Source organism: Bacteroides sp. AF20-13LB (assembly GCF_003603065.1).
Taxonomy (GTDB): Bacteria; Bacteroidota; Bacteroidia; order Bacteroidales; family Bacteroidaceae; genus Bacteroides; species Bacteroides uniformis.
Genome location: NZ_QTMH01000018.1, coordinates 1 through 56,082, shown reverse-complemented (window position 1 = coordinate 56,082; position 56,082 = coordinate 1). Strand labels below are relative to the sequence as shown.

Annotated in this window: 63 protein-coding genes and 1 pseudogene (1 of these 64 only partly in view); 59 read left to right on the top strand and 5 right to left on the bottom strand. The window is 46.6% G+C overall.

Annotation, left to right across the window (positions count from 1 at the left end):
* The 37 genes from rpoC to DWX62_RS18840 all read left to right on the top strand — a co-directional run.
* On the top strand, positions 1–2,159 hold the 3' portion of the coding sequence (gene rpoC, locus DWX62_RS19020; protein ID WP_008661873.1) for a DNA-directed RNA polymerase subunit beta'. The gene continues 2,137 nt to the left of window position 1, outside the view; only the last 2,159 of its 4,296 coding nucleotides appear in the window; its start codon lies off the left edge, out of view; the stop codon is at positions 2,157–2,159.
* A gap of 268 nt (positions 2,160–2,427) precedes the next feature.
* On the top strand, positions 2,428–2,739 hold the full coding sequence (locus DWX62_RS19015; protein ID WP_005825714.1) for a DUF3467 domain-containing protein: 312 nt from the start codon (positions 2,428–2,430) through the stop codon (positions 2,737–2,739).
* 117 nt (positions 2,740–2,856) lie between these two features.
* On the top strand, positions 2,857–3,258 hold the full coding sequence (gene rpsL, locus DWX62_RS19010; RefSeq protein WP_005825712.1) for a 30S ribosomal protein S12: 402 nt from the start codon (positions 2,857–2,859) through the stop codon (positions 3,256–3,258).
* Between the two features lie 155 nt (positions 3,259–3,413).
* Positions 3,414–3,890, top strand: coding sequence for a 30S ribosomal protein S7 (gene rpsG / locus DWX62_RS19005; protein WP_005825710.1), 477 nt, complete (start codon positions 3,414–3,416; stop codon positions 3,888–3,890).
* A gap of 58 nt (positions 3,891–3,948) precedes the next feature.
* Entirely contained in the window at positions 3,949–6,066 is a 2,118-nt protein-coding gene (gene fusA / locus DWX62_RS19000; RefSeq protein WP_005825709.1) for an elongation factor G, read from the top strand.
* Positions 6,067–6,153: 87 nt separating this feature from the next.
* On the top strand, positions 6,154–6,459 hold the full coding sequence (gene rpsJ / locus DWX62_RS18995; RefSeq protein ID WP_004291244.1) for a 30S ribosomal protein S10: 306 nt from the start codon (positions 6,154–6,156) through the stop codon (positions 6,457–6,459).
* 19 nt (positions 6,460–6,478) lie between these two features.
* On the top strand, positions 6,479–7,096 hold the full coding sequence (rplC, locus tag DWX62_RS18990; RefSeq protein ID WP_005825708.1) for a 50S ribosomal protein L3: 618 nt from the start codon (positions 6,479–6,481) through the stop codon (positions 7,094–7,096).
* Positions 7,096–7,722, top strand: a complete 627-nt coding sequence (rplD, locus tag DWX62_RS18985; protein WP_005825707.1) for a 50S ribosomal protein L4 — start codon at positions 7,096–7,098, stop codon at positions 7,720–7,722. Before rplC ends, rplD begins: the two co-directional genes overlap by 1 nt.
* 16 nt (positions 7,723–7,738) lie before the next feature.
* Positions 7,739–8,032: a 50S ribosomal protein L23 gene (gene rplW / locus DWX62_RS18980; RefSeq protein WP_005825706.1), complete on the top strand. Its 294-nt coding sequence runs from the start codon at positions 7,739–7,741 to the stop codon at positions 8,030–8,032.
* 5 nt (positions 8,033–8,037) lie between these two features.
* Entirely contained in the window at positions 8,038–8,862 is an 825-nt protein-coding gene (rplB, locus tag DWX62_RS18975; RefSeq protein ID WP_005825705.1) for a 50S ribosomal protein L2, read from the top strand.
* Between the two features lie 20 nt (positions 8,863–8,882).
* The gene (gene rpsS / locus DWX62_RS18970) at positions 8,883–9,152 is read left to right on the top strand and encodes a 30S ribosomal protein S19 (protein ID WP_002558070.1); all 270 of its coding nucleotides are present in this window, start codon (positions 8,883–8,885) and stop codon (positions 9,150–9,152) included.
* 36 nt (positions 9,153–9,188) lie between these two features.
* Entirely contained in the window at positions 9,189–9,599 is a 411-nt protein-coding gene (gene rplV / locus DWX62_RS18965) for a 50S ribosomal protein L22 (RefSeq protein ID WP_004291236.1), read from the top strand.
* 5 nt (positions 9,600–9,604) lie between these two features.
* The gene (gene rpsC / locus DWX62_RS18960) at positions 9,605–10,336 is read left to right on the top strand and encodes a 30S ribosomal protein S3 (protein ID WP_004291235.1); all 732 of its coding nucleotides are present in this window, start codon (positions 9,605–9,607) and stop codon (positions 10,334–10,336) included.
* 21 nt (positions 10,337–10,357) lie between these two features.
* Positions 10,358–10,792 carry a 50S ribosomal protein L16 gene (gene rplP / locus DWX62_RS18955; protein WP_004291234.1) on the top strand — a complete coding sequence of 145 codons (435 nt, stop codon included), beginning with the start codon at positions 10,358–10,360 and terminating at the stop codon, positions 10,790–10,792.
* 5 nt (positions 10,793–10,797) lie between these two features.
* Positions 10,798–10,995, top strand: a complete 198-nt coding sequence (gene rpmC, locus DWX62_RS18950; RefSeq protein ID WP_005825702.1) for a 50S ribosomal protein L29 — start codon at positions 10,798–10,800, stop codon at positions 10,993–10,995.
* Positions 10,992–11,261, top strand: coding sequence for a 30S ribosomal protein S17 (gene rpsQ, locus DWX62_RS18945; RefSeq protein ID WP_005825701.1), 270 nt, complete (start codon positions 10,992–10,994; stop codon positions 11,259–11,261). The genes rpmC and rpsQ overlap by 4 nt, the downstream gene beginning before the upstream one ends.
* A 2-nt stretch (positions 11,262–11,263) precedes the next feature.
* On the top strand, positions 11,264–11,629 hold the full coding sequence (rplN, locus tag DWX62_RS18940) for a 50S ribosomal protein L14 (protein WP_005825700.1): 366 nt from the start codon (positions 11,264–11,266) through the stop codon (positions 11,627–11,629).
* A 20-nt stretch (positions 11,630–11,649) separates the two neighbouring features.
* Entirely contained in the window at positions 11,650–11,970 is a 321-nt protein-coding gene (gene rplX / locus DWX62_RS18935; protein WP_005825699.1) for a 50S ribosomal protein L24, read from the top strand.
* Positions 11,970–12,527: a 50S ribosomal protein L5 gene (gene rplE / locus DWX62_RS18930; protein WP_005825698.1), complete on the top strand. Its 558-nt coding sequence runs from the start codon at positions 11,970–11,972 to the stop codon at positions 12,525–12,527. The genes rplX and rplE overlap by 1 nt, the downstream gene beginning before the upstream one ends.
* Before the next feature lie 4 nt (positions 12,528–12,531).
* Positions 12,532–12,831 carry a 30S ribosomal protein S14 gene (gene rpsN, locus DWX62_RS18925; RefSeq protein ID WP_005825697.1) on the top strand — a complete coding sequence of 100 codons (300 nt, stop codon included), beginning with the start codon at positions 12,532–12,534 and terminating at the stop codon, positions 12,829–12,831.
* Between the two features lie 55 nt (positions 12,832–12,886).
* Positions 12,887–13,282: a 30S ribosomal protein S8 gene (gene rpsH, locus DWX62_RS18920; protein WP_004291226.1), complete on the top strand. Its 396-nt coding sequence runs from the start codon at positions 12,887–12,889 to the stop codon at positions 13,280–13,282.
* A 15-nt stretch (positions 13,283–13,297) separates the two neighbouring features.
* Positions 13,298–13,867, top strand: a complete 570-nt coding sequence (gene rplF, locus DWX62_RS18915; RefSeq protein WP_005825696.1) for a 50S ribosomal protein L6 — start codon at positions 13,298–13,300, stop codon at positions 13,865–13,867.
* Positions 13,868–13,887: 20 nt separating this feature from the next.
* Positions 13,888–14,232 carry a 50S ribosomal protein L18 gene (gene rplR, locus DWX62_RS18910; protein WP_005656518.1) on the top strand — a complete coding sequence of 115 codons (345 nt, stop codon included), beginning with the start codon at positions 13,888–13,890 and terminating at the stop codon, positions 14,230–14,232.
* Positions 14,233–14,237: 5 nt separating this feature from the next.
* Complete coding sequence (rpsE, locus tag DWX62_RS18905) at positions 14,238–14,756, top strand: 30S ribosomal protein S5 (RefSeq protein ID WP_005825693.1); 519 nt, start codon at positions 14,238–14,240, stop codon at positions 14,754–14,756.
* 11 nt (positions 14,757–14,767) lie between these two features.
* Entirely contained in the window at positions 14,768–14,944 is a 177-nt protein-coding gene (gene rpmD, locus DWX62_RS18900) for a 50S ribosomal protein L30 (RefSeq protein ID WP_004291222.1), read from the top strand.
* 30 nt (positions 14,945–14,974) lie between these two features.
* Positions 14,975–15,421 (top strand): 50S ribosomal protein L15, encoded by a 447-nt coding sequence (gene rplO, locus DWX62_RS18895; protein WP_005825692.1) that lies wholly within the window; start codon positions 14,975–14,977, stop codon positions 15,419–15,421.
* 4 nt (positions 15,422–15,425) lie between these two features.
* The gene (secY, locus tag DWX62_RS18890; protein WP_005825690.1) at positions 15,426–16,769 is read left to right on the top strand and encodes a preprotein translocase subunit SecY; all 1,344 of its coding nucleotides are present in this window, start codon (positions 15,426–15,428) and stop codon (positions 16,767–16,769) included.
* A 13-nt stretch (positions 16,770–16,782) separates the two neighbouring features.
* Positions 16,783–17,583, top strand: a complete 801-nt coding sequence (gene map, locus DWX62_RS18885) for a type I methionyl aminopeptidase (protein ID WP_005825687.1) — start codon at positions 16,783–16,785, stop codon at positions 17,581–17,583.
* A gap of 9 nt (positions 17,584–17,592) precedes the next feature.
* The gene (gene infA / locus DWX62_RS18880) at positions 17,593–17,811 is read left to right on the top strand and encodes a translation initiation factor IF-1 (protein ID WP_002558052.1); all 219 of its coding nucleotides are present in this window, start codon (positions 17,593–17,595) and stop codon (positions 17,809–17,811) included.
* 9 nt (positions 17,812–17,820) lie between these two features.
* Complete coding sequence (gene ykgO, locus DWX62_RS18875) at positions 17,821–17,937, top strand: type B 50S ribosomal protein L36 (protein WP_002558051.1); 117 nt, start codon at positions 17,821–17,823, stop codon at positions 17,935–17,937.
* Positions 17,938–17,971: 34 nt separating this feature from the next.
* Entirely contained in the window at positions 17,972–18,352 is a 381-nt protein-coding gene (rpsM, locus tag DWX62_RS18870) for a 30S ribosomal protein S13 (RefSeq protein ID WP_004291218.1), read from the top strand.
* Between the two features lie 11 nt (positions 18,353–18,363).
* Entirely contained in the window at positions 18,364–18,753 is a 390-nt protein-coding gene (gene rpsK / locus DWX62_RS18865) for a 30S ribosomal protein S11 (protein ID WP_002558049.1), read from the top strand.
* Between the two features lie 117 nt (positions 18,754–18,870).
* Positions 18,871–19,476 (top strand): 30S ribosomal protein S4, encoded by a 606-nt coding sequence (gene rpsD, locus DWX62_RS18860; protein WP_005825685.1) that lies wholly within the window; start codon positions 18,871–18,873, stop codon positions 19,474–19,476.
* Positions 19,477–19,487: 11 nt separating this feature from the next.
* Positions 19,488–20,480 carry a DNA-directed RNA polymerase subunit alpha gene (locus DWX62_RS18855; protein ID WP_005825683.1) on the top strand — a complete coding sequence of 331 codons (993 nt, stop codon included), beginning with the start codon at positions 19,488–19,490 and terminating at the stop codon, positions 20,478–20,480.
* A 3-nt stretch (positions 20,481–20,483) separates the two neighbouring features.
* Positions 20,484–20,987, top strand: a complete 504-nt coding sequence (rplQ, locus tag DWX62_RS18850) for a 50S ribosomal protein L17 (protein WP_005825680.1) — start codon at positions 20,484–20,486, stop codon at positions 20,985–20,987.
* Between the two features lie 141 nt (positions 20,988–21,128).
* Positions 21,129–21,542, top strand: a complete 414-nt coding sequence (locus DWX62_RS18845; protein WP_005825677.1) for a hypothetical protein — start codon at positions 21,129–21,131, stop codon at positions 21,540–21,542.
* A gap of 109 nt (positions 21,543–21,651) precedes the next feature.
* Positions 21,652–22,191 (top strand): hypothetical protein, encoded by a 540-nt coding sequence (locus DWX62_RS18840; RefSeq protein WP_005833536.1) that lies wholly within the window; start codon positions 21,652–21,654, stop codon positions 22,189–22,191.
* Between the two features lie 40 nt (positions 22,192–22,231).
* Here DWX62_RS18840 and DWX62_RS18835 read toward each other — a convergent pair whose 3' ends face one another.
* A complete protein-coding gene (locus DWX62_RS18835) occupies positions 22,232–24,130 on the bottom strand; it encodes a MutS family DNA mismatch repair protein (protein ID WP_120173092.1) in 1,899 nt (632 codons plus the stop codon).
* Between the two features lie 126 nt (positions 24,131–24,256).
* Between DWX62_RS18835 and DWX62_RS18830 the strand changes: the two genes are divergently transcribed.
* Both DWX62_RS18830 and DWX62_RS18825 read left to right on the top strand, forming a co-directional pair.
* Complete coding sequence (locus DWX62_RS18830) at positions 24,257–24,901, top strand: DUF6563 family protein (RefSeq protein ID WP_034532588.1); 645 nt, start codon at positions 24,257–24,259, stop codon at positions 24,899–24,901.
* 11 nt (positions 24,902–24,912) lie between these two features.
* Positions 24,913–25,365: a DUF6078 family protein gene (locus DWX62_RS18825; RefSeq protein ID WP_009037297.1), complete on the top strand. Its 453-nt coding sequence runs from the start codon at positions 24,913–24,915 to the stop codon at positions 25,363–25,365.
* 184 nt (positions 25,366–25,549) lie between these two features.
* Here DWX62_RS18825 and DWX62_RS18820 read toward each other — a convergent pair whose 3' ends face one another.
* Positions 25,550–26,170: a lysine exporter LysO family protein gene (locus tag DWX62_RS18820; protein WP_005825665.1), complete on the bottom strand. Its 621-nt coding sequence runs from the start codon at positions 26,168–26,170 to the stop codon at positions 25,550–25,552.
* On the bottom strand, positions 26,167–26,445 hold the full coding sequence (locus tag DWX62_RS18815) for a LysO family transporter (protein ID WP_005825664.1): 279 nt from the start codon (positions 26,443–26,445) through the stop codon (positions 26,167–26,169). The genes DWX62_RS18820 and DWX62_RS18815 overlap by 4 nt, the downstream gene beginning before the upstream one ends.
* Before the next feature lie 432 nt (positions 26,446–26,877).
* On the opposite strand from DWX62_RS18815, the pseudogene DWX62_RS18805 reads away from it, so the two are divergent.
* From DWX62_RS18805 to DWX62_RS18740, 14 genes and pseudogenes are all read left to right on the top strand, one after another.
* A pseudogene (locus tag DWX62_RS18805) lies at positions 26,878–27,537 on the top strand (lipocalin family protein).
* 137 nt (positions 27,538–27,674) lie between these two features.
* Positions 27,675–29,657, top strand: coding sequence for a urocanate hydratase (locus DWX62_RS18800; RefSeq protein WP_120173088.1), 1,983 nt, complete (start codon positions 27,675–27,677; stop codon positions 29,655–29,657).
* 147 nt (positions 29,658–29,804) lie between these two features.
* Entirely contained in the window at positions 29,805–30,695 is an 891-nt protein-coding gene (ftcD, locus tag DWX62_RS18795) for a glutamate formimidoyltransferase (protein ID WP_005833514.1), read from the top strand.
* 63 nt (positions 30,696–30,758) lie between these two features.
* Positions 30,759–32,012 (top strand): imidazolonepropionase, encoded by a 1,254-nt coding sequence (gene hutI, locus DWX62_RS18790; RefSeq protein WP_117991236.1) that lies wholly within the window; start codon positions 30,759–30,761, stop codon positions 32,010–32,012.
* Between the two features lie 48 nt (positions 32,013–32,060).
* Positions 32,061–32,690, top strand: a complete 630-nt coding sequence (locus DWX62_RS18785; protein WP_120173087.1) for a cyclodeaminase/cyclohydrolase family protein — start codon at positions 32,061–32,063, stop codon at positions 32,688–32,690.
* Positions 32,687–34,183 carry a histidine ammonia-lyase gene (gene hutH / locus DWX62_RS18780; protein WP_005825651.1) on the top strand — a complete coding sequence of 499 codons (1,497 nt, stop codon included), beginning with the start codon at positions 32,687–32,689 and terminating at the stop codon, positions 34,181–34,183. Before DWX62_RS18785 ends, hutH begins: the two co-directional genes overlap by 4 nt.
* A gap of 155 nt (positions 34,184–34,338) precedes the next feature.
* Entirely contained in the window at positions 34,339–35,001 is a 663-nt protein-coding gene (locus DWX62_RS18775; protein WP_008661836.1) for a TetR/AcrR family transcriptional regulator, read from the top strand.
* 27 nt (positions 35,002–35,028) lie between these two features.
* Positions 35,029–36,387 (top strand): TolC family protein, encoded by a 1,359-nt coding sequence (locus DWX62_RS18770; protein WP_035450368.1) that lies wholly within the window; start codon positions 35,029–35,031, stop codon positions 36,385–36,387.
* A gap of 37 nt (positions 36,388–36,424) precedes the next feature.
* On the top strand, positions 36,425–37,441 hold the full coding sequence (locus DWX62_RS18765; protein ID WP_016271985.1) for an efflux RND transporter periplasmic adaptor subunit: 1,017 nt from the start codon (positions 36,425–36,427) through the stop codon (positions 37,439–37,441).
* A 102-nt stretch (positions 37,442–37,543) separates the two neighbouring features.
* Positions 37,544–40,714: an efflux RND transporter permease subunit gene (locus DWX62_RS18760; protein WP_009037292.1), complete on the top strand. Its 3,171-nt coding sequence runs from the start codon at positions 37,544–37,546 to the stop codon at positions 40,712–40,714.
* Positions 40,715–40,765: 51 nt separating this feature from the next.
* Positions 40,766–41,059 carry a PG0541 family transporter-associated protein gene (locus DWX62_RS18755; protein ID WP_005825638.1) on the top strand — a complete coding sequence of 98 codons (294 nt, stop codon included), beginning with the start codon at positions 40,766–40,768 and terminating at the stop codon, positions 41,057–41,059.
* Positions 41,060–41,182: 123 nt separating this feature from the next.
* Positions 41,183–42,562 carry an SGNH/GDSL hydrolase family protein gene (locus tag DWX62_RS18750; protein ID WP_009037291.1) on the top strand — a complete coding sequence of 460 codons (1,380 nt, stop codon included), beginning with the start codon at positions 41,183–41,185 and terminating at the stop codon, positions 42,560–42,562.
* Positions 42,546–43,481: an SGNH/GDSL hydrolase family protein gene (locus DWX62_RS18745; protein ID WP_229126681.1), complete on the top strand. Its 936-nt coding sequence runs from the start codon at positions 42,546–42,548 to the stop codon at positions 43,479–43,481. The genes DWX62_RS18750 and DWX62_RS18745 overlap by 17 nt, the downstream gene beginning before the upstream one ends.
* On the top strand, positions 43,468–44,976 hold the full coding sequence (locus DWX62_RS18740; protein ID WP_057098260.1) for an MBOAT family protein: 1,509 nt from the start codon (positions 43,468–43,470) through the stop codon (positions 44,974–44,976). The genes DWX62_RS18745 and DWX62_RS18740 overlap by 14 nt, the downstream gene beginning before the upstream one ends.
* Here DWX62_RS18740 and DWX62_RS18735 read toward each other — a convergent pair whose 3' ends face one another.
* Positions 44,977–46,644, bottom strand: coding sequence for a beta-N-acetylhexosaminidase (locus DWX62_RS18735; RefSeq protein ID WP_005833489.1), 1,668 nt, complete (start codon positions 46,642–46,644; stop codon positions 44,977–44,979).
* Between the two features lie 90 nt (positions 46,645–46,734).
* Positions 46,735–47,571 carry a helix-turn-helix domain-containing protein gene (locus DWX62_RS18730; protein WP_035450363.1) on the bottom strand — a complete coding sequence of 279 codons (837 nt, stop codon included), beginning with the start codon at positions 47,569–47,571 and terminating at the stop codon, positions 46,735–46,737.
* A gap of 209 nt (positions 47,572–47,780) precedes the next feature.
* On the opposite strand from DWX62_RS18730, the gene DWX62_RS18725 reads away from it, so the two are divergent.
* The 6 genes from DWX62_RS18725 to DWX62_RS22055 all read left to right on the top strand — a co-directional run bounded on the left by DWX62_RS18725 (position 47,781) and on the right by DWX62_RS22055 (position 55,845).
* Positions 47,781–48,878 (top strand): efflux RND transporter periplasmic adaptor subunit, encoded by a 1,098-nt coding sequence (locus tag DWX62_RS18725; protein WP_229034756.1) that lies wholly within the window; start codon positions 47,781–47,783, stop codon positions 48,876–48,878.
* A gap of 20 nt (positions 48,879–48,898) precedes the next feature.
* Complete coding sequence (locus DWX62_RS18720) at positions 48,899–52,090, top strand: efflux RND transporter permease subunit (protein ID WP_118264276.1); 3,192 nt, start codon at positions 48,899–48,901, stop codon at positions 52,088–52,090.
* Positions 52,091–52,121: 31 nt separating this feature from the next.
* Complete coding sequence (locus DWX62_RS18715; RefSeq protein WP_035450360.1) at positions 52,122–53,522, top strand: TolC family protein; 1,401 nt, start codon at positions 52,122–52,124, stop codon at positions 53,520–53,522.
* 186 nt (positions 53,523–53,708) lie between these two features.
* Entirely contained in the window at positions 53,709–54,428 is a 720-nt protein-coding gene (locus DWX62_RS18710) for an SGNH/GDSL hydrolase family protein (protein ID WP_005825612.1), read from the top strand.
* 244 nt (positions 54,429–54,672) lie between these two features.
* Positions 54,673–55,281, top strand: coding sequence for an HU family DNA-binding protein (locus DWX62_RS18700; RefSeq protein ID WP_005825608.1), 609 nt, complete (start codon positions 54,673–54,675; stop codon positions 55,279–55,281).
* A 297-nt stretch (positions 55,282–55,578) separates the two neighbouring features.
* Positions 55,579–55,845 carry a hypothetical protein gene (locus tag DWX62_RS22055; protein WP_165859027.1) on the top strand — a complete coding sequence of 89 codons (267 nt, stop codon included), beginning with the start codon at positions 55,579–55,581 and terminating at the stop codon, positions 55,843–55,845.
* Positions 55,846–56,082: the final 237 nt, after the last annotated feature.

Below are 56,082 nucleotides of genomic sequence, written 5' to 3'. Positions count from 1 at the left end.
GTTTCAACTCTGTATACATGATGCTGGATTCCGGTGCCCGTGGTTCTAAGGAACAGATTCGTCAGCTCTCCGGTATGCGTGGTTTGATGGCGAAGCCCCAGAAAGCAGGTGCCGAAGGCGGTCAGATTATCGAAAACCCGATTCTTTCTAACTTTAAGGAAGGTCTGTCCGTGTTGGAGTACTTTATCTCTACCCACGGTGCCCGTAAGGGTCTTGCCGATACCGCTTTGAAGACGGCCGATGCCGGATACCTGACCCGTCGTCTGGTTGACGTATCGCATGATGTGATTATTAATGAAGAAGACTGCGGCACGCTCCGCGGATTGGTTTGTACGGCACTGAAGAACAATGATGAAACCATTGCCACTCTGTATGAACGTATCCTGGGTCGTGTATCCGTACATGATATTGTTCATCCTACAACTGGCGAACTGATTGTGGCCGGCGGTGAGGAAATTACCGAGGACATTGCACAACGCATTGAAGACTCTCCAATCGAGAGCGTTGAAATCCGTTCTGTATTGACCTGCGAATCCAAGAAAGGTGTTTGTGCCAAGTGTTACGGACGTAACCTGGCTTCCAGCCGTATGGTTCAGAAGGGCGAGGCAGTCGGCGTAATCGCTGCACAGTCTATCGGTGAGCCGGGTACACAGTTGACACTGCGTACATTCCATGCCGGTGGTACGGCAGCCAATATTGCTGCCAACGCAAGCATCGTGGCCAAGAATCCTGCCCGTCTGGAATTCGAAGAACTCCGTACGGTAGACGTTATCGACGAAGCAGGCGAACCGGCAAAGGTAGTGGTAGGCCGTTTGGCCGAAGTGCGTTTCGTGGATGTCAACACAGGTATTGTGCTTTCCACTCATAATGTACCCTACGGTTCTACGCTCTATGCAGCCGATGGTGAAATGGTAGAGAAAGGCAAGATGATTGCCCGTTGGGACCCGTTCAACGCGGTTATCATTACCGAAGCTACCGGTAAGATTGAATTTGAAGGCGTTATTGAAAACGTGACTTATAAGGTAGAGTCTGATGAATCTACCGGTTTGCGCGAAATCATCATCATTGAGTCTAAGGATAAGACGAAGGTGCCTACCGCACACATCATGACAGAAGACGGCGAACTGATCCGTACATACAACTTGCCAGTAGGTGGCCACGTAGTGGTTGAAGACGGTCAGAAGGTAAAGGCCGGTGAAGTTATCGTGAAGATTCCGCGTGCCGTAGGTAAAGCGGGTGATATCACGGGTGGTCTTCCCCGTGTCACTGAGTTGTTCGAGGCACGTAACCCGTCTAATCCCGCTGTGGTTTCAGAAATCGACGGTGAGGTTACCATGGGTAAGGTGAAACGCGGTAATCGCGAAATCATCGTTACTTCCAAGACCGGTGAAGTGAAGAAGTACCTCGTACCGTTGTCCAAGCAGATTCTGGTTCAGGAGAACGACTATGTACGTGCCGGTACTCCGTTGTCTGACGGTGCTATCACACCTGCGGACATCCTGGCTATCAAAGGTCCTACGGCCGTGCAGGAATATATTGTGAACGAGGTTCAGGACGTTTACCGTCTGCAGGGTGTGAAGATTAATGATAAGCACTTTGAAATCATCGTTCGTCAGATGATGCGCAAGGTGGAAATCGACGAGCCAGGTGATACCCGCTTCCTGGAACAGCAAGTTGTTGACAAGATGGAATTCATGGAAGAGAACGACCGTATCTGGGGAAAGAAGGTGGTAGTGGATGCTGGAGATTCCCAGAGTCTGCAGGCTGGCCAGATTGTGACGGCCCGCAAGCTGCGTGACGAGAACTCCATGTTGAAACGCCGCGACTTGAAACCCGTGGAAGTGCGCGACGCTGTACCTGCGACTTCTACTCAGATTCTTCAAGGTATCACCCGTGCTGCATTGCAGACTTCAAGCTTCATGTCGGCTGCTTCCTTCCAGGAAACGACGAAGGTACTGAACGAGGCTGCCATCAACGGAAAGGTGGACCGTCTGGAAGGTATGAAGGAGAACGTAATTTGCGGTCACCTGATTCCTGCCGGTACCGGACAACGCGAGTTCGAGAAGATTATCGTTGGCTCCAAAGAAGAGTACGACCGTATGCTTGCCAACAAGAAGACGGTACTTGATTATGCTGTAGACGAGAAAGTAGAGGGATAGCCTTACAACGTCAATATAATTCTATTAAATAGAGAGGGAATATCCTATAAGAAGGAGTATTCCCTCTCTGTTTTATCTTTGCCTCTTCCTTCTGTACTGCAATGCTTCTGTATGTTTGTTACAGTGCTACTGCAAAACGGTTGCAGTGGCTTGCTCCTTTTTCAGAACGGATTATTATGTGTCTTTTTGAACTTAAATGTATATCATCCGAAAAAAAAGAGTACTTTTGGTCTATCTTTTAAGAACATTTTAAAAACAATTGTGCAACATGGAAAATCAAGAAAACAACAACGGTCAACTCCAGATAGAATTGAAGGAAGAAGTGGCGCAAGGTACATATGCCAATTTGGCTATTATAACTCATTCCAGTTCGGAATTTATTCTCGACTTTATCCGCGTGATGCCTGGAATGCCAAAGGCTGGCGTGCAATCGCGCATAGTTTTGGCACCCGAACATGCCAAGCGTTTGCTGCGTGCACTCGAAGAGAATATTGGGAAATATGAACGCGCTTTCGGACTGATTCGCATGCCGGACGAACAAACATTTCCGCCTCTTCCCAACATCAAGGGTGAAGCGTAAAATCAAAAAAAAACTTGTAGTGCATTGATTATTCAAAACTTATTAGTATCTTTGCAGCCCAAAAGTGTATAGTTTTGAATTAATATAAACAATAATATATAACTAAAAACAATTAAAATGCCTACAATTCAGCAATTAGTAAGAAAAGGACGCGAAGTGCTGGTGGAGAAATCAAAGTCTCCAGCCTTGGACTCTTGTCCTCAAAGACGTGGCGTTTGCGTGAGAGTGTATACAACCACTCCGAAGAAGCCGAATTCAGCTATGCGTAAAGTAGCTCGTGTACGTTTGACCAATGGTAAAGAGGTGAACTCTTATATTCCGGGAGAAGGTCACAACTTGCAGGAACACTCTATCGTGTTGGTACGTGGTGGTCGTGTAAAAGACCTTCCGGGTGTGCGTTATCACATCGTACGTGGTACTTTGGATACTGCAGGTGTTGCAGGTCGTACACAAAGACGTTCCAAATACGGCGCAAAACGTCCGAAACCGGGTCAAGCAGCTCCTGCTAAGAAGAAATAATCTGGTGGCCTGATTCCCAAAATAGGAAAATTTAAAGTAATAACTTACGTTTTAGTTTGTTGGAAATGCTAAAGGTTGAGTAAATTCTCCGGAGGGAGAGTTGAAGAAGACAGAAGTAAACAACCAAGAACGAAAAACATTATTCTTTCAGACAAATGAGAAAAGCAAAACCAAAAAAACGCGTTATCCTTCCGGATCCCGTGTTCAATGATGTAAAAGTTTCCAAGTTCGTGAATCACTTGATGTACGATGGAAAGAAGAACACTTCTTATGAAATCTTCTATGCTGCGTTGGAAACAGTGAAGAACAAAATGCAGAACGAAGAGAAATCCGCTCTTGAAATCTGGAAAAAAGCTCTGGATAATGTGACTCCTCAAGTGGAAGTTAAGTCTCGCCGTGTGGGTGGTGCTACTTTCCAGGTTCCTACAGAAATCCGTGCTGACCGTAAGGAATCAATTTCCATGAAGAACTTGATTATCTTTGCACGTAAGCGTGGCGGTAAATCAATGGCTGATAAGCTGGCTGCCGAAATCATGGATGCTTTCAATGAACAGGGCGGTGCTTACAAACGTAAAGAAGATATGCATAGAATGGCAGAAGCTAACCGTGCATTTGCTCATTTCAGATTCTAATACTATAAGAGACTAACCAATTAGAAGATTAAAAAACTTAAAGTAAGGGAATTAGAAAATGGCAAAGCATGATTTACATTTGACACGTAATATCGGTATCATGGCCCACATCGATGCCGGAAAGACAACGACTTCTGAACGTATTTTGTTTTACACGGGTTTGACCCACAAAATCGGTGAGGTACACGATGGTGCCGCTACAATGGACTGGATGGAGCAAGAACAAGAACGTGGTATCACTATCACTTCTGCTGCTACTACCACTCGTTGGAAATATGCCGGTAATACTTATAAAATCAATTTGATTGATACTCCGGGACACGTGGACTTTACTGCTGAGGTAGAACGCTCTTTACGTGTGTTGGACGGTGCTGTCGCTGCTTATTGTGCAGTTGGTGGCGTTGAACCGCAATCTGAAACAGTTTGGCGTCAAGCAGACAAGTACAATGTGCCACGTATCGGTTATGTTAATAAAATGGACCGTTCCGGTGCAGACTTCTTCGAAGTAGTTCGCCAAATGAAGGACGTTTTGGGTGCTAATCCATGTCCTATCGTTATCCCTATTGGCGCTGAAGAAACTTTCAAGGGGTTGGTTGACCTTATTAAAATGAAAGCTATCTATTGGCATGATGAGACAATGGGGGCTGACTATACGGTGGAGGAAATTCCTGCCAATTTAGTAGACGAAGCCAATGAATGGAGAGATAAGATGCTCGAAAAAGTAGCTGAGTTTGACGATGCCTTGATGGAGAAATATTTCGATGATCCTTCTACTATTACAGAAGAAGAGGTTTTGAGAGCTCTTCGTAACGCAACAGTACAGATGGCTGTTGTTCCGATGCTGTGTGGATCTTCATTCAAGAACAAAGGTGTACAGACTTTGCTTGACTATGTTTGTGCATTCTTGCCTTCTCCGTTGGATACTCCGAATATCATAGGAACTAATCCTGATACTGGTTTGGAGGAAGATCGTAAGCCGGATGATGATGAAAAAACATCTGCTTTGGCATTTAAGATTGCTACTGACCCGTATGTCGGTCGTCTGACTTTCTTCCGTGTTTATTCAGGAAAAATTGAAGCGGGTTCTTATATTTATAATTCCCGTTCAAGGAAGAAGGAGCGTGTGTCCCGTTTGTTCCAGATGCATTCTAACAAGCAGAATCCGGTAGAAGTTATCGGTGCTGGTGATATTGGTGCTGGCGTAGGTTTCAAGGATATACATACTGGTGATACATTGTGTGACGAAACTGCACCGATTGTATTGGAATCTATGGACTTTCCGGAACCGGTTATCGGTATCGCAGTTGAGCCTAAGACTCAGAAGGATATGGATAAACTGTCAAATGGTCTGGCTAAGCTGGCTGAAGAAGACCCGACGTTCACAGTTAAGACTGACGAACAGACTGGTCAGACAGTTATCTCTGGTATGGGCGAGCTTCACTTGGATATTATTATCGACCGTCTGAAACGTGAGTTCAAGGTTGAATGTAACCAGGGTAAGCCTCAGGTTAACTATAAGGAAGCTATCACTAAGACAGTCAACTTGCGTGAAGTTTACAAGAAGCAGTCCGGTGGTCGTGGTAAGTTCGCTGATATTATCGTGAACATCGGCCCGGTTGATGAAGACTTCAAGGAAGGCGGATTGCAATTCGTCGACGAAGTGAAGGGTGGTAACATTCCTAAGGAATTTATCCCGTCTGTACAGAAGGGCTTCACTACTGCCATGAAGAATGGTGTGTTGGCAGGTTATCCGTTGGATTCACTGAAAGTAACCTTGATTGACGGTTCTTTCCACCCGGTTGACTCTGACCAGTTGTCATTCGAAATCTGTGCTATCCAGGCATATAAGAATGCTTGTGCTAAGGCAGGTCCGGTGCTGATGGAGCCTATCATGAAGCTGGAAGTTGTTACTCCGGAAGAGAACATGGGTGACGTTATCGGTGACTTGAACAAGCGTCGTGGCCAGGTGGAAGGTATGGAATCCAGCCGTTCCGGTGCACGTATCGTGAAGGCAATGGTTCCGCTGGCAGAAATGTTCGGTTACGTAACAGCATTGCGTACCATCACTTCTGGTCGTGCAACCTCTTCAATGGTATACTCTCACCACGCCCAGGTTTCCAACTCTATTGCCAAGGCAGTATTGGAGGAAGTAAAAGGTCGTACTGACTTAATCTAAAAAAAACTTGAAGTCCCGTAGGCTAGCGAATGACTCTTAGCCTGCGGAACTTCATCTTATATAACTATTTAATAATTAAAGACAGTAATGAGTCAAAAAATTAGAATCAAACTGAAATCTTACGACCACAACTTGGTTGACAAGTCAGCTGAGAAGATTGTAAGAACGGTGAAGACAACGGGCGCCATCGTTAGCGGTCCGATTCCTCTTCCTACGCACAAGCGTATCTTTACCGTGAACCGTTCGACTTTCGTTAACAAGAAGTCGCGTGAACAATTCGAACTCTCTTCTTACAAGAGACTGATTGACATCTATAGCTCAACAGCTAAGACAGTAGATGCTCTGATGAAGTTGGAGTTGCCGAGTGGTGTGGAAGTAGAAATCAAAGTGTAAGTATTAAAAATTAAGTGAAATGCCAGGATTATTAGGAAAAAAAATCGGAATGACATCCGTTTTCAGTGCCGAGGGTAAGAATGTACCATGCACTGTTATCGAAGCAGGTCCTTGTGTTGTTACTCAAGTGAAAACTGTAGAAAAGGACGGTTATGAAGCTGTTCAGCTGGGCTTCCAGGACAAGAAGGAGAAGCACACTACAAAGCCTTTGATGGGGCACTTTAAGAAAGCTGGAGTAACTCCCAAGAAACACTTGGCTGAGTTCAAAGAATTTGAAACAGAGTTGAATCTGGGTGACACTGTTACCGTAGAACTGTTCAATGACGCAACTTTTGTTGACGTTGTAGGTACTTCTAAGGGTAAAGGTTTCCAGGGTGTAGTAAAACGCCATGGTTTTGGTGGTGTAGGCCAGACTACTCACGGTCAGCACAACCGCGCTCGTAAGCCGGGTTCTATCGGTGCTTGTTCTTACCCTGCAAAAGTATTCAAAGGAATGCGCATGGGCGGACAGCTTGGTGGCGACAGAGTAACTGTTCAAAACCTGCAGGTATTAAAGGTAATCGCGGAGCACAATCTTCTTTTGATTAAGGGATCTGTTCCTGGTTGCAAAGGTTCAATCGTAATAATTGAGAAATAATGGAAGTTAACGTATATAACATTAAAGGTGAAGACACTGGGAGAAAGATTACGTTAAACGAGTCTATCTTCGGAATTGAGCCCAACGACCACGCTATCTACTTGGATGTTAAACAGTTTATGGCTAACCAGCGTCAGGGTACACACAAGTCAAAGGAAAGAAGCGAAATCAGTGGTTCTACTCGTAAAATCGGTCGCCAGAAAGGTGGTGGTGGTGCACGTCGTGGTGACATGAACTCACCGGTACTTGTTGGTGGTGGACGCGTATTCGGTCCGAAACCGAGAGATTACTACTTCAAATTAAACAAAAAAGTAAAGGCTCTGGCTCGTAAGTCAGCTTTGTCATACAAGGCTCAGAACAACGCAGTTGTAGTAGTAGAAGACTTCTCTTTTGAAGCTCCGAAGACTAAAGATTTTGTTGCAATGACAAAAAATCTTAAAGTTTCTGACAAAAAGCTGCTTGTGATTTTACCAGAAGCAAATAAAAACGTATATTTGTCGGCTCGTAATGTGAAGGGTGCTAATGTGCAGACTATCTCAGGGTTAAATACTTACAGAGTATTGGACGCTGGGGTCGTTGTGTTTGCTGAAAGTGCACTTTCTGCTATCGACAATATCTTAATGTAAAAAGGAGGCTTAAATAATGGGAATTATTATTAAACCGTTAGTGACAGAGAAGATGACTGCAATTACTGATAAGACGAATAATCGTTTCGGCTTTATCGTGCGTCCTGAAGCTAATAAACTGGAAATTAAGAAGGAAGTTGAAGCCCTTTACAACGTTACAGTAGTTGATGTGAATACAATGAAGTATGCCGGCAAAAACAAGAGCCGCTATACTCGTGCCGGTATCATCAACGGACGTACGAATGCGTTCAAGAAGGCTATCGTTACGTTGAAAGAAGGAGATACTATTGATTTTTATAGCAATATTTAATAAAAATGGCAGTACGTAAATTTAAGCCCACAACACCGGGGCAAAGACATAAAATTATTGGTACTTACGAAGAGATTACTGCACGGGTACCAGAAAAGTCTCTTGTATTTGGTAAGAAATCTTCAGGTGGTCGTAACAACGAAGGTAAGATGACTATGCGCTACATCGGTGGCGGTAGTAAGAAGATTATTCGTATCGTAGATTTCAAGAGAAATAAAGACGGTGTGCCTGCAGTGGTTAAAACAATTGAATACGATCCGAATCGTTCGGCTCGTATCGCTTTGTTGTTTTATGCAGATGGAGAAAAAAGATATATTATTGCTCCCAATGGATTGCAAGTTGGTACGACTTTGATGTCAGGTGAGACTGCCGCTCCGGAAATCGGAAACGCACTTCCGCTTCAGAATATTCCGGTCGGTACTGTAATTCACAACATCGAATTACGTCCGGGACAAGGCGCTGCCTTGGTTCGCTCGGCTGGTAACTTCGCTCAGTTGACTTCTAGAGAAGGTAAGTACTGCGTTATCAAGTTGCCTTCAGGTGAGGTTCGTCAGATCCTCAGTACTTGTAAGGCTACTATTGGTAGTGTAGGTAACTCAGATCATGGATTGGAAAGTTCAGGTAAAGCTGGACGTTCTCGTTGGTTAGGACGTCGTCCGCGTAACCGTGGTGTTGTTATGAACCCGGTTGATCACCCGATGGGTGGTGGTGAAGGACGTGCTTCAGGAGGACACCCGAGATCTCGTAAGGGATTGTACGCTAAGGGTCTTAAGACAAGAGCTCCGAAGAAACAATCGTCTAAGTATATTATTGAGAGAAGAAAGAAGTAATCTGATTAATTGAGTAAATTATGAGTCGTTCATTAAAAAAAGGTCCGTATATTAACGTTAAGCTTGAGAAGAAAGTGCTTGCCATGAATGAATCGGGCAAGAAAGTGGTAGTTAAGACCTGGGCCAGAGCTTCAATGATTTCGCCTGATTTCGTAGGCCATACTGTTGCAGTTCACAACGGAAATAAATTTATTCCTGTTTATGTTACCGAAAATATGGTAGGACACAAGTTGGGCGAATTTGCTCCAACTCGTACTTTCAGAGGACACGCTGGTAACAAGAAAAAATAAAACAGGATTTATCTGAAATAATAAAGTAATAATATAATGGGAGCAAGAAAAAAAATATCGGCTGAAAAAAGAAAAGAAGCCCTTAAGACCATGTATTTTGCGAAATTGCAAAATGTTCCTACTTCCCCCCGTAAAATGCGTCTCGTGGCTGACATGATTCGCGGGATGGAGGTGAACAGAGCACTCGGCGTTTTGAAGTTCTCTTCAAAAGAGGCTGCCGCAAGAGTGGAAAAGTTGCTGCGCTCTGCAATTGCTAACTGGGAGCAGAAAAACGAACGTAAAGCTGAAAGTGGCGAGCTGTTCGTAACCAAGATTTTTGTTGATGGTGGTGCTACACTCAAAAGAATGAGACCGGCTCCGCAGGGTAGAGGTTACAGAATTCGTAAACGTTCAAACCACGTAACGTTGTTCGTTGGTTCTAAAAGTAATAACGAAGATCAAAATTAAGGTAAATGGGACAAAAAGTTAATCCAATAAGCAACCGTTTAGGAATTATCAGAGGATGGGATTCCAATTGGTATGGTGGAAAGAATTACGGCGATTCTCTGCTGGAAGATAGCAAGATTCGTAAATATTTGAACGCTCGTCTGGCAAAGGCTAGTGTGTCAAGAATTGTAATTGAACGTACACTGAAACTCGTGACTATTACCGTTTGTACTGCACGTCCGGGTATCATTATCGGCAAAGGTGGCCAAGAAGTTGACAAGTTGAAAGAGGAGTTGAAGAAGGTTACTGATAAGGATATTCAGATTAATATCTTCGAAGTTAAGAGACCAGAGTTGGATGCTGTTATCGTGGCTAACAACATTGCCCGTCAGGTTGAAGGCAAAATAGCCTACCGTCGTGCCATCAAGATGGCTATTGCCAATACAATGCGTATGGGTGCGGAAGGTATCAAGATTCAGATTTCAGGACGTTTGAATGGTGCAGAAATGGCCCGTTCTGAAATGTATAAGGAAGGAAGAACTCCGTTGCACACTTTCAGAGCAGATATCGACTATTGTCATGCAGAAGCATTGACTAAGGTTGGTCTTCTCGGCATTAAAGTTTGGATTTGTAGAGGTGAAGTTTATGGTAAGAAGGAGTTGGCTCCGAACTTTACGCAAAGCAAGGAAAGTGGTCGTGGAAGCAATAGCGGAAACAATGGCGGAAAGAACTTCAAAAGAAAGAAAAATAATCGCTAACGAATTTGATTTTTAGGAATTATGTTACAACCGAAAAAAACAAAATTCAGAAGACAACAAAAAGGCCGTCAAAAGGGTAATGCCCAAAGAGGAAACCAGTTGGCTTTCGGATCTTTTGGTATTAAGGCCTTGGAAACGAAATGGATTACAGGCCGTCAGATTGAAGCTGCGCGTATTGCAGTGACAAGATATATGCAACGTCAAGGACAGATTTGGATTCGTATTTTCCCCGACAAACCTATCACCAGAAAGCCTGCTGATGTGCGTATGGGTAAGGGTAAGGGTGCGCCGGAAGGATTCGTAGCGCCTGTTACACCGGGTAGAATTATTATCGAAGCCGAAGGAGTATCTTATGAAATCGCTAAAGAAGCTTTGCGCTTGGCTGCACAGAAGCTTCCTATCACAACTAAGTTTGTGGTTAGACGTGATTATGATATTCAAAATCAAAATGCGTAAGAAGTATGAAAACAGCAGAAATTAAAGAGATGCCTACCAGTGACTTGGTAGAAAGAGTTGAAGCAGAAGTAGCTAATTACAACCAAGTGATTTTAAATCATTCTATTTCTCCTTTGGATAATCCTGCTCAGATCAAACAATTACGCAGGACTATTGCGCGTATGAAGACTGAATTACGCCAAAGAGAACTTAACAATAAATGATGAGCTTGATGGAAGCAAGAAATTTAAGAAAAGAAAGAACTGGGGTTGTGCTGAGCAACAAGATGGATAAGACCATTACAGTAGCAGCTAAGTTTAAGGAGAAACACCCCATATATGGTAAGTTCGTTAGCAAGACGAAGAAGTACCATGCTCATGATGAAAAGAATGAGTGCAATATCGGCGATACTGTACACATCATGGAAACTCGTCCTTTGAGCAAGACTAAGAGATGGAGATTGGTAGAAATAATTGAAAGAGCTAAGTAATTATGATACAAGTAGAATCCAGACTTACAGTATGTGATAATAGTGGGGCAAAAGAGGCTCTCTGTATCCGCGTTTTGGGTGGTACAGGTCGTCGCTATGCTTCAGTAGGGGACGTGATTGTCGTTTCTGTTAAGAGCGTTATCCCTTCAAGTGATATTAAAAAAGGTGCAGTGTCTAAAGCTTTGATCGTACGTACTAAGAAAGAAATCCGTCGTGCTGATGGCTCTTACATACGTTTTGATGATAATGCTTGCGTGTTGTTGAACAATGCAGGTGAAATTAGAGGTAGTCGTATTTTCGGTCCGGTAGCTCGTGAACTTCGTGCTACTAACATGAAAGTTGTGTCACTCGCTCCTGAAGTACTTTAATATTGTAAAAGATTTGAGTAATGAGTAAATTACATATTAAAAAAGGCGATACAGTTTATGTAAACTCCGGTGAAGACAAGGGTAAGACTGGTCGTGTATTGAAGGTTCTTGTTGATAAAAACCGCGCAATCGTTGAAGGTATCAACATGGTGTCTAAGAGCACAAAACCGAATGCTAAGAACCCGCAAGGTGGTATTGTGAAGCAAGAAGCTTCTATCCACTTGTCAAACTTGAACCCCGTTGATCCAAAGACTGGCAAAGCAACGCGTGTTGGTAGAAAAGTAAGTGCTGAAGGCACTTTAGTGCGTTATTCTAAAAAATCAGGAGAGGAGATTAAGTAATGAGTAATACTGCTAGCCTTAAGAAAGAATATGCAGAGCGTATTGCGCCTGCATTGAAATCACAGTTCCAGTATTCTTCTTCTATGCAGATACCCGTACTTAAGAAGATTGTTATCAATCAGGGTCTGGGTATGGCTGTTGCCGACAAGAAGATTATTGAAGTGGCAATTAATGAAATGACTACTATCACTGGCCAGAAAGCCGTGGCAACCATTTCTCGTAAGGATATTGCAAACTTTAAGTTGCGTAAGAAAATGCCGATTGGCGTTATGGTAACTCTGCGTCGTGAGAGAATGTACGAATTCCTTGAAAAGTTGGTTCGTGTAGCTCTGCCTCGTATCCGCGACTTCAAGGGTATTGAAAGTAAGTTCGATGGTAAGGGTAACTATACCCTTGGTATTCAGGAACAAATCATTTTCCCTGAAATTAATATCGATAGTATTACTAGAATTCTCGGAATGAATATTACCTTTGTAACCTCTGCGCAAACAGATGAAGAAGGGTATGCCTTGTTGAAAGAATTCGGTTTACCGTTTAAAAACGCTAAAAAAGATTGATAATATGGCAAAGGAATCAATGAAAGCACGCGAAGTAAAGCGTGCTAAATTAGTAGCCAGATATGCCGAGAAAAGAGCTGCGTTGAAGCAAATCGTTAGAACCGGTGATCCTGCTGAAGCTTTTGAAGCTGCACAGAAATTGCAGGATTTGCCTAAAAATTCTAACCCGATTCGCATGCACAACCGTTGCAAGCTGACAGGTCGTCCCAAAGGATATATCCGTCAGTTTGGCATCTCCAGAATCCAGTTCCGTGAGATGGCTTCTAACGGTCTTATTCCCGGTGTAAAGAAAGCAAGCTGGTAATTATTGTTTTTAAATATTGTCAGGGTAGGCCTGATTAATTTAATTTATTTTTTATATGACTGATCCAATAGCAGATTATTTGACGAGGTTGCGGAACGCTATTCAAGCGAAGCACAGAGTTGTGGAAGTTCCGGCTTCTAATTTGAAAAAAGAAATCACTAAGATTCTTTTTGAAAAGGGCTACATTCTTAATTATAAGTTTGTAGAAGATGGTCCTCAAGGTACAATCAAAGTTGCCTTGAAGTATGATCCGGTAAACAAGGTTAACGCAATCAAGAAGCTGGAGAGAATCTCTTCTCCGGGTTTGCGTCAATATACCGGTTATAAAGACATGCCGCGTGTTATTAATGGTTTGGGTATTGCTATAATATCTACTTCCAAGGGTGTAATGACCAACAAAGAAGCCGCTGAACTGAAGATTGGTGGTGAAGTTTTGTGTTATGTATATTAATAGGAGGAATTAGCAATGTCAAGAATAGGAAAATTACCCATTAGTATTCCCGCTGGAGTAACAGTTACTCTGAAAGATGACGTGGTTACCGTTAAGGGACCCAAAGGCGAAATGAGCCAATATGTAAATCCTGCTATCAATGTTACCATCGAAGACGGTCATGTTGTTTTGGCTGAGAATGAAAATGCAATGCTGGATAACCCCAAGCAAAAGCATGCATTCCATGGATTATACCGTTCATTGGTGCACAACATGGTTGTTGGTGTATCAGAAGGATATAAGAAAGAATTGGAACTTGTCGGTGTAGGTTACCGTGCCTCTAACCAGGGAAATATCATTGAACTGGCTTTAGGTTATACTCACAGTATCTTTATACAGTTGCCTCCTGAAGTTAAAGTTGAGACTAAGTCTGAAAGAAACAAGAATCCTTTGATTATATTGGAATCTTGCGACAAGCAGTTACTTGGTCAAGTTTGCTCTAAAATACGTTCTTTCCGTAAGCCTGAACCGTATAAGGGTAAGGGTATTAAGTTTGTTGGCGAAGAAATTCGTAGAAAGTCTGGTAAATCAGCTGGTGCTAAATAATCATTTAAATTGATATTATTATGACAACAAAAATAGAAAGACGAATTAAGATCAAATATAGAGTACGCAACAAAATTTCAGGTACTACTGAATGCCCGCGTATGAGTGTATTTAGAAGTAACAAGCAAATCTATGTTCAGATTATCGATGACTTGTCCGGTAAGACATTGGCTGCCGCTTCTTCGTTGGGTATGACTGAAAAAATGCCTAAGAAGGAACAAGCTGCTAAAGTAGGTGAACTGATTGCGAAAAAAGCTCAGGAAGCAGGTATTACTACTGTTGTTTTCGACCGTAATGGTTACTTGTATCATGGGAGAGTAAAAGAGGTGGCTGATGCTGCCCGTAACGGTGGACTTAAATTTTAATCATTATGGCAGGACTTAATAATAGAGTTAAGATTACAAACGATATAGAGCTGAAAGACAGATTGGTTGCTATTAATCGTGTAACCAAAGTAACCAAAGGTGGTAGAACTTTTAGTTTCTCTGCTATTGTGGTAGTAGGAAACGAAGAAGGCATCATCGGTTGGGGCCTTGGTAAAGCTGGTGAAGTAACCGCTGCTATTGCCAAAGGTGTTGAATCTGCAAAGAAAAACCTGACAAGAGTGCCTGTACTGAAAGGTACAGTTCCTCACGAACAGTCTGCAAAGTTCGGTGGCGCTGAAGTATTTATTAAACCGGCTTCTCACGGTACTGGTGTTGTTGCTGGCGGTGCAATGCGTGCCGTATTGGAAAGTGTTGGTGTAACAGACGTTTTGGCTAAGTCAAAAGGTTCTTCCAACCCGCACAACTTGGTAAAGGCTACTATCTTGGCATTGAGTGAAATGCGCGATGCTCGTATGGTTGCCCAGAACAGAGGAGTTAGTATGGAAAAAGTATTTAGAGGATAAGGAGGAAGAATATGTCGACTATAAAGATTAAACAAGTTAAAAGTAGAATTGGTGCTCCTGCTGATCAGAAGAGAACTCTCGATGCACTGGGACTTCATAAGTTGAATCGTGTGGTTGAACACGAATGCACTCCTTCAATTCTTGGAATGGTGGATAAGGTTAAACACTTGGTTACCATTGTTAAGTAATTATTTGTTGAATATAAAACGAATTACAATATGAACTTAAGTAATTTAAAACCTGCAGAGGGATCTACTAAAACAAGAAAGAGAATTGGACGTGGTCCGGGTTCTGGCTTGGGAGGTACTTCTACTAGAGGTCATAAAGGAGCTAAATCAAGATCTGGATACTCTAAGAAAATCGGTTTTGAAGGTGGTCAGATGCCTCTTCAACGTCGTGTACCTAAGTTTGGCTTTAAAAATATCAATCGTGTAGAGTATAAGGCTATCAACTTGGATACAATTCAGAAATTGGCTGAAGCAAAGAACTTGCAGACTGTAGGTATCAGTGACTTCATTGCTGCTGGTTTCATTTCTGCAAGCCAGTTGGTAAAAGTATTAGGTAACGGAACTTTGACTGCTAAGTTGGATGTACAAGCACATGCATTTTCTAAGACTGCTGTTGCTGCCATCGAAGCTGCTGGTGGACAAGTAGTAAAACTCTAATTCAATGAGAAAAGCTATTGAAACATTAAAGAATATATGGAAAATTGAGGATCTGAGACAACGGATCCTCATTACCATATTGTTTGTGGCAATCTACCGTTTTGGTTCGTATGTCGTTTTGCCGGGTATCAATCCGTCAATGCTGACACAATTGCATCAACAGACAAGCGAAGGTCTTTTAGCCTTGTTAAATATGTTTTCCGGAGGAGCATTTTCCAATGCCTCTATTTTTGCATTGGGTATCATGCCGTACATCTCTGCCTCCATTGTGATTCAGTTGCTGGGTATTGCGGTTCCGTATTTCCAGAAATTGCAGCGCGAAGGTGAGAGTGGTAGAAGAAAAATGAATCAATATACTCGTTATCTGACGATTCTTATTCTTTTGGTTCAGGCTCCTTCTTATTTGCTCAATCTTAAGATGCAGGCTGGTCCTTCTTTAAATGCTTCATTAGATTGGACTCTGTTTATGTTTACTTCTACCATTATTTTAGCGGCTGGAAGTATGTTTATTTTGTGGCTTGGTGAGAGAATTACGGATAAGGGTATCGGTAATGGTATTTCGCTGATTATCATGATTGGTATCATCGCCCGTCTGCCACAGTCTTTATTCCAGGAATTGATTTCCCGTATGACGGACAAGACTGGTGGTCTGGTAATGTTCTTGATTGAGCTTGTTGTTCTGCTGGTTGTTATTGCATTCGCTATTCTTTTGGTGCAGGGAACTAGAAAGATTCCTGTACAATATGCGAAGAAGATCGTGGGTAACAAGCAATATGGCGGTGCTAGACAGTATATTCCTTTGAAGGTGAATGCTGCTAACGTGATGCCTATCATTTTTGCTCAGGCTATCATGTTTATTCCTATCACTCTTGTTGGGTTCTCAAATGTAAATGATGCAAGTGGTTTCGTACGTGCATTGACTGATCATACAAGCTTTTGGTATAATTTGATTTTTGCAGTGTTGATTATATTGTTTACGTATTTCTATACTGCAATTACTATTAACCCGACTCAGATGGCTGAAGATATGAAGAGAAACAATGGTTTTATTCCGGGTATCAAGCCAGGAAAGCAAACTGCTGAGTATATTGACGTGATTATGTCGCGTATTACTTTGCCTGGTTCTTTCTTCTTGGCCTTGGTTGCCATTATGCCTGCGTTTGCCGGTATATTCGGTGTGAAAGCTGAGTTTGCTCAATTCTTTGGCGGTACATCTTTGTTAATCCTTGTGGGTGTGGTGCTTGATACTCTCCAGCAGGTAGAAAGTCATTTGTTGATGAGACATTATGACGGTTTGCTGAAATCCGGACGTATTAAAGGCCGCAGTGGTAATGTAGCTGCATATTAATCTTTTTTGAAGAATGATATTTCTTAAAACAGAAGATGAAATAGAGCTGCTCCGCAAGAGTAATTTGCTTGTTGGAAAGACGTTGGCTGAGATAGCTAAGGTTATAAAGCCCGGAGTGACAACAAAAGAGCTGGATAGGGTGGCGGAAGAGTTCATCAGAGACAATGGTGCTGTTCCAACCTTTAAAGGTTTTCCTAATCAATATGGCGATCCGTTTCCAGCTTCTATTTGCACATCTGTAAATGACCAGGTGGTACATGGTATTCCGGGAGATGATGTGGTACTGAAAGATGGTGATATCGTGTCTGTTGATTGTGGTACTTACATGAATGGCTTTTGTGGCGACTCAGCCTATACGTTTTGTGTAGGTGAAGTTGACGAAGAAGTCCGCAAATTACTGAAGGTTACTAAAGAAGCATTGTACATAGGGATACAGAATGCCGTTCACGGCAAGCGGTTGGGTGATATCGGTTATGCGATACAGCAGCACTGCGAATCTAATTCTTATGGTGTGGTGCGTGAGTTTGTGGGTCACGGAATAGGCAAGGAAATGCATGAAGATCCTCAGGTTCCCAATTACGGAAAGCGTGGTTATGGGACAATGCTGAAGAAAGGCTTGTGCATTGCCATTGAACCGATGATAACTTTAGGTAACCGACAAATACTCATGGAGCGTGATGGCTGGACGGTGAGGACAAAAGACCGCAAGTGTGCAGCTCATTTTGAACATACGATAGCAGTCGGTACTGGTGAAGCTGATATATTGTCATCATTCGAGTTCATTGAAGAAGTATTAGGAGATAAAGCAATTTAAGAAATTAATATGGCAAAGCAATCTGCAATAGAACAAGATGGAGTTATAGTTGAAGCATTGTCTAATGCAATGTTTCGTGTTGAATTAGAAAACGGACATGAGATTACTGCACATATTTCCGGTAAGATGCGGATGCATTACATCAAAATCCTGCCAGGGGATAAAGTAAGAGTCGAAATGTCTCCTTACGATTTATCGAAAGGAAGAATTGTATTTAGATATAAATAAAATTAAGATATGAAAGTAAGAGCATCCTTAAAGAAACGTACGCCAGAGTGTAAGATCGTTAGACGTAATGGCCGTTTGTATGTTATTAACAAGAAAAATCCTAAGTATAAACAACGTCAAGGATAATATTATTATTTTTGCAAAAAAAATAATTTAGTATATGGCTATAAGAATAGTTGGTGTCGATTTGCCTCAAAACAAGAGAGGTGAAGTTGCGTTGACCTATGTATATGGTATAGGTCGTAGTAGTTCAGCAAAAATTTTGGATAAAGCAGGTGTTGACAGAGACCTGAAAGTAAAAGACTGGACGGATGATCAGGCTGCCAAGATTCGTGAGATCATTGGTGCAGAGTATAAGGTTGAAGGTGATCTTCGTTCTGAAGTTCAATTGAACATTAAGCGTTTAATGGATATCGGTTGCTATCGTGGTGTTCGTCATCGTATTGGTCTTCCAGTAAGAGGTCAGAGCACAAAGAACAATGCCCGTACTCGTAAGGGTAGAAAGAAAACCGTTGCTAATAAGAAAAAAGCTACTAAATAATAATTGTTGATATGGCAAAAAAAACAGTTGCAGCAAAAAAGAGAAATGTGAAGGTTGATGCTAATGGACAGTTGCATGTTCATTCATCTTTTAACAACATTATTGTTTCTCTGGCAAACAGCGAAGGTCAGATCATTTCTTGGTCTTCTGCCGGAAAGATGGGTTTTAGAGGTTCAAAGAAGAACACTCCCTACGCAGCACAGATGGCTGCTCAAGATTGTGCTAAGATAGCATACGATCTTGGCTTGAGAAAGGTAAAAGCATATGTGAAGGGCCCGGGTAACGGACGTGAGTCTGCTATTAGAACTATCCACGGTGCAGGTATCGAGGTTACTGAAATCATTGACGTAACTCCGCTTCCGCACAACGGTTGTCGTCCTCCGAAAAGACGTAGAGTTTAAAATTTACCTTTAATAGAAGTGAGACTTGATTTTGTTATTGGATTGTAAACTTTCTCTCTGCAATCGCGGCTGCAACAAACCCAAGTTCATGAATAAACAATTAAATATTTAAAAGAAATGGCTAGATATACTGGACCAAAATCAAGAATAGCCCGTAAATTCGGTGAAGGTATCTTTGGAGCAGATAAAGTATTGTCAAAGAAGAACTATCCTCCCGGACAGCACGGTAATTCCAGAAAGAGAAAGACTTCTGAATACGGTGTTCAACTTCGTGAGAAACAGAAAGCCAAATATACTTATGGCGTTTTGGAAAAACAATTCCGCAACTTGTTTGAGAAGGCTGAGACTGCTAAAGGTATTACTGGTGAAATTCTTCTCCAATTGTTGGAAGGTCGCCTTGACAATATCGTATTCCGTTTGGGTATTGCTCCTACTCGCGCAGCTGCTCGTCAGTTGGTGAGCCACAAGCACATTACTGTAGACGGTGAGGTTGTGAATATTCCTTCTTATGCAGTGAAACCGGGTCAGGTGATCGGTGTTCGTGAAAGATCCAAATCATTGGAAGTTATCGCTAATTCACTGGCTGGCTTTAACCATAGCAAATATCCTTGGTTGGAATGGGATGATAACTCTAAGGTAGGCAAATTGCTGCATGTACCTGAAAGAGCAGACATTCCTGAAAACATTAAAGAGCATTTGATCGTAGAATTGTATTCTAAATAATAATTAATTTCATGGCGATATTAGCATTTCAAAAACCTGATAAAGTATTAATGTTGGAAGCGGACTCTAGATTCGGAAAATTCGAATTTCGTCCGTTGGAGCCCGGTTTCGGTATTACCGTGGGTAATGCACTGCGCCGCATCCTGCTTTCTTCATTGGAAGGTTTTGCTATCACTACTATCAAGATAGACGGTGTTGAGCATGAATTTTCCAGTGTTCCGGGGGCAAAAGAGGATGTTACTAACATTATCTTGAATCTGAAACAAGTGAGATTCAAGCAAGTAGTTGAAGAATTCGAGAGTGAGAAAGTAAGTATTACAGTCGAGAATTCAAGTGAATTTAAAGCAGGTGACATAGGTAAGTATTTGACTGGATTTGAAGTGTTAAATCCTGAATTAGTTATTTGTCATTTAGATTCAAAGTCGACTATGCAGATAGATATTACGATCAACAAAGGTCGTGGTTATGTTCCTGCTGACGAAAACCGCGAATATTGCACCGATGTGAACGTAATTCCTATCGATTCTATTTATACTCCGATACGTAATGTGAAGTATCAGGTAGAGAACTTCCGTGTAGAGCAGAAGACCGACTACGAGAAACTGGTACTTGAGATTACTACCGACGGTTCCATTCATCCGAAAGAAGCCCTGAAAGAAGCTGCAAAGATTCTGATTTATCACTTCATGCTTTTCTCTGACGAGAAGATCACGCTGGAAACAAATGATGTTGACGGCAATGAAGAGTTTGATGAAGAAGTATTGCACATGCGTCAGTTGCTGAAGACCAAGCTCGTTGATATGGATCTCTCTGTACGTGCCCTCAACTGTCTGAAGGCTGCAGATGTAGAGACTCTTGGTGACTTGGTACAATTCAACAAGACGGATTTGCTGAAATTCAGAAACTTCGGAAAGAAATCGCTTACCGAGCTTGATGATTTGCTGGAAAGTCTGAATCTGTCGTTTGGAACTGATATTTCTAAATATAAATTAGATAAAGAATAAAAAATGAGACATAATAAGAAATTCAACCATTTGGGTCGTACTGCCTCTCATAGAAACGCTATGTTGGCTAATATGGCGTGTTCTTTGATTAAGCACAAAAGAATCACTACGACCGTTGCAAAGGCTAAAGCTTTGAAGAAGTTTGTTGAGCCTTTGATTACAAAGGCTAAAGACGATACGACTAATTCCCGTCGTGTTGTATTTAGCAATTTGCAAGACAAGTATGCTGTAACTGAATTGTTTAAAGAAATCTCTGTGAAGATTGCTGATCGTCCGGGTGGTTACACTCGTATTATCAAGACTGGTAACCGTTTGGGTGACAATGCTGAAATGTGCTTCATTGAACTCGTTGACTACAACGAAAACATGGCTAAGGAAAAGGTTGCCAAGAAGGCTACTCGTACCCGCCGTTCAAAGAAAGCTGCTGCTACTGAAGCTACTCCTGCTGCAGAAACTGCTGCACCAGTTGCAGAAGCTCCTGCTGCTGAGGAAGCTAAAGCTGAATAATTCAACTATTCTTTTTATATATAGAAGCCGTTCCAATTTGTTTGGAGCGGCTTTTTATTTCCTATAAATCATCCAAGAAACATTAAAAGATGTGTGCATTAAACAAATTCCTGAAAGAAACTGTTATATTTGCACATAGATATGGCTAAATTCTTAAGATTCATAGGATTCATGGTGCTTGCATTGGCTTTATGGCAGACTGTAAGCGATACATTTGCCAATAAAGCGGCGAGTGGTGGGAATGTTGTGAGTGAGAATACTATTGCCGTACATGAGCAGACTGATGCCTATATTGCGATGCCTCAATTGCCTTATCTGCCGGATGCAGAGCTGGCGGGCATGGGTGGACAATTACATTCGCTGACGTACTCCCGTATACAGCGCATTTCTACCACGGAATATATATTTTCTTTAAAGGACTGGATTGACAAACTGGCCCAGCGAGCGGCTGTTTTGTCTCTGCATCGTGAGAAACTCTATGATGCCACTGCCTATTATCGTTGCCAGCCGGTGTGCGAATATTACATTTTCACACTAAGGCGTATTCTCATTTAGTGTTTTATTGAATCTTCCTTTTTCCCTTGTGTATGGTCAGACTATGTGTTTTTGCAGGGGAATACTGTATTTTCTATTTCTAATAAATTCATTAAAACATATTATAATTATGGCAACTCAAACTATTGACGCAACTCTTTTTGCGTCTTCACATCCCGATATTGTAAAGCGTACCAGTGTTTCAGGACTTATCTTTTCAGTAGCTATGCTGCTGGTCGGTGTTTTTATTTTTGCATCCATTTTTGAGATGAGTGATAAATCTTCCACTCTCAGCATGGCTTTGATGGTGCTGGGTACGGCATTCGTCTTGCTTGGCGTGTTCCGTCTGTTTTGGAAATCGAAGGAAGTGGTCTATTTGCCGACGGGCAGTGTGACCAAGGAACGCAGTGTTTTCTTCGATTTGAAATATTTGGGCAAACTTACAGATATGATTGAGAATGAACAGCTGAATGGCGAGACTGAAATAAAAAGTAGCGGCAGTGGAAATGTGCGCATGGATGTCATGATTTCGCAGGACAATAAATTTGCGGCTGTACAGTTGTATCAGTTTGTGCCTTACACGTATACTCCGGTAACTTCCGTACGCTACTATACGGGTAGCGATGCGGTTGCAGTGTCTACTTTCCTGGAGAAATGTAAAACAGCATAATCAGTCAAAGAGTTAGACTTGACTTTAACTGTGGTGGGGATTAGTCGGCAACGGCAATCCCCATTTTTTTCATCAGGAAGCAGGCGTTCATATTCTGGGCGATACCTGGGCGTAAGCGGTAGGAGAAGGTCAGTTCATTGTCTGTAATGTCTGCTTCGAAGCAATAGTTGCGGATGTCATCGGGGAAGAGGTCGATGAGTGTTCCCAGCAGCAGGTCGTGGGTGGCAATGATGCCATTGGCCTGCAAAGTCATGAATTGCTTGATAAGGGCAAAGGAGCCTTTCTGCTTGTCCATGGAGTTGGTACCTTTCAGAATTTCGTCGAGGATGATGAAAAGCTCCTCACCAGCCTGCAGCTTGTCTATGATGAGTTTCAGACGTTTGAGTTCGGCAAAGAAGTAGGACTCGTTGTCGTTCAGTGAATCCGAGGTACGCAGGCTAGTGATGAGCCGGGCCGGGCATATTTCCATTTGGCGGGCACAGACGGGGGCGCCGATGCAGGCAAGGAGGTAATTGATGCCCACCGTACGCAGATAGGTGCTTTTCCCTGCCATGTTGGCGCCGGTGACGATGATGAAAAACGGTCGTTTCACCATGTCGATGTCATTGCGGACACAGCGGTCACGGTTCATCAGCGGATGGCCCAGGGCTTCGGCACGGAGACGGAAGGAGGAAGGGGCATTGATGGGTGCTTCCGTTTCAGAATTGCTTTCTTCTTCTTTATTTAGGTTTCCTTTTCCCTTTCTTTCCGCTTGAACTATCTTTGGGTAAATATAGTCCGGATGATTATAGGCAAATGTTGCCAGTGAGTTGAGCGCATCCATTTGTCCGATGGCATCGAGCCACCCGGGCAGTTCAGCGGCATATTGCTCTTTCCAGGCTTCAATGCGCATGATTTGACGCAGTTCCCAGAAGAAGAGGCCGTTCAGAATGACGTACATAAAGACATTGTTGCGTTGGTCGAGTTCATCCATGAGCTTGTTCAGCCTGCTGATGGAGTGGGAGGCTTTCCGTTTTTCTCCGTCAATCTGTTGTCTTATCTCTTTGAGCAGGGTGGCTTGTGCAGGCTGCTTTTCCATGAGGTGGAGCAGGGCGGCGTAGGTGGAGAGAATTTGCAGTTTTTTGCCATAGATGGCCTGCATCTTGGTGACTTTGCCAGTGAAGCCGAAGCCGGCGATGACGAAGCAGGTCCAGATGATGCCGTAGATACTTGCGGACAGAATTCCTGCCATGACGAGTGCGAGGCAGATGAGGTTGGCTCCCGTCACCAGTACCGGCAGGAGGCGCAGTAATTTCCGGCTCCGGAAGATGCTCGGACTTTCCGCCCATTGGCACAGTTCTGTTTCATCGGCGGCTTTTCCTTTGTACAGCAGGCCGAGGATACGGAAGCGCTGACGGAATTTCAGTTCCGGAGCCAGTTCACTGACGGCTTCTTGTCGGCGGATGATTTCTTCCTTTCTCTCGAGATGTTTCCCCAGCCAGTGGGCGAGGCGGTGTTTCCCGGGCTGTGTGCAGGTACGGTTGATGTACTGGAAAAGGGAATGCGGACCGAAAACATCCAAATCATAGGTGTAGAGATGGGTGGGGTCGATGTATGCTTCGCCGTCATCGAAAGAAGACGTATCGTAATCCAGAGCGGCGAGTTCCTGCTCGTTGATTTCCATCTTCTTTTCCAGATAGTCCTTGCGATGGAACAGCCGGTTGTGGTATTTCATTAAAAATAGGAACGGCAGTAGGGTGATGAGGGCAATGCAGGCCAGTATACCCCAGCTCTCGCTCCAGAAATAGATAATTCCTACTACTCCTGCCACAAATAGCAGCAGGCGCAGGCTGCCGATGCGGTAAATCTTCTGTTGTACTTTATTCAGTTCTTGTCTTGCCTCTTCTGCCGTGTTGCGGTAGACGGCGCTGATTTTATCTATCGTATTTATTTGCTCCATACATGTTAAGTTTAAGGCAAAGATATACATTTCCAATTGTTTTTTCCGCGATTTTTTGTCTACTTCCGATAAAAAATGTACCTTTCGCTCACTAAAACAAAGTTTCAGAAAAGAGGAGGTTGGGATATGAAGAAGAGTTGGTTGTTAGGCGTTCTGATGTTGCTGGCGGTTTTGCCGGTGGGGGCGCAACAGGTAATGTATTCCAATCTGAAAGAGTTGGTGGAGAACCGTGGCGATACGGTTACCACACTGAAGATTGAGAAGCGTACAAAGAACCAGATTTACCTCATGGGCGGTGCCGATTATCGTATTACGGTAGACGACAATCCCGGTCTTTGCCGTTATTTGAAGTCCCGTTGTTATGCTGTACGGGTAGATACCTCGCTTTATGTCAATTGCCGTAAGATGCGCTATAAGCGTTATCGCTTCGGGCAGTGGTATGCACCTGCCATGTGGCTCGGCGGCAAGGTTTACTTCTGTGCACAGCCTGTGGGACAAGCAGCCACCAGTACCATGACTCCCGATGATGCCACACGATTGGGCGGTGAAGTGGGAGACGCCATCAATGCTTCGGGACTGGTGCATGCCCGCGTCTATTACGAACTGAATCCCGAAACCGGAAAGTCCGAGTTCGTGGGACGTGAGCGAATGATGCAATTGCTTGCCGGATACCCGACACTGCACGCCGAATTCGAGAAAGAAACAAGCGAGTCGGCAGAGGTCATCGGCAAGTATCTGCGTGCACTCCGTCCATTAATCACTAATCATTAATCATTAATAAGATGATATTATTGCAAGACGTGCCCGATGGGTACGAATACTGCTTTGCGGGTAACGGAAAGTGCCCCAAAGCCTCTTCCTGCCTGCGGGCGATAGCGGCACAACTGTTGTCCGAGAGTGAAGGCCCCCAGCCACAGTCCGTTCGTGCGGTGAATCCTTTTTATGTCGGCAGCTTGTCCGGGTCCTCCACTTGTGCCCGTTACCGCTCCAGCGAGCAGCTGCATTATGCCCGCGGTATGACACGCCTTTTCGACGAAGTACCCACCAAGCTGCTTTTCACCGTGCGCCATCGCGTGATGGGATGCTTCTCTTGCGAACGCTATTACTATCATTGCCGCAAGGGCGAGCGCCCTATCTCTCCCGAAGAACAGCAGCGGATAGCCCGGGTATTCAATGCGGTAGGCATAGGCACCAAGCCTAAGTTCGACCACTACGAGTATGCGGTAGCTTGGTGACCGGCTGCAAAGTCACTGCACACCTTTTGCAGCGTCACTGCAAACCCGTTGCAGTCGCGCTGCAAAGCAGTTGCAGTATCACTGCAAAATGCATGCACTCACTTTGCAGTGAGAAGTCGCTGTTGTTCACGTTGTTACAGTATGAATACAATGAGGCCTTATCTCCCTCTTTTCGGCCTGCTGTTTACAGATTGCAGAAGAAGGATACGAATACCGGTACACTCATATCAATTAATATTCCGTGGAATATAGCGATAGGAATCACGTCCTTTCCGGAATATTGGGTGATGGAGGGTAGAAGTACATCCATCGAATTGACCCCTGCCGCCGATATAGGTGCCAGTTTGCCGAAATATTTCCGGATGAGCGGTGCACCCAGCAAAGCCATCATTTCACGGAAGATATTGGCAAGCAGGGCGATGGTGCCCAGCTCCGTGGCGAGTTGCAGGCCTATGGAAGGTTCCTTGAATTGCGTAATCAGAATGGAGGAAAGCGAATAATAAGCAAATCCGCTACCCACCGCCATGCAGTCGAACACACTCCATTGGCTCAACAGCAGACTGGCGAAGGCGGAGAACAACAGCGTTCCCACAATGGTGGCCATCGGCACCAAAAGCATTTTGGGCCGCAGGCTCTTGACCAGCTCCTTCAGTTTCTTGTTGCTCCCGATGCCGATGCCCACCTGGAACATCAATGCATAGAGCACATACATGGATAAGTCGTGCAGGTCGAACTGAAAATCATTGGCTACTCCCATCAGGCAGCCGGCACAGAAAAATGCAACAACCGTCAAACTTCCCTTCATCTCTTCTCTCCTTTCTTGAAAAATAGGTGAAACACCATCAGTGAGGCCAACATGCTGCCCGTAATGCTCAGTGAGGCCAGTACGGCGGCCTGCCACCCGAATCTTCCCAGGTTGTCAACAATCAGACGGTTGGAACCGATGGATACACCGAGTACAAAGAGTAGCAGTAAGATGGTGAGCGAGGCGCTTTTCTCCACTTTTTGCAACATTTGTACGTTACGCATCAGGTATCCGATACCGATTCCTATAAACATGATGGATATAATTGTAAACATAAGTTTTCTTCTTTTTTGGGTGAATACATAGGTTAGTCCGGTTTCTTCGAACGGAAACTCCATACACGGCATTTCCCCTTCCTTTTCTCGGTAAGGGAAGTGCAAAATAGTAAAATGTAAATTGCAGGGTAGTTAAATGAATCCGCTGAACCAATGTACGTGCACTATGAAATGGCCGCATAAGGTCTTGTTGCCCCATGCAGCATTGCGCGTATTGTATGTTGTAGTTAAGTACTGGTTCATATCGTTTTTGAATTTCGGTGCAAAGGTAATGCTAGTTTGAATAATTTCCAAATAAATATTCACAAATTGTTTTGCGAAAAAAAGACTTTTCAGTGCGTGGCCCCCCGTAAAAACATTATTTTTGCAAGAGAATAGAGGAAATACAAGAGCTCCTTTGTTTAGAAATATAGTTTTAAAAAGAGAAGAGATATGAAAAGATTGAGAGATTTAACTGCTGTTCTTGGCATGGTTGCTTTAACTGCTTGCAACAACGCCTCCATTGAAGGCTCCTGGGTGGAGCCGGTTCCGGGAATGCCCGGCATGCAGCAAGGTTTCGTTCTTGATGGGGACGGAAGCGCTTCTTCCATTAACATGGCCACCTTGAAATATGAGGCATGGAAAAAAGTAGGAAACCGGTTGTTGCTTTCAGGTACCAGCATCGGCAATCACCAGAATATTTCCTTCACGGATACGCTGACAATAGAAAAACTGACGCAGGACAGCCTGATTCTCAAAAGAGGAGAGTTGCTCTTGAAATATGCCAGGAACAATGAAGCACTGAATCAAGAAACAATACCTGCCGCGGTGCTTACCCCTGCCAAGAAACTTTTGTCGGTAAAAGGCGAGCTGGTCATCGGCCATGAGGTGCGTTCCTTCAAAGCCGAAGGAGATTCTGCCGATTATTAGATTGTGGATGAGACCGGAGAACTCATGCAGAAATATGATGATATGACGAAAGGAATTAAAAACGGAAAACCGGTATACGTAGAGTTGGAAGTAGTCGATATGGGCAAAGCCGATGACGGATTTGCCGCCGATTATGAAGGTGTCTATCAGATAATGAAAATCAATAAAATGGCTTTAAAATAGAATTCCTCTTTGTTGGTTTCTGACTAAAAGATAAATAATCCCGGCATTCCATTGTGAATGTCGGGATTTATTTCTATATTGCGGCAAATATAACCTTTGTGGGCTGACACTTTGTAAATCCTTAATCTTTATATGTCATGGAGATAACCTTAAGTAAAACATTGCCTGCCTATCCTTCCTTTGTCGAGGGTATCCGGCGGGCACCCGACCGTGGCTACACCCTTACCCCTGCGCAGACGGCTACGGCATTGAAGAACGCTTTGCGCTACATCCCCAAAGAGCTGCACGAAACCCTCGCTCCGGAGTTCATGGAAGAACTGCGTACACGTGGACGTATCTATGGCTACCGCTACCGCCCGCAGGGCGACCTCAAAGCGAAACCCATCGACGAATATAAGGGGAACTGCATTGAAGGCAAGGCATTCCAGGTGATGATTGACAATAATCTTTGTTTCGACATCGCCCTTTATCCGTATGAATTAGTTACCTATGGTGAGACGGGACAGGTCTGCCAGAACTGGATGCAATACCGGCTCATCAAGCAGTACCTCGAAGTGTTGACGCGCGAACAGACACTGGTCATCGAAAGCGGACATCCGTTGGGGCTTTTCAAGTCCAAGCCCGAGGCGCCCCGTGTCATCATTACCAATGCGCTGATGGTGGGGCTCTATGATAATCAGAAGGACTGGCACACCGCTATGCAGATGGGCGTTGCCAACTACGGGCAGATGACTGCCGGCGGCTGGATGTACATCGGTCCGCAGGGTATCGTGCACGGCACGTTCAACACGTTGCTGAATGCAGGCCGTCTGAAACTGGGCATTCCGCAGGACGGCGATTTGCGCGGACGCTTGTTTGTTTCTTCCGGTCTGGGAGGCATGAGCGGTGCGCAGCCCAAAGCTGCCGAGATGGCAGGGGCGGCGGCAATCATTGCCGAGGTGGATGCTTCCCGCATCGAAACCCGCCATACCCAGGGCTGGGTGGGACACGTTACAGATTCTCTGGAAGAAGCCTTCTCGCTGGCTCGACAAGCTATGGACGAGTGTCGCCCGGTTTCTGTGGCCTATCACGGCAATGTCGTCGATTTGCTGGAATATGCGGTGCAGAAGCAGTTGCACATAGATTTACTTTCCGACCAGACTTCCTGCCATGCCACCTATGAGGGCGGTTACTGTCCTGCCGGACTGACGTTTGAGCAGCGTACCCATATGCTGCACGAGAATCCGTCGAAATTCCGGTGTCTGGTGGATGCTTCCTTGGAGCGTCATTTCAAGGCTATAAAAAGGCTGGTGGAACACGGCACGTACTTCTTCGATTATGGGAACTCCTTCATGAAAGCCGTCTACGATGCCGGTGTGAGCGAAATTGCTCGGGACGGAGATGATAAGAACGGCTTCATCTTTCCCAGCTATGTGGAAGACATAATGGGACCGGAACTGTTTGATTATGGTTATGGTCCGTTCCGCTGGGTGTGCCTCAGTGGAAAACATGAAGACTTGGTGAAGACCGACCGTGCGGCGATGGAATGTATCGACCCTACACGTCGCGGGCAAGATTTGGATAACTATAATTGGATTCGTGATGCGGAGAAAAACAACTTGGTGGTAGGCACGCAGGCTCGTATTCTTTATCAGGATGCCGTGGGACGTATGAATATAGCTTTGCGCTTCAATGAAATGGTGCGTAAGGGAGAGGTCGGCCCCATTATGTTGGGACGCGACCATCACGATGTCAGCGGTACAGACTCTCCATTCCGTGAAACATCCAATATCAAGGACGGCAGTAATGTCATGGCAGATATGGCGGTGCAGTGTTTTGCCGGAAACTGTGCGCGTGGCATGAGCTTGGTGGCCTTGCACAATGGAGGTGGCGTAGGTATCGGAAAAGCCATCAACGGCGGTTTCGGCATGGTGTGCGACGGCAGTGAGCGGGTAGACGAAATCCTGCGTTCCGCTATGTTGTGGGATGTGATGGGTGGTGTGGCCCGCCGTTCGTGGGCACGCAATCCGCATGCCATGGAGACGAGCGAGGAGTTTAACCGTACGCATGCAGACGGCTATCATATCACGATGCCGTATGTGGCTGATGAGAAGTTGGTGCAGAAAGTGGTGAAGGAGTAAGTAAAGTGATGATTTCATTTTTTAGACGCGGATAACGCGGATTTTTTCTTTCAAAAGAATCCCGACGTCTCTGTATTCCGATAAAAAGAATTCGCGTCATCTGCGTCTGAAAAATCAGAGTATATATATTTTTTTTTAAAGAGCATTATGAATAAGATTATGGAATGCGTCCCCAATTTCAGCGAAGGGCGCGATTTGCAGAAGATAGATAAGATAGTAGCTCCTTTTCGGGGCAAACAAGGTGTGAAACTGTTGGATTACAGTAACGATGAAGACCACAACCGCCTTGTGGTGACCGTAGTGGGCGAGCCGGAACCGCTTCGTGATGCTGTGCTCGAAGCTATCGGCGTGGCGGTAGAGCTGATAGACCTCAATCACCATCAGGGACAGCATCCTCGTATGGGTGCTGTAGATGTAGTACCTTTTATCCCCATCCGGAATGTGACGATGGAAGAAGCCGTTGCCCTCTCGAAAGAAGTGGGCAAGGAGGTTGCAAAACGTTACAATCTTCCCGTCTTCTTATATGAAAAGTCTGCTTCTGCCCCTCATCGGGAGAATTTGGCTGCTGTCCGTAAAGGGGAGTTCGAAGGTATGGCCGAGAAGATAAAGCAACCGGAATGGCATCCCGACTTCGGACTGGCCGAACGTCATCCCACCGCAGGCACAGTGGCTATCGGTGCCCGCATGCCTTTGGTGGCCTATAACATCAACCTCAATACCCCCAGTCTGGAGATAGCCCATGACATCGCTAAGAAAATCCGTTTCATCGGCGGAGGACTGCGTTATTGCAAGGCAATGGGAGTGGAGTTGAAGGACCGCGGCATCACGCAGGTATCCATCAACATGACGGACTATACCCGCACCGCCCTCTACCGTGCTTTCGAACTGGTGCGTGTGGAAGCCCGCCGCTACGGCGTCAGTATTGTGGGCAGTGAGATTATCGGTCTGGTGCCGATGGAGGCCTTGATAGATACAGCGTCCTACTATCTGGGATTGGAGAACTTCTCCATGGAGCAAGTCTTAGAAGCACGAATGTAACCGAATTAAATAGTACTAACTTAATTCCCCTCCCTACGGGGGAGGGGTTAGGAGAGAGGCTTTATGACAGAAAACCTTATTATATTCAATACCCGTGTAGTGACCCCCCTCGGCTTTTCTGCCCGTTGCGGCAAGGAGATGGAGCAACTGAGCATCATCGACAATGCTACGGTGGAAGTGACCGATGGCATCATCACCTACGTCGGACCTAACCGTGGAGAGGAGCGTGACGGCTATTATCAGCACTACTGGCATTACAATGCCCGCGGCAAGTGTCTGCTACCCGGCTTTGTGGACTCACACACACATTTTGTGTTTGGTGGCGAGCGTGCCGAGGAGTTCTCCTGGCGTTTGAAGGGAGAGAGTTACATGTCCATCATGGAACGTGGAGGAGGCATCGTGAGTACGGTGAAAGCTACCCGTGCATGCAATTTCATCCAGCTGCGCAGCAAGGCGGAGGGCTTTCTGAAGCAGATGAGTGCTATGGGAGTGACTACCGTAGAGGGAAAGAGCGGCTACGGTCTGGACAAGGAAACCGAGCTCCTGCAGCTTCGGGTGATGCGTAGCCTTAATAATGACGAGCACAAGCGTGTAGACGTTGTCTCCACTTTTCTCGGTGCACATGCTGTGCCTGCAGAATACAACGGACAGACGGACGAGTACGTGGACTACATTATCCGCGAAGTGATGCCCGTAGTGGTTCATAATAATTTGGCAGAGTTCTGCGATGTCTTCTGTGAGCAGGGCGTTTTCTCCATCGAGCAGTCCCGTCGCCTTTTGCTGGCAGCCAAGGAAATGGGACTTGCCTTGAAACTCCATGCCGACGAGATTGTACCATTAGGGGGTGCCGGACTGGCTGCTGAACTTTCTGCCGTCTCTGCCGACCATCTGCTGCATGCTTCGGATGCGGACATCCACGCCATGGCCGACAAGGGAGTTGTGGCGACCCTTCTTCCGCTGACAGCCTTTACTTTGAAAGAACCCTATGCTCGTGGACGCGAAATGATTGATGCCGGTTGTGCCGTGGCCCTTGCCACCGACCTCAATCCGGGCAGTTGTTTCTCCGGCTCCATCCCCCTGACATTTGCCTTGGCGTGCATTTATATGAAAATGAGTATTGAAGAGGCCATCACTGCCCTGACCTTGAACGGTGCCGCCGCCTTGAACCGCGCGGATAGCATCGGCAGCATCGAGGTGGGCAAGAAAGGAGACTTCGTAGTGCTCAATACGGATAATTATCACTTTCTACCTTATTATGTAGGTATGAATTGTGTCAATACCACCATAAAGGGGGGAGTGCTTTATCCTGTACTTTAAGAAGTGCTGATATCCCCTCTTAATCCTTAATCTTTAATATTTAATATCATGTTAGTTGATTTGACAGTAAAGGAATTTTTGAATAAAGTGGCGGGTAGCGATCCCGTCCCCGGTGGCGGTAGTATTGCCGCTTTGAACGGTGCTATTGCTTCTGCTCTTGCCGCTATGGTTGCTAACCTCACCATCGGTAAGAAAGGTTATGAACTTCACGAAGAGCTGATGCGCCATATCTCCGGAGTTGCCTTGCAGCAAAAGGAGGCTTTTGTAGCAGATATAGACCGCGACTCTGAAGCCTACGACAAGGTGTTTGCCTGCTTCAAGATGCCGAAAGCTACGGATGAGGAAAAGGCGGCGCGCAGCGCTGCCATCCAGGAGGCTACCAAGTTTGCCGCCCTTGTTCCCATGCAGGTGGCACGCAATGCGTATGAGCTGATGACGGTCATCATGGATGTAGCCCGCCTGGGCAACCGCAATGCCGTTACGGATGCTTGTGTGGCCATGATGTCTGCCCGTTCGGCTGTGCTGGGCGCACTGATGAATGTACGCATCAACCTGGGTTCGCTGAAGGACAAGGAGTTTGTGTCCAAGCTCCAAAGTGAAGCCGACGAATTGGAACACTTGGCTTGTGCGAAAGAAAAGGAATTGTTGGACGAAATCAATCAAGAGCTGAAAGTATGAACAATGTCTATTATGTAGGTTCCGGTGAGTTGACCTTCGATCTCATCGAACGTATCATCAATGAAAATCTGAAACTGGAGCTGGCTCCGGAAGCCAAGCTGCGGATACAGAAGTGCCGCGATTATCTGGACAAGAAGATTGCGGAGTCGGAAGAACCCTTGTATGGCATTACCACCGGTTTCGGCTCGTTGTGCAGTAAGAGCATTTCGTCGGACGAGCTGGGCACCTTGCAGGAAAATCTCATCAAGAGCCATGCTTGCAGTGTGGGCGAGGAGATACGCCCGGTCATCATCAAACTGATGATGTTGCTCAAGGCGCATGCCCTCTCTTTGGGGCATAGCGGTGTGCAGGTCATCACCGTGCAGCGCATCCTCGATTTCTTCAATAACGACGTGATGCCTATCGTTTATGACCGTGGCTCACTGGGCGCCTCCGGCGACCTGGCTCCTCTGGCCAACCTCTTCCTGCCGCTTATCGGTGTGGGCGATGTCTATTATAAAGGAAAGAAGCGCGAGGCTATCAGTGTGCTCGACGAGTTCGGTTGGGAACCGGTGAAGCTGATGAGTAAAGAGGGATTGGCATTACTCAACGGCACCCAGTTTATGAGTGCCAACGGTGTCTTTGCTCTTCTCAAAGCCTTCCGTCTCTCCAAGAAAGCCGACTTGATTGCCGCCCTCTCCCTGGAAGCTTTCGACGGGCGTATAGATCCGTTTATGGACTGTATCCAGCAGATTCGTCCACACAAGGGCCAGATAGAAACGGGTGCCAACTTCCGTAAACTATTGGAAGGCAGCGAGCTGATAGCCCGTCCCAAGCAGCATGTACAAGACCCTTATTCGTTCCGTTGCATCCCTCAGGTGCATGGGGCCACGAAAGACGCCATCCGTTACGTGGCTTCCGTCCTGCTGACGGAAATCAATTCTGTGACGGACAATCCCACCATCTTCCCCGATGAGGACCGTATCATCTCGGGCGGTAACTTCCACGGCCAGCCGCTTGCCATTTCCTACGACTTTCTCGGCATTGCCCTGGCAGAGCTGGGCAATATATCCGAGCGGCGTATCGCCCAGCTTATCATGGGGCTGCGTGGACTTCCGGAATTCCTTGTGGCCAATCCCGGTCTGAACTCTGGTTTCATGATTCCGCAATATGCTGCCGCGTCTATGGTAAGCCAGAATAAGATGTACTGCTATGCCGCCAGCAGCGACTCCATCGTTTCCTCCAACGGGCAGGAAGACCATGTCAGCATGGGTGCCAATGCAGCTACTAAGCTTTATCGCATTATGGACAATCTGGAGCATATCCTTGCCATCGAACTGATGAATGCCGCTCAGGGCATCGACTTCCGCCGTCCGGCAAAGACTTCTCCCGTTCTGGAGCGTTTCCTGCACGAATATCGCAAGGAAGTCCCCTTTGTGAAGGAAGACATCGTGATGTATAAGGAAATCCATAAGACAGTCGCTTTCCTCAACCGGACAAAGTTTGATTATTAGGAACTTCCCAATAAATCTGCCAGAAACATAATAATTATTAATCTGTTAACAATAAGAAAGGAAACTTAATTGGCGAATTGAGTTTTCTTTCTATATTTGTCCCGTTTTATTCCGATAATGAATAAAAATAGTTTTAGTTTAGAAAGGGAAGAAAAATGGGCGAACACACGAAGCATTCAACATCACGGGTGGAACTGAGGGAACGTATCATTCTGGCCGCCGTAGAATTATTTACAACAAATGGAATAAAAAGTATCACGATGGATGAGATTGCCGCATCTTTGGGTATCTCTAAGCGCACTCTCTACGAAGTTTTTCCGGACAAGGAAACCTTGTTGGAAGAATGTATCCTGAAGTCCCAGAAGGATGGTGATATTTTTGTGAAAGGAGTAATAGAGACTTCCGGTAACGTATTGGAAGTTTTGTTGAGATGTTATCAGTGGAGCATAGAGCGTTTTCATGCCACGAACAAGAAGTTTTTTGAGGATATCAAGAAATATCCCAAGGCTTATCAGCTGATGAAGAACAACCGGAACCGGAGCTCGGAAGATACAGTGAACTTCTTCAAAGAGGGCGTGAAGCAAGGCATTTTTCGTGATGATGTGAATTTCGCCATTATCAATCTGCTCGTGCGCGACCAGCTCGATTTGCTGATGAATTCGGACATCTGCAATGAGTATTCTTTCCTTGAAGTGTACGAATCTATCATGTTCACTTTCTTGCGCGGTATCTCTACGGAGAAGGGTGCCCGTGTTCTGGAGGACTTTATCTGCGAATATCGCAAGAATCAGGTAAAGCCGGATGAAACGAAGGAGTAGTTTTAATAAATAATCTATTTTTGATTTATGAAGATGCAGAGATTTTGGGTAGGCAGAGCACTACTGTTGGCAGTTGCTGTGCTGTATGCCGGCGGCTATGTGCGCGCACAAGAGGCAAAGGATACCCTGACCCTGACCCTTGACCGTGCCTTGGAGATTGCTTTAAGCGACAATCCTACCATAAAGGTGGCGGAGGAAGAAATTGCTTTGAAGAAAGTGACTCACAAGGAGACCTGGCAGAACTTGCTTCCGCAGGCAAGCATTGACGGTACGTGGAATCATACCATCAGTGCGGCACAGATGAATCTTGGTGGACAGTCGTTCAAGATGGGTATGGACAATTCGAATACGGTAAGCGGGGTGCTGAATATCAGTTTGCCCATATTCGCCCCTAGCGTATATAAGGCCATGTCGATGACGAAGACAGACATTGAACTGGCTGTGGAAAAGTCACGGGCTTCTAAGCTGGACTTGGTGAACCAGGTAACTAAGGGTTACTATCAGCTGATGCTGACGCAAGACTCCTACGATGTGTTGCAGAAGAGCTATAAGCTGGCAGAAGACAACTACAACATTGTCAATGCCAAGTATCAGCAGGGTACCGTCAGCGAGTTCGATAAAATCAGTGCCGAGGTGCAGATGCGCAGCATTAAGCCGAATGTGATTTCAGCGGGTAATGCCGTGACGTTGTCCAAGTTGCAGTTGAAGGTACTGATGGGGGTAACGGCCGATGTGGATATAGAGATTGCCGACAATCTCGGCAACTATGAGACGGAGCTGTTTGCCAATGAACTGAATCAGCCCGCTGCCAATCTGAACAATAATACGACGATGAAGCAGTTGGACTTGAACCGGAAGATGCTCAATCAGAACATCAAGTCACTCCGTGCCAACTTCATGCCTACTTTGGGTATGAACTATTCTTACCAGTACCAGTCACTCTACAACGAGGATTGGAACATCCTCGATTATAATTGGAGCGGAAGTTCCGCACTGATGTTTACGCTGAGTATTCCTTTGTATAAGGCAAGCAATTTCACCAAGCTCAAGTCCAACCGTATTCAGATACGTCAGTTGGAGCAGAACCGTCTGGACACAGAGCGAAAGCTGAACATGCAGATTACCAGCTACCAGAACAACATGGCTGCCAGTTCCGAGCAGGTTGTCAGCAACCGCGAGAATGTGATGCAGGCACAGAAAGCTGTGCAGATTGCCGGTAAACGCTATGAGGTAGGCAAAGGTACGGTGTTGGAACTGAACACATCACAAGTGCAGCTTACGGAGGCTGAACTGACTTACAATCAGTCCATCTATGATTATCTGGTAGCGAAGGCTGACCTTGACCAAGTGCTGGGAAAGGATTATATTGCAGAGAACGAAGAATGAAGAACTAAGAATGAAGAATAGAAATAAGAACAACGATATGAAAAAAGGTTTTCAATGGATGGCCCTGCTGGTTGTTGCCATGTTGGGGGCATGTAGCGGAGGTAGTGATAAAGCTGCTGCTGAGAAGGTGGACGAGAAGCCGAGGGTGAAACTGGCCGAGGTGTCGTCCCGTCCCGTGGAACAGATTCAGGAATACACCGCTACGGTGGAAGCCGAAGTAAAAAACAATATTGCTCCCTCTTCTCCGGTGCGTATAGACCGCATCTTTGTGGAGGTGGGCGACCGCGTGTCGAAAGGCCAGAAGCTGGTCAGCATGGATGCTGCCAATCTGAAGCAGATAAAATATCAGTTGGACAACCAGCAGATAGAGTTCAAGCGTATTGACGAGTTGTATAAGGTAGGCGGTGCCTCCAAGTCGGAGTGGGATGCCGCCAAGATGAATCTCGACATCCGTGAGACTTCCTATAAGAATCTCTTGGAGAACACCTCGTTGCTCAGTCCCATTAACGGGGTGGTGACGGCACGCAATTACGATAACGGAGATATGTATAGCGGTGGAGAACCGGTACTGGTAGTGGAGCAAATCACTCCGGTAAAACTATACATCAACGTATCCGAAGGCTACTTTACCAAAGTGAAGAAGGGCGCTCCCGTATCCGTGAAAGTAGATGTCTATGGTGACGAGGAGTTCGAAGGCAAAATCAGCCTTGTTTATCCTACCATCGACCCGGCTACCCGTACTTTCCCGGTAGAGATACAGCTTGTCAACCGTGATCAGCGCGTACGTCCGGGAATGTTTGCCCGCGCCACGCTGAACTTCGGAACACAGGACCACGTGGTTGTTCCCGACCTGGCCATTGTGAAGCGTGCCGGTTCAGGCGACCGCTATGTCTATGTCTACAAGGACGGCAAGGTGTCTTATAATAAGGTAGAGCTTGGCCGTCGTATGGATACGGAGTATGAGTTGATTTCCGGTGTAGACAATAACTCTCAAGTTGTTATTGCTGGGCAGTCTAAATTAGCCGATGGTGTGGAAGTCGAGGTAGAAAAATAATATGGTAATGTGGTAATGTGATAATATGCTAATGTGCCGATGTAGCTACATTGCGCAGCCAATTAGCATATTAGCACATTGGCAAATTAAAGAATTAATCTTATGAGTTTATACGAAGGAGCGGTTAAGAAACCGATTATGACCTCGCTCTGCTTCCTGGCAGTGGCTATATTTGGTCTGTTCTCTCTGTCGAAATTGCCGGTAGACCTTTATCCGGACATCGAGACCAACACCATTATGGTGATGACGACCTATCAGGGTGCCAGTGCCTCGGACATCGAGAATAACGTGACCCGTCCGTTGGAAAACGTGCTGAATTCGGTCAGCAACTTGAAGCATATCACTTCCCGTTCGTCGGAGAATATTTCCGTGATTACGCTGGAGTTTGAGTATGGATATGACATAGACGTGCTGACGAACGACGTGCGTGATAAACTGGACATGGTGAGCTCCATGCTGCCCGATGAGGTCGAAACTCCCATCATCTTCAAGTTCAGTACGGACATGATTCCTATCCTGCTGCTCTCCGTGCAGGCAGAGGAGAGCCAGCCGGCTCTTTACAAAATATTGGATGACAACGTGGCGAATCCCTTGGCGCGTGTGCCCGGTGTGGGTACGGTGTCCATTTCGGGTGCCCCCAAGCGTGAGGTCAATGTATATTGCGACCCCAATAAACTGGATGCCTACAACCTTTCTGTAGAAACTATCAGCTCTATTATCAGTGCCGAAAACCGGAATACGCCGGGCGGTACGTTCGATGTGGGTAGCAATACCTATTCGCTGCGTGTGGAAGGTGAGTTCAAGGATCCCAAAGAGATGGAGAACATCGTGGTAGGTACGCACAACGGTGCTTCCGTCTATCTGCGCGATGTGGCAAAAGTTGTGGACTCTGTGGAGGAACGTGCACAGAAGACGTATAGCAACGGTGTGCAGGGCGCTATGATTGTGGTGCAGAAACAATCGGGTGCCAATTCTGTAGCTATTTCGCAGAAGGTAATTGATATGTTGCCGCAGTTGCAGAAGTCACTGCCGAGCGATGTGAAGCTGGGGATCATTGTCAATACTTCCGATAACATCTTGAATACAATAGACAGCTTGGAGGAAACCATTATGTACGCTATGCTGTTCGTTATCTTGGTGGTGTTCGTTTTTTTGGGGCGTTGGCGTGCCACGGTCATTATTTGTATCACCATACCGATGTCACTGGTTGCCTCGTTCATCTATCTGGGTATCATCGACGGCGGTTCACTGAATATCATCTCGCTCTCTTGTCTCTCTATTGCTATTGGTAACGTGGTGGACGACGCCATTGTGGTACTCGAGAATGTAACGACCCATATTGAACGGGGTTCCGAACCGAAGCAGGCAGCGATACATGCCACGAACGAGGTGGCCATCTCCGTAATTGCATCTACGCTGACTATGATTGCGGTATTCTTCCCATTGACGATGGTAAGTGGTATGTCCGGTGTGTTATTCCGTCAGTTGGGATGGATGATGTGTGTGATTATGACGGTTTCCACAGTTTCAGCCTTGTCATTCACCCCGATGATGTGTGCGCAGCTTCTGCGTTTGCAGAAAAAGCAGAGTAAGATGTTCGTTACGCTCTATACGCCGATTCAGCGTGCGCTGGACGGTCTTGACGTGTGGTATCAGAACCGGTTGAACTGGGCTGTGCGCCATCGCTTGACGGTTATGATAGGCTGTGCCGCATTCTTTGTGGCAAGTCTGTTCTGTGCCAAGTACATTGGTACCGAGTTCTTCCCGGCAGCAGACAATAGCCGCATCGGTATCAACCTTCAGTTGCCCATCGGGGCCCGTGTGGAGCGTGCGGAAGCGTTGGCTTCGGAACTGACAAACAAGTGGATGACGCGCTACGGAGATATGATGAAAGTTTGCAACTACACTGTGGGGCAGGCGGACTCTGACAATACGTTTGCTTCCATGCAGGACAACGGTAGTCATATCATTAGTTTCAATATCAGTCTGGTGAGTCCGGGAGACCGTGACGTGACACTGGAAACCGTTTGCGACGAAATGCGTGAGGACTTGAAGGGGTATCCTGAATTGGACAAGGCGCAGGTTATTCTGGGCGGTAGCACAGGCGGCATGAGCGCCCAGGCAAGTGCCGACTTTGAGGTTTATGGTTACGACTTCACCGCTACGGACAAAGTGTCAGCCGAACTGAAAGAGAAATTGTTGCAGGTGAAAGGTGTGAGTGAAGTGAACATCAGCCGTCAGGATTATCAGCCCGAATATCAGGTGGACTTTGACCGTGAGAAGCTGGCATTGCATGGCTTGAATCTTTCTACTGCCTCCAACTATCTGCGTAATCGTGTAAATGGTGCTTTGGCATCTTATTATCGCGAAGATGGTGACGAGTACGACATCCGTGTGCGTTACGCTCCCGAATTCCGTACAAAGATTGAAGATTTGGAGAACATCCTTATTTATACGCCTTCCGGTGAGGGTATTCGCGTGAAAGACCTCGGCAAAGTAGTCGAGCGTTCTGCTCCTCCTACCATCGAACGTAAAGACCGTGAGCGTATTGTTACTGTATCTGCGGTTATTTCGGGAGCACCTTTGGGCGATGTGGTGGCCGATGGTAATGCTATAATTGATAAGATGGACTTACCAAGTGGTGCTTCTATCCAGATTTCGGGTTCGTATGAGGACCAACAGGATTCATTCTCCGACTTGGGAACGCTGGCTGTATTGATTGTTATTCTCGTATTCATTGTGATGGCAGCTCAGTTTGAGTCTTTGAGCTATCCGTTCATCATCATGTTTTCCATTCCATTTGCATTCAGCGGTGTGTTGATGGCATTATTCTTTACGGGAACCAATTTGAATGTGATGTCGCTTTTGGGTGGAATCATGTTGATTGGTATTGTGGTGAAGAACGGTATCGTACTCATCGACTACATCACGCTTTGCCGCGAACGTGGTCAAGCGGTGCTTCACTCTGTAGTCACGGCAGGCCGCAGCCGTTTGCGTCCGGTATTGATGACTACGCTGACCACTATCCTCGGTATGGTGCCGATGGCTGTAGGGCAGGGTGAAGGTGCCGAGATGTGGCGTCCGTTGGGTGTTGCCGTAATTGGCGGTCTGACGGTATCTACCATTCTGACATTGATTCTTGTCCCCGTACTCTATTGCTCGTTTGCAGGTGTTGGTATCCGCCGCACGCGTAAGAAGATTAAGAAAGACCGTGAGCTGAATGATTATTACCAGTTGCATAAGGAGAAGATGACGAAACCACGTAAACAATGATTAATCATTATCCGTTAATCATTAAACATTAATCACTAAACATTATATAGCGTGAAATCAGTATTTATAACATTCGACCAAGCGTTCTTTGAACGTATCATGGCATTGCTTGACCGCCACAACTGCCGCGGCTTCAGCTATTGGCAGCAAGTACAGGGGCGTGGCAGTAAGACGGGGGAACCGCACTATGGCAGCCATGCCTGGCCCAGTATGTGTTCCGCCATCATCACTATCATAGATGAGGCTAAGGTGGCTCCGTTGCTCGAAGCGCTCCACCGGATGGACAAGGAGACCGAGCAACTCGGACTCCGTGCTTTTGTTTGGAATATCGAACAGACCATTTAATCGGGTCTGCTCTGTCTATAACCGTTATCCCCGGAGAAAAAATCTTGTTTCTTTGGGGATAATTCTTTTTTGTCCGGAGAGATTTTTTCAACCTATATCTATATCTTTGCGGCCACATTAGGTATGGAAAAGAATTCATTGAAATATACGGGTCTGTTGGCGTTTATCGTATGGGGTGCATTGTTGCTGATGCATCTGTTGCCAAGTATTACGATGGGTGGCCGTGTGCTGAGGCGTGTGGATATCTTGGGGGACGTGCGTCGTCCTTCCAAGCCGGTGAGTGAGCCGGACAGCCTGCTGCCTCCGCCCCCGAAGGTGAAGCCCGCCTTTGTGGACACCTGCCGTGCGGGCATGACGTGCATTGAAGATTACAGCGATTCTACCATGCGTGGCATGACGCGGTTCTATCAGGCGCTCGACGAGCTTGCCAAAGCACCCCGTCCGGTTCGTATCGCCTACTTCGGCGACTCCTTTATCGAAGCGGATATTCTGACGGCTGATTTACGCGAGATGCTTCAGCAGAAATATGGCGGTTGCGGAGTAGGTTTTGTCACCATTACGTCCATGACCAGTGGCTTCCGTCCTACAGTGCGTCATTCCTTCAGCGGATGGCAGAGTCATTCTGTCATGGACTCCGTGTTCTTTGACCGTAGCAAGCTGGGAGTCTCCGGACATTACTTTATTCCGAATACCGGTGCTTATGTGGAACTGCGGGGGCAGAAGAACTATGCCTCCCGTCTGGATACTTGCCAGCGTGCCAGTATTTTTTTCTATAACCGTGGCACAACCACCCTTTCTGTCCGCGTCAATCGTGGCGAAGCAACTACCGAGACTTTTGAGCCGATTGATGATTTGCAGGAGATGACGGTAGAGGGAAATATCGGTTCTGTCCGTTGGACGGTGGAAAGTGCGGACTCCACCTTGTTTTATGGCCTTGCCATGGACGGTACTTCCGGCATTGTGCTGGATAACTTCTCACTGCGTGGCAGCTCCGGCCTCTCCCTCCGTTCTGTTCCCGTGTGGATGATGCGCGAGTTCAACGAGCAGCGACCCTACGACCTGATAATCCTGCAATACGGCTTGAATGTGGCCACCGAGCGCGGACGCAATTACGATAGGTACATTGCAGGTATGCAGACAACGGTGGAACATCTCAAGGAAGCCTTTCCGCAAGCTGCCATCCTTGTGGTCAGCGTGGGCGACCGTGACTATAAGACCGAAGAAGGGGAGCTGCGTACCATGCCCGGTATCAAGAATCTGGTTCGTTATCAACAGAATTTGGCGGCGGATGAGGCTGTCGCTTTCTGGAACATGTTCGAGGCTATGGGTGGGGAAGGCAGTATGGCAGAGATGGTGCATGCCAAGCCGTCACTGGCCAATTATGATTATACGCACATCAACTTCCGTGGTGGAAAGTATCTTGCGGGATTGCTTTATGAGTCTTTGATTTATGGTAAGGAACAGTATGACAGAAGGAGGGCCTACTATGAAGAGGAGCCATAAGGAGGATTCACGATTGTACGATTTACGATGTACGATTTGCTGCGCGGTGCTGGTGCTGATTGCGGCGATAGGGCCGCTCCATGCACAAGATGTATTGCCGGGCAGCCTTTCGTGTCATGTCGGCGGAACGGATTGTGATACTCTCTGCCTCTATTCCCAACGTACGGATACGGTGTCTGTCCCTTTGATAACTTTTCCCGCCGCATTCCGGCAAATGAAGGAGAATGTACTTACCGACAGTCTGGGTATTCTTAATCCTTTCTGGGAGAAGTTGCGTCTGTCTCGGCTGGGCGCTTCCGCTGATACGCTTCGCATCGTACATGTGGGCGACAGCCATATACGCGGCCATATCTTCCCCCGTACCACCGGTGCGTTGATGCAGGACACTTTCGGGGCAGTCTCTTATACCGATGTAGGTATCAACGGTGCATTTTGTACTACTTTCACCCGTCTGGACCGTATTGCTGATATTGCGGCTCTGCATCCCGACCTGCTTATTCTTTCCTTCGGGACGAACGAAAGCCATAACCGCCGTTACAATACAATGCTGCACTATCGCCAGATGGACGACCTTGTACGCATGCTTCGCGAGAAACTGCCGAATGTACCGATGTTGATGACCACTCCTCCGGGCTCTTACGAGAGTTTCCGGCAGCGTCGCCGTCGTCGGACCTATAAGATTAATCCGCGTACTGCCGTTGCCGTGCAGACCATCCGCCGCTATGCCGATGAAAACGGATTGGCGGTATGGGACATGTACGAAATACTTGGCGGTACCCACCGTGCCTGCCTCAACTGGCAGGAAGCCGGATTGATGCGTCCGGACCATGTACACTATTTGCCGGACGGTTACCGCCTGCAAGGCGAGCTGTTCTACCAGGCCTTGTTAAAAGCTTATAACGATTATGTGGAATATTGACGAATTTTTATCCGGATTGAATATAGACTTGGACCGTTTGCGCGATGTCTTCACTTATGACCCGCAAGCCCCGATGATATTCAGCAGTGGTATTTTCCTCTGGCTGTTTGTCGCTTTTATATTGGTTTATCTGTTGTTGCAACGCCGGACGACGGCGCGTTTGCTGTTTGTCACCTTGTTTTCCTATTACTTCTATTATAAAAGTAGTGGCACTTATTTCTTCCTGCTTGGACTGGTGACGGTCTGTGACTTTTTCATTGCACGCTTGATGGCACGCGAGGCTATTCCCTGGCTACGTAAGGCATGGGTTGTGTTGAGTCTGTTCATCAATTTGGGATTGTTGTGTTACTTCAAGTACACCAATTTTCTGGGCGAAACTTTTGCCTCGCTGACGGGAGGCACGTTCACGACAATGGATATTTTCCTTCCGGTGGGCATCTCTTTTTTCACTTTTCAGTCGTTGAGCTATACGATAGATGTGTACCGTCGCCAGATAACGCCTCTGACCAGTTTGTTGGATTATGCTTTTTATGTTTCTTTCTTTCCCCAGTTGGTGGCGGGTCCTATTGTACGTGCCCGTGATTTCATTCCGCAAATCCGCCGCCCGCTGTTTGTCTCCAATGAGATGTTCGGACGTGGAATCTTCCTCATCGTGAGTGGGCTCTTCAAGAAAGCGGTTATATCGGACTATATCAGCGTTAACTTTGTAGAGCGTATTTTTGATAATCCTACTCTTTATTCGGGGGTGGAGAATCTGATGGGTGTTTATGGCTATGCCTTGCAGATTTATTGCGACTTCTCCGGTTACAGTGATATGGCTATCGGCATTGCCTTGTTGCTGGGCTTCCATTTCAATATCAATTTCGATTCCCCTTATAAGTCCGCTTCCATTACGGAATTTTGGAGGCGGTGGCATATTTCGCTTTCCAGCTGGTTGCGCGATTACCTTTATATTTCTTTGGGAGGCAACCGGAAGGGGAAAATCCGCCAATATGCCAATCTCATCATTACCATGTTCCTGGGCGGCTTGTGGCATGGCGCTTCGTGGAATTTTGTACTTTGGGGAATGATGCATGGCGTTGCGCTTGCAGCCCATAAGTTCTGGATGACGCTTACCGGGCGTAAGAAGGGGACGGAGAGCCATGGCATCCACCGCTTCTTCGGAGTGCTTGTCACTTTCCATTTTGTTTGTTTCTGCTGGATATTCTTCCGTAATGCGGAGTTCTCCACATCAATGGATATGCTGAAGCAGATATTCACTACTTTCCGTCCGCAACTCTTCCCGCAGCTGGTAGAGGGTTATTGGGAAGTGTTTGCACTGATGGCATTGGGCTATCTGCTGCATTTTGTGCCCGACAGTTGGGAACGTGCTTGCACAAAAACAGTAATCCGCCTCCCCTTGTTGGGAAAGGCGGTACTGATGCTTGCTGTAATCTATCTGGTCATTCAGATGAAAAGTTCGGAGATACAGCCGTTTATCTATTTCCAGTTCTGATTACTTCTTCTCGGTCGCTGTGGAGTCTGCCTGCTGTCGGAAGGGTTCCCGGTAGTTGAGCCCGTCTCTCCGGTAGAGGCCGATGAGTCCGGCCAGTCGGGTAGTGAAGTTTGTATAATCTTTCTTTTCCAGTTGTGTCCATTGTACTTCGGCAAGGGCGGCCATACGGGGGAGAACCATATACTCTACCTGTTCGCTGGTCGGGATGTATTCTGTCCAAAGGTTGGCTTGTGTGCCGAGTATGTGCTTAGCTTGTTCTTCGGTCAGTGAGGCGGTAGGATTCAGACTGTATACTTTCTCCAATGGGACAAAGCCTCCGATGGCAAATGGTTCGTGCCGGGTATCCTCACTTTGGTAATAATCAAAGTAGCAATAGTCATTGGGTGTCATTATCACGTCGTGTCCCAGTTGGGCCGCCTTGATTCCTCCTGCCGAGCCACGCCATGACATAACAGTTGCGTTGGGGGCGACGTCGCCTTCCAGAATCTCATCCCAGCCGATAATCTGGCGTCCTTTACTATTGAGGAGCTTTTCGATACGTGTCATACAATAGCTCTGCAGACGGTCTTCGGCAGTATGGTTCTTGTCGGCTTTCAATTTTTCGGTTCTGATACGTGCCTGGCATTTGGGACACTTTTCCCAACGGGTGCGGGGAGCTTCGTCACCGCCGATGTGGATGTATTTGGAAGGGAATATGTCAATGATTTCGGCCATGACATCTTCGAGGAACTGCATGGACTTTTCGTTGCCGATGCACAGCACATCTTCGAATACGCCCCAACGTGGGCACACTTCATACGGTCCACCGGTACATCCCATTTCGGGATAGGCGGCCAGTGCGGCAAGCATGTGTCCGGGCAGGTCTACTTCGGGGATGACCGTGATATAGCGCTCCCCGGCATATTTTACGATTTCTTTGGCTTGCTCCTGCGTATAGAAACCGCCATACCGGGTGTTGTCATACTCTTCGGTGTTCCGGCCGATAACGGTACGGTCGCGCCAGGCGCCAATTTCCGTCAGCTTGGGATACTTCTTTATTTCTATTCTCCAGCCTTGGTCTTCGGTGAGGTGCCAGTGGAAGGTATTCATATTGTGAAGTGCCAGCAAGTCTATGTATTTTTTTACGAACTCAATGGGAAAGAAGTGGCGGCCCACATCGAGGTGCATGCCCCGGTAGCTGAAGCGGGGTTCATCCTGGATGCTGCCGGCAGGCAATAGGATAGAGGTGGCTTTGGTTTCGGCGGGGATTGATTTACGCAGGGTTTGTATACCGTAGAACACCCCGTTCTCGGTCTGTCCGTTTAGGGTCACCCGGTCGGCTTTGACGGTCAGCACATAGCCTTCCCGGTTGCCGATGGCCGGATCCAGTCCCAATGTGATGGCGCCTTTGGGCGCTTCGCTCCCCGGGGCAAGGGCTTCTGTCTGGAGGGTGTGGCCGGTGGACTGGCTGATGTATTCGGCCAAAAACTCGGCATTGCGTTTCAAAAGTTCATTGTGTTCGGGGTAGGCGATGATGGTACCGTCATTCAGGTTGAAGGGGGATTCCTGACTCAAGGCAACCTCCTGGGGCAGGGGAATGACTTGATAGTTGGCTGTTGTTTCTACTCCGCATGAAGAGCAGGCCAGGATGAGAGTGCCTGCAAGGAGCATGTGTGTAAGTTTTCTCATGGTATTGAACTGATTAAATTAGTGTCTGACAAATATACTAAAAAAATACTAAAGAGGCAGAGGAGAAGGGGATAAATGCATGCTCATACCTCAGTTCTTTTTTGCTCTATACTCCTTGGGTGACATTCCCGTGTGTTTCTTGAAATATCGTCCGAAGAAAGACTGGTCGGGAAAACGATATTTGTCGGCAATCTCTTTCAGTGACATGCCGGTGGATTGCAACGCCATTTTCAGTTCCAATATCAGGTTTTCGTCAATGATTTCTTTGGCAGAATTTTCCGCCACTTGTTTGGTGATGGCAGATAGGTAGCGGGTCGAAATGCAGAGTTGGTCAGCATAAAAAACGACATCCCGCTGGGTAGCACAGTACGTATGTACCAGATTTATAAACTTTTTGAACAATTCTTCTTTCCGGTTACTGCCATTGATTTGCTCTTCCGTAAAGTAACGTTGAACCTTGTCGTAGGTGTCGAGAAAGAAAATTTGCAGCAGGTTTTGTGCAATGGCTTCGCGATACAGATTTTCAGAATCGCGGTAGATGGCATTGCTTGCCGTGATGAGTCCCGTGATAGCACGAACCGGTTCGTCTTCGGTATGCGTATAGCATGCATTCTCCTTTATAAAATGTATGAAGGGCGGCTCTAAACGGAAGCATGCCGTCTTGAACATTGTCTCGGAATAGGCAAAGAAGTCCACCAGGAAATCTTTACTCGCACTTGTCAGTGAAATAATGGAACTTGGAAGCAGCGTAATGTGCGTATTGGGTACAATATGATATTTTCTTAAATCTATTGTGATAATTGCTTCTCCACGGGTGCAGAACATCAGTGCTCCATTGTTCATTTTCAGAAGACGTTCCCGGAAGAATTCCAGGTTGTCTGTTCCGGCTCTGAACGTTTCTTGTTTGGTAGTCAGTAATGGGTTCATATTTTAGATTGTTTATGATTTGCGGTCACAAAGGTACGAGTTCTTTTTGGATTGTTAAATGGCATGTTCCGAAAATGAACAGTCGTGTACCTCCAATGAAACAAAAGGTTGTTCAAAAACGGCATACCTTTGCTGCCGGCTTAAAAAATAAAAGATAAAGCCGGCGTATTATTTTTTTTAAGATAAAGAGTATGAAAACAAAAAAGAGTATGATGAAACAGATGATGACCGTCATCTGTTGTGCAACACTGGCAGCCTGCGGCAGCGCGCCTGCCGTGCAACCCCAGTCGGAATATCAGGTGATGACTATTTCGACTACCGACAGAGAACTGCAGACAATCTATTCCGCAGCCATCCGCGGACGGCAGGACATTGACATCTATCCGCAGGTGTCCGGTACACTCACCAAACTTTGTGTGGAGGAAGGACAGACCGTGCGTCGGGGGCAAGTCTTGTTTATTATCGACCAGGTGCCCTATCTGGCAGCCTTGCGCACAGCAGAAGCCAATGTGGAAGCTGCCCGTGCCGGCGTGGCCACTTCGCAACTGACATATGACAGCAAGAAGGAGCTTTATGCCCAGAAGGTGATTTCCGAGTTTGACTTAAAGACTTCCTACAACAGCCTGCTGACAGCGAAAGCCCAGTTGGCCCAAGCCGAGGCGCAGCAGGTGAATGCCGCCAATAACCTCTCTTATACAGAAGTGAAGAGTCCGGCAGATGGAATGGTAGGTACGCTCCCTTATAGGGTGGGGACGTTGGTCAGCGCCAGTTTGCCCAAACCACTGACGACCGTATCCGATAATTCTAATATGTATGTCTATTTCTCCATGACAGAGAATCAGTTGCTTGACCTCACCCGCCGCTACGGCTCCAAGGATAAGGCGCTGGCAGAGATGGACTCTATCGAATTACAGCTCAATGACCGTTCTGTCTATCCGCAAGAAGGTAAGATAGAAACTATCAGTGGTGTAATTGATACCTCTACGGGTACAGTCAGTCTGCGTGCCGTGTTCCCCAATAAAGAGGGATTGCTGACCAGTGGCGGTTCGGGCAACGTCATCATCCCGGTACGGAAAGAGAACTGCATCGTTGTTCCCCAGAGTGCCACTTACGAAGTGCAGGACAAGGTCTATGTATATAAGGTAGTTGACGGCAAGGCGCAATCAGTTCCCGTGCAAGTGACCCGTGTGAACGGAGGTCAGGAATATATCGTAGAGAGCGGCTTGAAAGTGGGGGACACAATTGTGGCCGAAGGTGTGGGTTTGCTGCGTGAAGGTACCTCCGTCCAACCCAAAACGAATGAATGATAATTTTTAACCGATAGAATATGAACCTCAGAACTTTTATAGAACGCCCCGTTTTTTCGGCAGTCATCTCCATTACGATTGTCATTCTGGGCATCATCGGATTGTTCACCTTGCCCGTTGAACAATATCCCGACATTGCACCGCCCACCATCATGGTGAGCACCACTTACTATGGTGCCAGTGCGGAAACCCTTCAGAAAAGTGTTATCGCTCCGTTGGAAGAGGCCATCAACGGTGTGGAGGACATGACTTACATGACTTCTACCGCCAGCAATGCAGGGTCGGTTTCCATTACTGTTTACTTCAAGCAGGGTACAGACCCGGACATGGCGGCGGTCAATGTGCAGAACCGTGTGTCCAAAGCCACGGGGCAGCTTCCTGCCGAAGTAACCCAGGTGGGTGTCACCACCAGCAAGCGGCAGACCAGTATCTTGCAGATGTTCTCTTTATATAGCCCTGATGACAGCTATGACGAAAACTTTCTTGCCAACTATATCAGTATCAACCTGAAGCCGCAGATTCTCCGTATCTCCGGTGTGGGCGATATGATGATTATGGGTGGTGACTACAGCATGCGTATCTGGATGAAACCGGATGTCATGGCGCAGTACAAGCTGATACCTTCGGATGTGACGGCTGTGCTGGCAGAGCAGAATATCGAATCGGCCACCGGGTCGTTCGGTGAGAACTCGGATGAGACGTATCAATATACCATGAAATATACGGGACGCCTCATTACTCCTGAGGAGTTCGGCGACATCGTCATCCGTTCTACCGAAGACGGCGAGGTGCTGAAACTGAAGGACATCGCCGATATAGAGCTGGGTAAGGACAGTTATGCCTACAAAGGTACCATGGATGGACATCCCGGTATCTCCTGCATGGTGTTCCAGACCGCGGGGTCCAATGCCACGGAAGTGAACCGGCAGATTGACCGGCTCCTTGAAGAAGCACGCAAGGACTTGCCGAAAGGCGTGGAGCTTACCCAGATGATGTCCAGTAACGACTTCCTTTTCGCCTCTATCCACGAAGTGGTGAAAACGCTGATTGAGGCTATTATCCTGGTTATCCTGGTGGTTTATGTCTTTTTGCAAGACATCCGCTCTACGCTGATTCCGCTGGTAGGTGTCGTTGTTTCACTGATTGGTACGTTTGCTTTCATGTCCGTTGCCGGATTCAGTATCAACCTGATTACGCTGTTTGCGCTGGTATTGGTGATTGGTACGGTGGTGGATGACGCCATTGTCGTGGTGGAGGCGGTGCAGGCACGGTTCGATGTGGGCTATAAGTCCTCCTACATGGCAAGTATTGATGCGATGAAGGGCATCAGCAATGCGGTTATCACTTCTTCACTGGTGTTTATGGCGGTGTTTATTCCGGTATCATTCATGGGAGGGACTTCCGGTACGTTCTATACCCAGTTTGGGCTGACGATGGCGGTGGCCGTTGGCATTTCGGCGATTAATGCGCTGACACTCAGTCCCGCACTTTGTGCCTTGCTGCTGAAACCTTATATCAATGAGGATGGGACGGAGAAGAATAATTTTGCTTCGCGCTTCCGCAAGGCATTCAACACGGCTTTCGAGGCGGTGGTCGAGAAGTATAAGAAGATAGTGCTGCTGTTCATCAAGCGCCGCTGGCTGGGATGGTCGTTGCTGGCACTTTCGGTAGTGCTGCTGGTATTCCTGATGAATACCACCAAGACCGGACTGGTGCCCGACGAGGACCAAGGAACGTTGTTTGTCAACGTTAGCACCGCTCCGGGTAGCTCGCTCAAGACGACAAATGACATTATAGACCGCGTGGAGAAGCGTCTGGAAGACCTTCCTCAGAAATTGCACTTGCAGAAAGTTGCCGGTTACGGTCTGCTGTCCGGGCAGGGAAATTCTTTCGGTATGATTATCGTGAAGCTGAAACCTTGGGACGAGCGTACGGCAAAGGAAGACCAGGTGCAGGCAGTCGTCAACCAGATATACGCTCGCACGGCGGATATTAAGGATGCTACAGTCTTTGCCATTGCTCCGGGTATGATTCCGGGCTATGGTATGGGTAATGCGCTGGACTTGAATGTGCAGGACAAGCAGGGAGGGGATATGAACACCTTCTTCCAGACCACCCAGCAGTATCTGGCGGCACTGAACCAGCGTCCGGAAATTTCGATGGCATACTCCACGTTCGATGTACGCTATCCGCAGTGGACCGTCGAGGTGGATGCTTCCAAGTGCAAACGTGCCGGGATTACTCCCGACCAGGTGTTGTCCACACTGTCGGGCTATTATGGCGGGCAATATGTCTCCAACTTCAACCGTTTCTCCAAAGTTTACAAGGTAATGATTCAGGCCGACCCGAAGTTCCGTTTGGATGAGGCTTCACTGAACAATGCCTTTGTGCGCATGTCCAACGGTGAGATGGCTCCGTTGAGCCAGTTCGTTACACTGACCCGTTCCTACGGTGCCGAGTCCTTGAGCCGCTTCAACATGTTCAACTCCATTGCCGTGAATGCCATGCCTGCTGAGGGATACAGTACCGGTGACGCCATCCGTGCCGTACAAGAAACGGCGGAGATAGCCTTGCCGAAGGGATATGGCTATGACTTTGGTGGCATCACCCGCGAGGAAAGCCAGCAGAGTGGTACTACAGTCATCATCTTCGGTATCTGTATCTTGATGATTTACTTGATTCTGAGTGCGCTTTACGAGAGCTTTCTGATTCCGTTTGCCGTTATCCTGGCCGTTCCTGCGGGCCTGATGGGGTCGTTCCTTTTTGCCAGGATAGCCGGGTTGGAGAATAATATCTATTTGCAGACGGGACTTATCATGCTGATAGGTCTGTTGGCAAAGACCGCTATTCTGTTGACGGAGTATGCCGCCGAGCGCCGTAAAGCGGGAATGGGGCTGATTGCTTCTGCCGTCAGTGCGGCAAAGGCGCGTTTCCGTCCCATCCTGATGACGGTACTGACGATGATTTTCGGCCTTTTCCCCTTGGTGGTTGCCACGGGTGTCGGAGCCAACGGTAACCGTTCATTGGGTACGGGTGTTGTCGGTGGTATGTTCATCGGCACATTGGCGCTGCTGTTCATTGTTCCTGTCTTGTTCATCAGTTTCCAGTGGTTGCAGGAGCGGCTTCGTCCTGCCCAATCCGTCCCGACGAGCGACTGGCAGATTGAGGAAGAGATGAAAGTAAGCCGGAAGGAGATAGAAGAATCACATTAGTACATTATCGCGTAACTAACATAAAAAAATAATGAAGAAACAATTCATATTATTAGCTGTCGTCGGCTTGGTACTGACCAGTTGCGGCATCTATACCAAATACCAGCGCCCGGAGGACATCACGACCGATGGACTTTATGGACACGATTTGGATGGGCAAAGTCTGGATAGCCTGAGTCTGTTTGCGGCATCGGACACTGCCTCCATCGCTTCCCTTTCCTGGCGCGAGCTTTTTACGGACCCGCAATTACAGTCGCTTATCGAGCAAGCCTTGCAAGGCAACACCGACCTGCTTTCCGCCCGGCAACGTATCAAGGAGGCGGAAGCCACGCTGATGTCGGCCAAACTTTCGTACCTGCCTTCGTTTATGCTCACTCCGCAGGGTGGCGTCAGCAGTTTCGACAATTCCAAAGGCTCGTGGACCTATTCCGGCATTGCCTCGGCAAGTTGGGAAGTCGATATTTTTGGTAAGTTGACCAATGCCAAACGCCGTTCCAAAGCGCTCTACCTTCAAAGCTTGGAGTACGAACAAGCCGTTAACACTTCGCTGATAGCTAATGTGGCCAATTTGTACTACACCTTGCTGATACTCGACGAGCAATACCGCATTTCCGAAGAAACAGCCGCCAGTTGGCGCGAAAGTGTACGCACCATGCGAGCCATGATGGCTGCAGGTATGACGAACGAGGCGAGTGTCTCGCAATCCGAAGCCAACTGTCGTCAGGTAGAAGCTTCGCTGCTCGACCTCCGGCAGCAGGTAAAGGAAGTGGAGAACAGTCTCTCCATTCTGTTGGGCGATGTTCCGGGCACCATTGAGCGTGGCCGGTTGGCGGGGCAGGAGTTCCCGCAGGAACTTGCGGTGGGCGTACCTCTGCAACTGCTTTCCCGCCGTCCCGATGTGAAAAGTGCCGAACTCTCGCTGGCATCCGCTTTCTACAGCACCAATGCCGCCCGTTCTGCTTTCTACCCCTCCATCACCCTGAGCGGTACAGCTGGCTGGACCAACTCGGCAGGAAGCATGATTGTCAATCCAGGAAAACTACTCTTCTCTGCCATCGGCTCGCTGACACAACCCTTGTTCAACAAAGGGCTGAACGTGGCACAGCTCAAGATAGCCAAAGCACAGCAGGAAGAAGCCAGGCTCGCTTTTCAGCAAGCTTTGCTCAATGCCGGTAGCGAAGTGAACAATGCTCTGACCCAAGTGCAGGTAGCCCGTGGAAAGACGGAGCTCCGCGCAAGGCAGATAACTTCACTGGAAACTACCGTCTGCAGCACCCGGTTATTGATGCAATACGGCACTTCCACCTATTTGGAAGTGCTCACTGCCCAGCAGGGGCTACTCTCTGCCCAACTGACACAGGTAGCCGACCGCTTTGATGAAATACAAGGTATCATCAACCTCTATCAAGCCCTCGGTGGAGGGCGGGAGTAAAATATACTCTTTCTCATCTTCATTCTCTCGCCCCTCTATCAATCCGGCATTTCCTTTTTTTGTGGGAATCCGATGGTAGAGGGGCTTTCATATAAGCGGGCTATGGCAAAAAAACTACGGTTTCTTGCCGTCAAACCGGGACAAACTTTATAACTTTGCGGCATACGACATAAAAATCTATCTATTATGAACTGCAAATCCTTGTTTTTTCTGGTTGTTTTTTCCCTGACCCTTATATCAGGGGTGTTTGCTCAAAAGAAAGTTTCTATTCTTGGCGATTCCTATTCCACTTTTTACGGTCATGTCTCTCCTGCCGCCAATCTCTGCTGGTATGGAGTTCCCGGCGAAAAGAAAGAGAATGATGTGACAAAGGTGGAGGAAACCTGGTGGTACCGTTTCATCCATGAGCACGGCTTTCAGTTGGAACGCAACAATTCCTATTCCGGCTCTACCGTCTGTCATACCGGTTACGAGAAAGCTGATTACTCCGACCGTTCTTTTATCACCCGTATTCACAACCTCGGCACCCCCGACATAATCCTTGTTTTTGGCGGTACCAATGACAGTTGGGCAGGTGCTCCCATTGGCGCATACCAATATGATGGCTGGACGAAAGCCGATTTGTATAGCTTCCGTCCTGCCTTTTGCTATCTGCTTGCATCTCTCAAGCAGCTCTATCCTGCGGCCAGGATTTATAATATTACCAATTCTGAATTATCCGAAGAGGTAACTGATTCCATGGATGAAATTTGCCGGCACTATGGCATCGAGAATATTCGTTTGCACGACATTGATAAACAATGGGGGCATCCTTCTGTGCAAGGAATGCAGAGTATCGATGCTCAGGTTTGGGAGTCTGTCTCCCCGATATTGGAGGCTTCTGTTTCTTTGCCTGCCAAGAACTAAGGACAGACTCATTGGGAGTTATCCTTTTCTATCCTAAATGCTAATCTTTCCACTGCCGTATTCTTTTCTTTCCACAGCTGTGGAAAGAAAAGAATACGGCAGTGGAAAGAAAGTAAAATCCTTGTGGCAAGAAAAATAATTAGTACCTTTACTGCCAGCTTCTGCCGATTTCGAGAACATTTCTTCCCCAAGTTTGCTGCAAGTTTCCCTCAATTCTCTATAAACCATTAATTTAAATTATTTTATGAGTGCTTATTATGACCTTTATGAAACGCCTGTCCCCGAAGGCGAGGAACCGAAGTCGCTGCATGCCCGTGTCTGTTCCAAGGGAACCATTTCTGGTAAAGAGTTCATGGAACGGGTTTTTCGTGAAGAACATATGCCCCACGCCATGGTTGTGGGTATTGTGCAAGCCATCACCACTACGCTTGGAGACTGGCTGGCAAAGGGCTATACGGTGGAGATAGAGGGACTTGGCTTCTTCAGCACCACGCTGAAGTGTACCCATCCGGTGATGAATAAGAAAGAAGTACGTGCGGAGTCGGTCAAGATGTCCACGGTGAAATTCCGTCCCGGCATCGAATTCAAACGTTATGTGGCAGGTAAGATGGAGTTGGAACGTGCGGATAAACGCTTTTTCCCGGATAAACCGAAAGCAATGGGCGACATGGTTGCCCGTGAAAAAAGCATGATGGACTTTCTGGAAGCTAATGTCTGTATTACTCGTGCAGAATATTCCCGCCTTGTCCATGTCACCGCCCGCCGGGCTTCGAGGGATTTGCAGACATTTATCGATTCCGGCGTGATTCGCAAGCGTGGTGCCGGCCGTTCAGTGGTCTATGTCAAGGGGTGAACTTAGTATATTCCGATGCGCGCGCGTATATATATAATGTGTCCCTTTCCTTCCTGCCTTTCTTTCCCTTTAAAAAATATGCTTTAAAACATATCTATCAATCAGCTAGTTATGAAAAAGTTCACGTAAACCCTCAAAAAAAGCTTGTATATATTTTGCAGATGTCCGTAAAAGCCCTAGTTTTGCATCCGCTTTCGGGAACGAAGGCGGCGATGTTTTGACATTCTGACAGTAAAACGGAGCGGTAAGCTTCCATTTTTCTCTTCTTTGCCATAGGTTTCCTTCGGAACTTCGGCCTTGGAAAAGAAAAATGAAAAAAAAACTTCCGAAACATTTGGAAGTTATGCTTTAAAGTCCTTACCTTTGCACCCGCTTTTGAAAACGAAAGCAGCGCGAGTTGACATTCTTTTTAAAGAAACGGTGCCTGGTCCTTCTTCCTTTTTCTTTTTGCCTCCCTTTCGACAAGAGAGACGACGAGGAAAGAGAAAAAAGAAAAATAAAAAAACTTCCGAAAATATTTGGAAGATATGCTTTAAAGTTCTTACCTTTGCATCCGCTTTCTGAAAAGAACAGCAATCGTGAAACGAGCGATCTTTGAACAGATTTACATAAACAATACAAGTAGTACAAGAGCAGGTGCTTCGCAAATTAATAATTGGAAACTAATAATTAAGGCGCGTCGTACCTGGGTAAAACAAAAGAACCGTCAATACTTATTCTATATAGATAGGTAAAGATAAACTTTTGAATTCGAGCGTCCTGAACAGATAATTAAGCTGTCGCACTTTAATTTTTAATTTG

What these genes read in the sequence shown, in the direction of transcription:
- rplO (WP_005825692.1), top strand. Translation starts at nt 14,975, where the DNA reads ATGAACTTAAGTAATTTAAAACCTGCAGAGGGATCTACTAAAACAAGA.
- DWX62_RS18745 (WP_229126681.1), top strand. Translation starts at nt 42,546, where the DNA reads ATGAAGAGGAGCCATAAGGAGGATTCACGATTGTACGATTTACGATGT.
- DWX62_RS18720 (WP_118264276.1), top strand. Translation starts at nt 48,899, where the DNA reads ATGAACCTCAGAACTTTTATAGAACGCCCCGTTTTTTCGGCAGTCATC.
- DWX62_RS18760 (WP_009037292.1), top strand. Translation starts at nt 37,544, where the DNA reads ATGAGTTTATACGAAGGAGCGGTTAAGAAACCGATTATGACCTCGCTC.
- rpsM (WP_004291218.1), top strand. Translation starts at nt 17,972, where the DNA reads ATGGCTATAAGAATAGTTGGTGTCGATTTGCCTCAAAACAAGAGAGGT.
- hutI (WP_117991236.1), top strand. Translation starts at nt 30,759, where the DNA reads ATGACAGAAAACCTTATTATATTCAATACCCGTGTAGTGACCCCCCTC.
- DWX62_RS18820 (WP_005825665.1), bottom strand. Translation starts at nt 26,170, where the DNA reads ATGAAGGGAAGTTTGACGGTTGTTGCATTTTTCTGTGCCGGCTGCCTG.
- ftcD (WP_005833514.1), top strand. Translation starts at nt 29,805, where the DNA reads ATGAATAAGATTATGGAATGCGTCCCCAATTTCAGCGAAGGGCGCGAT.
- DWX62_RS18735 (WP_005833489.1), bottom strand. Translation starts at nt 46,644, where the DNA reads ATGAGAAAACTTACACACATGCTCCTTGCAGGCACTCTCATCCTGGCC.
- rplV (WP_004291236.1), top strand. Translation starts at nt 9,189, where the DNA reads ATGGGAGCAAGAAAAAAAATATCGGCTGAAAAAAGAAAAGAAGCCCTT.
- rpmC (WP_005825702.1), top strand. Translation starts at nt 10,798, where the DNA reads ATGAAAACAGCAGAAATTAAAGAGATGCCTACCAGTGACTTGGTAGAA.
- rplX (WP_005825699.1), top strand. Translation starts at nt 11,650, where the DNA reads ATGAGTAAATTACATATTAAAAAAGGCGATACAGTTTATGTAAACTCC.
- rpsL (WP_005825712.1), top strand. Translation starts at nt 2,857, where the DNA reads ATGCCTACAATTCAGCAATTAGTAAGAAAAGGACGCGAAGTGCTGGTG.
- secY (WP_005825690.1), top strand. Translation starts at nt 15,426, where the DNA reads ATGAGAAAAGCTATTGAAACATTAAAGAATATATGGAAAATTGAGGAT.
- DWX62_RS18775 (WP_008661836.1), top strand. Translation starts at nt 34,339, where the DNA reads ATGGGCGAACACACGAAGCATTCAACATCACGGGTGGAACTGAGGGAA.
- rplD (WP_005825707.1), top strand. Translation starts at nt 7,096, where the DNA reads ATGGAAGTTAACGTATATAACATTAAAGGTGAAGACACTGGGAGAAAG.
- ykgO (WP_002558051.1), top strand. Translation starts at nt 17,821, where the DNA reads ATGAAAGTAAGAGCATCCTTAAAGAAACGTACGCCAGAGTGTAAGATC.
- rplR (WP_005656518.1), top strand. Translation starts at nt 13,888, where the DNA reads ATGACAACAAAAATAGAAAGACGAATTAAGATCAAATATAGAGTACGC.
- DWX62_RS18840 (WP_005833536.1), top strand. Translation starts at nt 21,652, where the DNA reads ATGGCAACTCAAACTATTGACGCAACTCTTTTTGCGTCTTCACATCCC.
- DWX62_RS19015 (WP_005825714.1), top strand. Translation starts at nt 2,428, where the DNA reads ATGGAAAATCAAGAAAACAACAACGGTCAACTCCAGATAGAATTGAAG.
- DWX62_RS18785 (WP_120173087.1), top strand. Translation starts at nt 32,061, where the DNA reads ATGTTAGTTGATTTGACAGTAAAGGAATTTTTGAATAAAGTGGCGGGT.
- rplB (WP_005825705.1), top strand. Translation starts at nt 8,038, where the DNA reads ATGGCAGTACGTAAATTTAAGCCCACAACACCGGGGCAAAGACATAAA.
- DWX62_RS18725 (WP_229034756.1), top strand. Translation starts at nt 47,781, where the DNA reads ATGATGAAACAGATGATGACCGTCATCTGTTGTGCAACACTGGCAGCC.
- DWX62_RS18730 (WP_035450363.1), bottom strand. Translation starts at nt 47,571, where the DNA reads ATGAACCCATTACTGACTACCAAACAAGAAACGTTCAGAGCCGGAACA.
- rpsN (WP_005825697.1), top strand. Translation starts at nt 12,532, where the DNA reads ATGGCAAAGGAATCAATGAAAGCACGCGAAGTAAAGCGTGCTAAATTA.
- rpsK (WP_002558049.1), top strand. Translation starts at nt 18,364, where the DNA reads ATGGCAAAAAAAACAGTTGCAGCAAAAAAGAGAAATGTGAAGGTTGAT.
- rpsS (WP_002558070.1), top strand. Translation starts at nt 8,883, where the DNA reads ATGAGTCGTTCATTAAAAAAAGGTCCGTATATTAACGTTAAGCTTGAG.
- rpmD (WP_004291222.1), top strand. Translation starts at nt 14,768, where the DNA reads ATGTCGACTATAAAGATTAAACAAGTTAAAAGTAGAATTGGTGCTCCT.
- DWX62_RS18815 (WP_005825664.1), bottom strand. Translation starts at nt 26,445, where the DNA reads ATGTTTACAATTATATCCATCATGTTTATAGGAATCGGTATCGGATAC.
- DWX62_RS18770 (WP_035450368.1), top strand. Translation starts at nt 35,029, where the DNA reads ATGAAGATGCAGAGATTTTGGGTAGGCAGAGCACTACTGTTGGCAGTT.
- DWX62_RS18700 (WP_005825608.1), top strand. Translation starts at nt 54,673, where the DNA reads ATGAGTGCTTATTATGACCTTTATGAAACGCCTGTCCCCGAAGGCGAG.
- fusA (WP_005825709.1), top strand. Translation starts at nt 3,949, where the DNA reads ATGGCAAAGCATGATTTACATTTGACACGTAATATCGGTATCATGGCC.
- rplW (WP_005825706.1), top strand. Translation starts at nt 7,739, where the DNA reads ATGGGAATTATTATTAAACCGTTAGTGACAGAGAAGATGACTGCAATT.
- DWX62_RS18845 (WP_005825677.1), top strand. Translation starts at nt 21,129, where the DNA reads ATGGCTAAATTCTTAAGATTCATAGGATTCATGGTGCTTGCATTGGCT.
- rplP (WP_004291234.1), top strand. Translation starts at nt 10,358, where the DNA reads ATGTTACAACCGAAAAAAACAAAATTCAGAAGACAACAAAAAGGCCGT.
- DWX62_RS18715 (WP_035450360.1), top strand. Translation starts at nt 52,122, where the DNA reads ATGAAGAAACAATTCATATTATTAGCTGTCGTCGGCTTGGTACTGACC.
- DWX62_RS18750 (WP_009037291.1), top strand. Translation starts at nt 41,183, where the DNA reads ATGGAAAAGAATTCATTGAAATATACGGGTCTGTTGGCGTTTATCGTA.
- DWX62_RS18765 (WP_016271985.1), top strand. Translation starts at nt 36,425, where the DNA reads ATGAAAAAAGGTTTTCAATGGATGGCCCTGCTGGTTGTTGCCATGTTG.
- rpsG (WP_005825710.1), top strand. Translation starts at nt 3,414, where the DNA reads ATGAGAAAAGCAAAACCAAAAAAACGCGTTATCCTTCCGGATCCCGTG.
- DWX62_RS18855 (WP_005825683.1), top strand. Translation starts at nt 19,488, where the DNA reads ATGGCGATATTAGCATTTCAAAAACCTGATAAAGTATTAATGTTGGAA.
- map (WP_005825687.1), top strand. Translation starts at nt 16,783, where the DNA reads ATGATATTTCTTAAAACAGAAGATGAAATAGAGCTGCTCCGCAAGAGT.
- rpsH (WP_004291226.1), top strand. Translation starts at nt 12,887, where the DNA reads ATGACTGATCCAATAGCAGATTATTTGACGAGGTTGCGGAACGCTATT.
- DWX62_RS18835 (WP_120173092.1), bottom strand. Translation starts at nt 24,130, where the DNA reads ATGGAGCAAATAAATACGATAGATAAAATCAGCGCCGTCTACCGCAAC.
- DWX62_RS18740 (WP_057098260.1), top strand. Translation starts at nt 43,468, where the DNA reads ATGTGGAATATTGACGAATTTTTATCCGGATTGAATATAGACTTGGAC.
- rpsE (WP_005825693.1), top strand. Translation starts at nt 14,238, where the DNA reads ATGGCAGGACTTAATAATAGAGTTAAGATTACAAACGATATAGAGCTG.
- rplN (WP_005825700.1), top strand. Translation starts at nt 11,264, where the DNA reads ATGATACAAGTAGAATCCAGACTTACAGTATGTGATAATAGTGGGGCA.
- rplC (WP_005825708.1), top strand. Translation starts at nt 6,479, where the DNA reads ATGCCAGGATTATTAGGAAAAAAAATCGGAATGACATCCGTTTTCAGT.
- DWX62_RS18830 (WP_034532588.1), top strand. Translation starts at nt 24,257, where the DNA reads ATGAAGAAGAGTTGGTTGTTAGGCGTTCTGATGTTGCTGGCGGTTTTG.
- rpsJ (WP_004291244.1), top strand. Translation starts at nt 6,154, where the DNA reads ATGAGTCAAAAAATTAGAATCAAACTGAAATCTTACGACCACAACTTG.
- DWX62_RS18710 (WP_005825612.1), top strand. Translation starts at nt 53,709, where the DNA reads ATGAACTGCAAATCCTTGTTTTTTCTGGTTGTTTTTTCCCTGACCCTT.
- rplF (WP_005825696.1), top strand. Translation starts at nt 13,298, where the DNA reads ATGTCAAGAATAGGAAAATTACCCATTAGTATTCCCGCTGGAGTAACA.
- DWX62_RS18825 (WP_009037297.1), top strand. Translation starts at nt 24,913, where the DNA reads ATGATATTATTGCAAGACGTGCCCGATGGGTACGAATACTGCTTTGCG.
- infA (WP_002558052.1), top strand. Translation starts at nt 17,593, where the DNA reads ATGGCAAAGCAATCTGCAATAGAACAAGATGGAGTTATAGTTGAAGCA.
- rplE (WP_005825698.1), top strand. Translation starts at nt 11,970, where the DNA reads ATGAGTAATACTGCTAGCCTTAAGAAAGAATATGCAGAGCGTATTGCG.
- rpsC (WP_004291235.1), top strand. Translation starts at nt 9,605, where the DNA reads ATGGGACAAAAAGTTAATCCAATAAGCAACCGTTTAGGAATTATCAGA.
- rpsQ (WP_005825701.1), top strand. Translation starts at nt 10,992, where the DNA reads ATGATGAGCTTGATGGAAGCAAGAAATTTAAGAAAAGAAAGAACTGGG.
- DWX62_RS18800 (WP_120173088.1), top strand. Translation starts at nt 27,675, where the DNA reads ATGGAGATAACCTTAAGTAAAACATTGCCTGCCTATCCTTCCTTTGTC.
- rplQ (WP_005825680.1), top strand. Translation starts at nt 20,484, where the DNA reads ATGAGACATAATAAGAAATTCAACCATTTGGGTCGTACTGCCTCTCAT.
- hutH (WP_005825651.1), top strand. Translation starts at nt 32,687, where the DNA reads ATGAACAATGTCTATTATGTAGGTTCCGGTGAGTTGACCTTCGATCTC.
- rpsD (WP_005825685.1), top strand. Translation starts at nt 18,871, where the DNA reads ATGGCTAGATATACTGGACCAAAATCAAGAATAGCCCGTAAATTCGGT.